The organism is Actinoplanes sp. NPDC049681, assembly GCF_044465265.1.
Taxonomy (GTDB): Bacteria; Actinomycetota; Actinomycetes; order Mycobacteriales; family Micromonosporaceae; genus Actinoplanes.
In genome coordinates this window covers 234,472-291,242 of record NZ_JBITLP010000008.1, presented here as the reverse complement: position 1 = coordinate 291,242, position 56,771 = coordinate 234,472, and the positions used below count along the sequence as shown (strand labels likewise).

Genomic DNA, 56,771 nt, shown 5'->3' with positions numbered 1-56,771 from the left:
CGACGCGCTGGGCCTCGGCCCGAAGGTCGCCGCCGCGGTGCAGGAGGCGTTCAAGCAGGCCGGCGTGACCGTGACCCTGAACGCCATCGACAGCGCCACCTACCGCGACGTCACCGGCAAGCCGGCCACCCAGCCGGCGCTGTCGCTGCAGAGCTGGGGCGCCGACTGGCCCTCCGGCGGCCCGTTCCTCATCCCGATCTTCGACGGCCGCCAGATCGTCACCGCCGGCGGCAACTTCAACCTCGCCCAGTACGACGACCCGGGCGTCAACGCCGAGATCGATGCCATCAACGCCCTGACCGATCCGGCCGCGGCCGCGCGGCGCTGGGGCGCCCTGGACGCCCGGCTCGGCAAGCTCGCCCTCGTCATCCCGCTCACCCACGAGAAGGACGTCTACCTCTACGGCAAGAACGTGAAGAACGCCGTGCCGGACGGCTGGCGGGGGACCTACGACCTGGCCCGGGTCTCGGTCAAGTGACCGTCGCGCGCCGCCTGCTCGACGACCGCGCCTTCCTCACCGGCGCGGTCGTCGCCGCGGTCATGGTGCTGGTCGCCCTCGCCGCGCCGCTGCTTGCCGCCCTGGCCGGGCAGGACCCGACGACGTTCCACAACGACCTGCTCGACTCGGCCCGCGGCGGCGTGCCGACCGGCCGGTTCGGCGGGATGAGCGGCGAGCACTGGCTCGGCGTCGAACCCGGCACGGGCCGCGACCTGTTCGCCCGCGTCGTGTACGGCGCCCGCGTCTCCCTCGGTGTCGCCGGCTCCGCCCTGCTCCTGCAGCTGCTCCTCGGCGTCGGCGTGGGCGTGGCCGCCGGCCTGGGTGGCCGGTGGGCGGACGCCGCCCTGAGCCGCCTCGCCGACCTGGTCCTCGCCTTCCCGAGCCTGGTCCTCGCCATCGCGCTGCTGGCCGTCGTGCCGCAGACCTGGCCCCGGCCGGCGCTGCTGGCCGTCGTGATCGCCGTGCTCGGCTGGGGCGGGACCTCCCGCATCACCCGTGGCGAGACGCTGTCGCTCAAGACCCGTGACTACGTGGCCGCCGCGCGGGTCTCGGGGGCGGGCCCACTGCGGGTCGCGCGCCGGGAGATCCTGCCGGGGCTGGCCGCGCCCGTGCTCACGTACGCCGCCCTGGTGCTGCCGGCGAACATGATCACCGAGGCCGGCCTGTCGTTCCTCGGCGTCGGCGTACGCCCGCCCACCCCGTCCTGGGGCCAGATGCTGTCCGGCGCCACGACCTGGTTCCGCGCCGACCCGGCGTACGTGATGATCCCGGGTGGTCTGCTCTTCCTCACCCTGCTGGCCTTCGTCCTGGTGGCCAACGGCGTGCGTCGCGTGCTCGACCCGCGGCAGAGCGAGGTGCTCCGATGATCGGCTACCTGCTGCGCCGGGCCGGCGGCGCGATCCTCGTCCTGCTCGGACTGTCGATCATCGTGTACGGGCTCTTCTACCTCGCCCCGCAGGATCCGGCCGTGCTCACCTGCGGCAAGGGCTGCACGCCGGAACGCCTCGCGCAGGTGCGCGCTGCGATGGGCCTCGACCACTCGGTCGCCACCCAGTACCGCGAGTTCCTCCAGGGCATCTTCCTGGGACGGGACTATCCCGCCGGGCCGGACGTGCGGCACTGCCCGGCACCCTGCCTCGGCTATTCCTTCGAGACCGATCAGCCCGTCACCGCGCTGCTCGCCGACCGGCTGCCGGTCTCCGCGTCGCTCGCGCTCGGCGCCGAGGTGCTCTCCCTGACCGTCGGCATCGGCGCCGGTCTGCTCTCCGGGCTGCGCCGCTACCGCGTTCTCGACCGCCTGGTCAACGGCCTGGTGCTGACCGGGTACGCCGTTCCGGTGTTCCTCGTCGGCCTCTTCCTGCTCATGCTCTTCTGCGTCCAGCTGCAGTGGCTGCCGTTCCCGGCGTACGTGCCGTTCACCACCGACCCGCTCGCGTGGGCGCAGAACCTGCTGCTGCCGTGGATCGCCCTCGCGGTGATCCAGTCCGCCGCGTACGCCCGCCTCACCCGCGCCGGCGTGCAGGAGACCCTCGCGGAGGACCACGTCCGCACGGCACGGGCGTACGGCTTCAGCGAACGGCGCATCGTCCTCCGGCGGGCGCTGCGCGGCGCCCTCGTCCCGCTCGTGACCATCACGGCCATCGACCTGGCCGCCATCATGGCCAGCGCTGTGCTCACCGAGACCATGTTCGGCCTGCCCGGCGTCGGCCAGTTGCTCGTCGGGGCGGTCAACCAGATCGACCTGCCGGTCGTCGTCGGGGTCACCCTGCTGACCGGCTTCCTCGTCGTCGTGGCCAACGCCGTCGCCGACCTCCTGTACGCCGCCGTCGACCCGAGGGTGCAGCTGCGATGACCCTGCTGTCGGTGCGCGACCTGCGCATCAGCTTCGGCGAGACCCGCGCGGTCGACGGGCTCTCCTTCGACCTCGCCGCGGGCGGCGCGCTGGGCATCGTCGGCGAGTCCGGGTCGGGCAAGAGCGCCACCGCCCTGGCCCTGCTCGGCCTGCACCACCGCGCCCGGATCGAGGGCCGGATCACCTTCGGGGACACCGAGCTCACCACCGCCGGCGAGGAGCGGTTGCGGGCGGTCCGGGGCGCCGGGATCGCGATGGTGTTCCAGGAGCCGCTCACCGCGCTCAGCCCGTTCCACACGGTCGGGGACCAGATCGCCGAGGTGTACCGGCTGCACACCGGCGCCACCCGGCGGGCCGCGCGGGAACGGGCCGTCGAGGTGCTCGGTCAGGTGCACATCCCGGACCCGGCGCGGCGGGCGCGGGCGTACCCGCATCAGTTCTCCGGCGGCATGCGTCAGCGCGCCCTGATCGCGATGGCCATCGCCTGCCGTCCCCGGCTGATCGTCGCGGACGAGCCCACCACCGCCCTCGACGTGACGGTCCAGGCGCAGATCCTCGACCTGCTCGACGAGGTACGCACCACCACCGGCGCGGCACTGCTGCTGATCAGCCACGACCTCGGCGTGGTGGCGGGCGCCACGGATGAGGTCGTCGTCATGCGCAACGGCGTCGCGGTGGAGGAGGGGCCGACCGCCACGGTGCTGACGGCGCCGCGGGCCGCGTACACGAAGGCCCTGCTGGCGGCCGTCCCCCGGCCGGCGCCGGCCCGCACGATCGACGGCGCGCCCCTGCTACGGCTCACCGGGGTCCGCAAGCACTTCCCGCAGCCGCGCCGGCGATCCCTGCGGCGGTCCGACCCGCTCAGGGCGGTCGACGACGTCACCCTCGACGTGCGCGAGGGCGAGACGCTGGGCATCGTCGGCGAGAGCGGCACCGGCAAGACCACCCTGGCCCGGATGATGGTGGGACTGATCCGCCCGAGCGCCGGCCGCATCACCTTCGACGGCGTGGACGTCGCGCGCCGCCGGGGCCGCTCGGTGCAGATGGTCTTCCAGGACCCGATGTCGTCGCTCAACCCGCGCCGGACGGTGGGGGAGAGCATCGCCGACCCGCTGCGGCTGCAGGGCGAGGCGGTGCCCCGCCCGCGGGTCGAGGACCTGCTGGTCCGGGTCGGCCTCACCGCCGGCGCGTACGACCGTTACCCGCACGAGCTCTCCGGCGGCATGCGTCAGCGCGTCGGCATCGCCCGGGCCCTGGCGCCGCGTCCACGGCTCATCGTCTGCGACGAGCCGGTGTCCTCGCTCGACGTGACCACCCAGGCGCAGGTGCTCGCCCTGCTGGAGGACGTACGGCGTGAGTACGGGCTCACCCTGGTCTTCGTGTCGCACGACCTGGCCGTGCTGCGCCAGGTCGCGGACCGGGTGGCGGTGCTGCACGCCGGGACGATCGTCGAGCTCGGCGACGTGGCCGAGGTGTACGAGCGCCCGCAACACCCGTACACGAAGGAGCTGCTCGCCGCGGTGCCCGTCACCGACCCGGAGGAAGCGCGCCGCCGCCGGGCCCAGCGGCGTGCGCTCGCCGGCGCCTAGACTTCACGGCATGGCGAGCTGGTACGAGTCGCACATCGACCGCAAGATCCGCGAGGCCCAGGAGCAGGGGCAGTTCGACGATCTGCCGGGCGCGGGCAAGCCCTTGAGCGACCACGGCCGCGAGTACGACGAGGACTGGTGGGTCAAGGACTGGTTGCGCCGCGAGGGTGCGACCGGCGGGGCCCTGCCGCCGACGCTGGCGCTGCGCCGCGAGGCGGAGGACCTCCGGGAGACCGTCGACCGGCGCACCACGGAGCAGGAGGTACGCGCCTACGTCGCGGCCCTGAACGAGCAGCTGCGCAAGGCACGCGCGGGGCTGCTCGACGGGCCGCCCGTCCTGCTGCCGCCGCTGGATCCGGACGAGGTGGTCCGGGGCTGGCGGCAGCGCCGGGCCTAGCTCTTCTCGGTCAGCTTCAGCGGGTCGGCCGTCAGGGTGTCGCAGCGCACGAACGCCAGCTGGATCTTCACGTCGGTGAACCACAGCACCGGCAGGGTGAGCGGCGGCGGCTGCTCGGGGGTGAAGGTGACCGGGATGAGGCCGAAGAGTTTGCCCTGGAACTTCGGGGTGTAGAACTTGACGTTGCCCTCGGTCGTCAGCTCGTTGCTGTCGATGACCGTTGCCTGGCCGTCGGCCTTCTCCGGCACGGTCAGCCGGAAGGGCTTGGTCACCGACTTGGTCATGCTGAACTTCAGCGCCTTGAGGGTGCCCTGGGCGGTGTCCAGGTCGACCACGCCGTCGTAGGTCGAGTTGTACATCGTCAGCGACTTGCTCTCGAGGACGCCGCCGTTGACGGAGACCGTCGGCACGTCGTCCGGCCCGGCCACCTTGAAGACGCGGGGGCCCAGGCAGGGGATGTCCGACGGGCTCGGCGCCGGGGACGGCGACGCCGAGCCCGCCGGAGCGCCGGTGGAGGCGCTGCCGTCCGGGGTGGGCTTCCCGCCGGGGGTCGTGGCGGGCCCGGTCGGCTCGGAGGTGGCCGGCGCGGGGGAGCTGGGCGTGGTCTCCTCCGGGGCGGAGGTGCCGGTCGACGGGCTCGCCGACGGGCTCGCGGTCTCGTCGCCCGCGGCTGCGGACTCGTCGCTCGCGGACTCGTCGTCGCCGATGCCGAGCAGGTCACCGACGCCGTCGACCAGGCTGTTCCAGCCGTCGACGATGGGGTTGCCGGTTTTCCCGTCACCCTCCTCGGCCTCGTCCGCCTTCGCCGGCGAGCTCTTGCCCGGCGTCGAGGCAGAGGCACTTCTGCGGGCGGCGGGGGCCGACGTGGTGGTCTTGGCCTTCGTCTTGGCCTTGGTCTCGGTCTTCGTCTTCGCCTTGGCCGACACGGAGGCGGAGGACTGCCGCGCGGCCTCCTTCTTCGCGGCGGCAGCCGGGCGGGAGGGCAGCCCGTCCGGGCACTCGTCGTCGGCGCGGGCCGGTGTCCGGCTCCCCGCCACCACGGCGGCGGAGAACACCAGCGGCACGAGGGCGATCACGAAAGCTTTGCGGTGCACGCCTCCGGAGGGCGGCCGGGGTGCCTCCGGGTCGTCGCCGTGCGAGGCGGCCTCGGCCCCGGTGAAGCCGGGGACGATCCCGGACTGGCTCGACGGGCGCAGCACGGCGGTGTCGTCGGCGGACGGTGCCGGGCCGTAGGGCGCAGCGGCCTCGAGAGGCGCGGTGGCCTCGGGGGGCGCGCCGTACGGCAGCTCGGCGGCGGGCTCGGCCGGGTCGTGCGGCTCGGCCACGTCGTCCGGGATCGCGACGGGAGGTTGCGGCTTGCGCGGGGACCAGGAGAGCACCAGGGCGCCGCCGAGAATGCCGAGGAACATGCCGAGGAGGAAGCCACCGAAGTTCAGCCCGATCAGCGAGTAGACCGCCGTGAGCAGGCCGAGGATGCCGTAGAAGATGCGCTGGCCCGGCGTGAGCCAGGTCAGGATGCCGCAGAGCAGGAGCAGCAGGGGCAGCAGGTAGGAGAGGAAGCCCTCCGGCCCGAAGTGAACCTCCATGTCACCCAGCGTCAGGTTGGCGCTGAGGAACAGCTCCAGCCCCGAGAGCAGGAGCAGCAGCCCGCCCCAGAACGGCCGGGTGCGCCGCCAGTGGCGGAAGCCGCCGCCGGCCGACGTGTTCGGTGTTACCACGTACTCCTCCAGTCAGGTGGTGCTGTGCCGCTCCCGGCATGGGTGAGGCCCGCGGACGGTGCATTCCGCGGGCCTCGGGTCCTACGTCAGAAACACTCCACCGGCTTGCCGTCGGCACCCGGCAGGTTGACCTTCATGCCGAGCCCGGTCAGCTTGAAGGTGCCGGCCGAGGTGGAGACCGCGGTCTGCCGCAGTCCCGTGATGGTGACGTGCTTGGCCTCCTGGCCGAACATGCCCGCATCCGGGTAGTGCGCGTCCTTGCCGCCGAGACCCAGCGTGGAGGCGTCCTGACCGATGTTGATGTCGGTGAACTCCGCGTCGCCGCTGAGCTCGCTGACACCGATCAACAGGTTGGTCGCCGCCGCCGGCTTTTCCTCGTCCCGGCCCGCCCGGATGGTGAGCGTGATGGGCAGGCCCGGAGTCTTCACCGACTGGCACAGGTTGTAAAGCTTCGCCGAGGAGATGCCGGAGATGGCGACCGGGATGGGCGTGCCGTCGACCTTCTTGACGGAGTCGCCGTACTGCGCAAAGCCGGTGCCGTCGAGCTTGTCGGCGGAGATTTTGAACGATTGACCGGAGACGGCGAACGAAGCGGCGAACGCCCCGTTGGCCATTCCGAAGACCAAGGCACCGGCTGCCACGGCAGGCACGGCCGCCGCTACGGCGAAACGGCGCCAATTCGTGCGACCGTACGCCGGAGCGCCTTGCGCATCCTTCACGGATCCTCCTCGTACATAACTGGGGAACGGCTCGGCCGCACCGCCATGCGGCTCGCATCGCGGTCGACTCCAGGTCGGGTCCGGAACTGAGACACATCGATGCGGCCGTCTTAACGTGCGGGAAGTGTTGCGTCTACCCGGTGGCCGGGACAAGGGGGTCGGCTACCCGTCGGTAACGTTCCCGAAACGAGATCGATCACTGTGAGTGACCATGGACGGGGTCCGGGTCCGTAAGATGCATCACAATTGGACACTTCGGTCGTCAAACTCACATGTGACCGTCACCACAAGTATCCAGAAGTTGATGATTACGGATCGGTAACAACTTTCAGGAAGCTCTCAGGTCTGTGCACGGAGCATGCGGAGATCGGCCATTCAGATCGGGGCGATCCGTGCCGAATTACCTCAGGTCGGGACCATGCGAGAAAAGGGCAGCGGCCGGTGAGCGGAGACGAGCGGGAGCGCCTTGCGGCCCTGCACGAGTACCGCCTGCTCGACGCGCCCGCCGACGACGAGCTCGAGGCCGTCGTCCGGGTGGCGGCCATGGTCGCCGGCGTGCCGACGGCGACGCTGAACCTCATCGACGAGAACCGGCAGTGCCAGCTGACCACCACCGGGTTCGAAGGGGGCGACTCGCCTCGCGCCGACTCCATGTGCGCGATCCGCTTCGAGACGGGCGAGTTCACCTACGTGCGGGACGCGAGCCTGGACCCCGTGTACGCGGCCAACCCCTGGGTCACCGGCCTCCTCGCCGACGTGCGTTTCTACGCCTCCGCGCCGCTGGTGACGCCGCAGGGCCACGCGCTGGGCACCCTGTGCGTGTTCGATTCGCAGCCCCGGGAGCTCGACGCGGAGCAGATCGCCCGGCTCAAGGACCTGGCGCAGGTGATCCTGGCGCTGTTCGAGCGCCGCCGCCAGGCCCGGGTGAACGCCGGGCTGCTGGCCGAGGCGGAGGCGCGCCAGGAGTTCACCGACGCGGTGCTGGAGACGATCGACGTGGCGGTCGTGGCCGCCGACCCCTCCGGGCACCTGAGCATGTTCAACCGGGCCGGCCGCGCCTGGCACGGGCTCGACGCGGACGCCTCGCTCGAGCCGGAGGAGCTGCCGGAGCGCTACCAGCTGTTCCGTGCCGACGGGGTCACCCCGCTGCCCGCGGACGAGATCCCGCTGCTGTGCGCGCTGCGGGACGGGTCCGTGCACGGTGCCGAAATGATCATCCGGCCGAGCGGCATCCCGCCGCGGCACGTCGTCGCGAGCGGCCGGGCGATGACCTCGCCGGGCGGTACGCCGCTGGGTGCCGTCGTCGCCATGACGGACGTCACCGCCGACCGCGCCCAGCGCCGCGCCCTGGAGCAGGCGCACACCGACCTCGCCGCCACCATCGCGGAGCTCCAGCGCTCCAACCTCGAGCTCGAGCAGTTCGCCGGGGTGGTCAGCCACGACCTGGCGGCGCCGCTCGCGGTCGTCAACGGTTACCTCGAGCTGCTCTCCGACGAGTACGGCGACCGCCTGGATCCGCAGGCGCAGAAGTGGATGGGCTCGGCGACCCGGGCGATCGCCCGGATGCAGGGGCTCATCAGCGCGCTGCTGACCTATGCCCGCGCGGGCAGCGAGCCGTGCCGCCGGGAGAAGACGGATCTCGGGGAGATCGCCGGGCAGGCGCTGAGCGACCTGCGGGACAGCGTGGCCGATGTCGGCGCGGAGGTGACGGTGGCCGCCGACCTCCCGCGCCTGGACGTCGATCCGACGCTGATGCGCCAGCTGCTGCAGAACCTCGTCGCCAACGCCGTGAAGTACCGCCATCCCGACCGGCCGGCCCGGATCGAGGTGGCCGCCGTACCCCGCGGCGACGACTGGCTGGTGACCGTCACGGACAACGGGATCGGCATCGCCGAGTCGCAACGGCGCCGGGTGTTCGAGATGTTCGCCCAGGTGGAGCCGGGCGCCCGCGCGGGCTACGGGGTCGGCCTGTCCACCTGCCAGCGCATCGTCGAGCGCCACGGCGGCCGGATCTGGGCCGACGCGACGCCCGGCGGCGGCACCACCATCGCCTTCACCCTGCCGGGCGCCTGACGTGGTCAGCATGCGGCGCCGCGCCAATGCCGCCTTCGTCGTCCTCGTGACGCTCTTCGTGGCCGTCGTGGTCCTCCAGATCGTGGTCGGGGACCGGCTCCGCGCCGAGCATGCCGAGCGCACCGCCCGGCTGGAGCGGGCCCGCGACGCCAACACCGCCGTGCTGCAGCACCTGACGGACGCGGAGACGGGCGTACGCGGTTTCCAGCTCACCGGCGTGCAGGCCTTCCTCGAGCCGTACCAGCACGGCCGGGTGGGCGCCTTCACGTCGTTCGACCGGGCGGAGGCCGCGACCACCGACGCCCGGGTGCGCCGGCTGCTCACCGACGAGCGGGCGGCGGCGGCCCAGTGGCTGTACGCGTACGCCACGCCGATCGTCATCGCCGGGGTGGCCGATCCGGACTATTCGCAGACCGAGCGCGGCAAGGCGCTGTTCGACCGGGTGCGTACCGCGAACGCCGCGGTCGACGCCGCGCTCCAGGACCAGCAGCGGGCGTACGCCGCCACCGCCCGCCGCCAGTCGGGCCTGGCCCAGCTGCTGTTCGCCGGGCTCGGCGCCGCCCTGCTCGCCGTGGCGGTGGGGCTGGGCCTGTGGGGACGCCGCTCGCTGCTGGCGCCGCTCGAGCACATGCGGACGGTCCTGGACCGGCTCGCCCGCGGAGAGCTGTCCGCCCGGGCCGTCCCGTCGGGGCCGGGGGAGATGCGGGCCGTCATCGGCACGCTCAACCGCCTGGCCTCGGAGACCCAGCGCCTGCACGCCGCGGACCAGGCGCGGCTCGTGCGGACGGAGCTGCGCCAGGCCGTCGCTGTGGCGCTGCGCGACGAGAGCGACGCCGCCGTCGGCGCCCGCCGGGCGGCACGGCTGATCGGCGAGGCGCTCGGCGCGGACGCCGTCCACGGGCGGATCTGCATCAGGTCCGCGGTTGCCGTCGACGTGTGCTGGCCCGATGCCGCGCCGGCGCCGGAGCCGGAGGCGGTGGAGGGCGTGCTCGCCGGGGAGCCGGGCGCCGTCGTGACCGTGCCCGGCCTGGAGGGGGCACTGGCCGTACCGCTGGGCGGCGATGCGGAGCACCCGCCCGGCCTGCTCCTGCTGCAGCGCCGGGACCGCCCGGAGTGGACCGAGGACGACCGGCGCCTGCTGGCCGCCGTGGCCCGCGAGATCGACCACGCGGCGCGCCAGCACCGCCTGAACTACCGCCAGGAGCGGCTGATCCGCGAGATGCGGGTGCTCGACGAGCGCAAGGACGCCTTCGTCGCCACCGTCACCCACGAGCTGCGGACGCCGCTGACCAGCATTCTGGGCTACGCGGAGATGCTCACCGAGGGCGACGCCGGAGATCTGCCCCCGGTGCAGCAGCGCGGCCTGTCGGCGATCCTGCGCAACGCCCACCGGCTTCACGAGACGGTGTCGGACCTGCTGCTGCTCGACCGGGCCAACCACGCGATGGGCGACGGCGCCGTGCCGGTGGACCTGGCCGCCGTGGCGACGACCGTGCAGAAGGAGTTCGCGCCGGTCGCGGCGGCCCGCGGGATCGGCCTGACCGCTGAGACCGACGCCGTGACGGTCGACGGCGACCCCCGCCAGCTCGAACGCGTTCTGCGCAACCTGCTCGACAACGCGCTCAAGTTCACGGGTACGGGCGGCCACGTCAGCTGCCGCGTCCACACCGACCAGGACGCGGCCGTCCTGGCGGTGACCGACACCGGCATCGGCATCCCGGATGCGGACGTGCCCGGGCTGTTCACGCCCTTCCACCGTGCCGCCAACGCCATGGACCGGGCGGTGCAGGGCTCCGGGCTGGGGCTGGCGATCGTCCGTACCATCGTCACGGAGCACGGCGGCACGGTCACGGTGGACTCGAAGCTGGACCAGGGCAGCACCTTCACCGTACGGCTGCCGTTGCGCGCGGCCGGCTGACGCGCAACCGAGCCGCTCCGGAACCCGCAACCGGTTTGCAACCCGGCACCCGGAATCTGGAACTCCCCCGATCCGAGGAGTTCCTTCCCATGCGTATGCGCCGCGCCGCCACCGCCGCTCTGCTGACCGCCGGCATCCTGGTCCCCGCCGTCTCGACCGCCGCCGTCGCCTTCGCGAGCCCCTCGAAGCACACGTCGAGCGCCGCCAAGTCCACCCACAAGCCCGAGGCGACCCCGAAGCCCAAGGCCACCCCGAAGCCGACCAAGACGCCGAAGGCCCAGAAGCCCGTGCGCTTCACCGCGTCCGGCACCGTCACGGCCGTCGACGCCGAGGCCGGCACCGTCACCCTGGTCGTCAAGGGCGGCACCAAGGACGTGCGCAAGAGCACGCTCACGGTGACCGTGCCCGCCAAGGCGTCGGTCCGCGTCAACAGCAAGAAGGCCACCGTCGCGGCCCTGGCCGCCGGCTTCCGGATCGAGGTGACCGGCCGCCGTGCCGGCGCCGTCTACACCGTCGACGTGCTCCGCGCGACCGGCAAGAAGGCCAAGCCGGCCCCGAGCGTCACGCCGAGCCCGACGACCGAGCCGACGGACGAGCCGACCACCGAGCCGACCACCGAGCCGACGGACGAGCCGACCACCGAGCCGACCGACGAGCCGAGCACCGAGCCGACCGTGGCCCCGTCCGCGGACCCGGCGGTCTGAACGACCGATCTCCCGTACGGAAAGAGGACGCCGCTCCCCGGCGTCCTCTTTCCGTGTTGATCGAGGTTTCATCGGCAACTGGCGCCGCGGGGTGGCGCAGTTGCCGATACTCGAAGGGTCCGGTGTTTCCGCGGGGGAGAGGCTCAATCCGTGACCCACGTCAGCCCTGTCTGTGCCACGCCCACGGAGATCGAGTTCGAGCTCGTCGGCAACCTGGCCCGGTCGCGGGGCACGACGGTCGAGTCGGCCAGCCCGGAGGACCTCTACCAGGCGCTCGCCCTGACCGTCCGGGACCACCTCGTGGACCGGTACATCCGGACCACTCAGGCGCACTACGAGACAAATCCCCGCTTCGTGTACTACTTCTCCGCCGAGTACATGCTGGGACGCCAGCTCGGGCAGAACCTGCTCTACACCGGCACCGCCGACGTCGCCCGTTCCGCGCTGGAGGCGCTCGGGGTCGATCCGGCCGACGTGGCGGCGCTGGACGTGGAGCCGGGGCTCGGCAACGGCGGCCTCGGCCGGCTCGCCGCGTGCCTGCTGGACGCCCTCGCCACCCTGGACATTCCGGCGGTCGGCTACGGCATCCGCTACGACTTCGGCATCTTCAAGCAGGAGTTCCGGGAAGAGGCGCAGGTCGAACGCCCCGACGACTGGACGTACTACGGCAACCCGTGGGAATTCCCCGCGCCGGACGACCAGCAGCGCGTCGGCTTCTACGGCACCACCGAGCCGGGCGAGGGCGGGCGGGGCACCTGGACGCCCGGCGAGGTCGTGCGTGGCGAGCCGAGCCACATGCTGGTTCCCGGGTACGGCACCGGCACCGTGAACATCGTCCGGTTGTGGCGCGCCCGTGCCGCCCGCGAATCCTTCGACCTGTCACGCTTCGGCGCGGGCCGGTACGGCGAGGCCGTCGAGGCGATCGTGCGGTCGGAGACCATCAGCAAGGTCCTGTACCCGGACGACAGCACCGAGCTGGGCCGCGAGCTGCGGCTCAAGCAGCAGTACTTCCTGGTCGCCTGCTCACTGCGGGACATCATCCGCCGCTACCGGCTGCGCAACGACGGCTGGGACGCCTTCCCCGACAAGGTGGTGATCCAGCTCAACGACACCCACCCGGTCATCGCGATCCCCGAGCTGATGCGGATCCTCGTGGACGAGGAGGGGCTGGAGTGGGAGCGCGCGTGGTCGATCACCCAGCGCGTCTTCGCGTACACGTGCCACACGCTGTTGCCGGAAGCCCTGGAGACCTGGCCGGTGTGGCTGCTGCGCCGGCTTCTGCCCCGGCACATGGAGATCATCTTCCTGATCAACCACCGGTTCCTGCAGCAGGTCGAGCGCCTGCACCCGGGCGAGCCGGAGCGCCTGCGGCTGCTCTCCATCATCGAGGAGGGCGGTGAGCAGCGGGTACGGATGGCCCACCTGGCCGTCGTCGGCAGCTTCGCCGTCAACGGGGTGGCCGCCCTGCACTCGCGGCTGCTCACCGAGACGACCCTGCGGGCGTTCGCCGACGTGCTGCCGCACCACTTCCACAACGTCACCAACGGCATCTCGCCGCGGCGTTTCCTGCTCGTCGCCAACCCCGGCCTGACCCGGCTGATCAGCGCGCGCCTGGGTGGCTCCGAGTGGCTGCGCGACCTCGACCGGCTCGCCGAGCTGGAGTCGGCGGCCGGCGATCCGGAGTTCCGGGCCCGGTGGCAGGCGGTGAAGCGGCGCAACCGGCAGGAGCTGGCCCACTACGCCCAGACGACGACCGGGGTGACCCTGGATCCCGACGCCCTCTGCGACGTCATGATCAAGCGTTTCCACGAGTACAAGCGGCAGGTGCTGCGGGTGCTGCACGTGATCGTGCTGTACCAGCGGATCAAGCGTGGCGACCTGGCCGGTGTCGTGCCGCGCTCGATCGTCTTCGGCGGCAAGGCGGCGCCCGGCTATCACGCGGCCAAGCGGGTCATGCGGCTCGCCAATGTCGTCGCCCGGGTGGTGAACGCCGATCCGGAGGTCGCGCCGTACCTGAAGGTGGCCTTCCTGCCGGACTACAACGTGACCCGGGCGGAGCTGATCATCCCGGCGGCCGACCTGTCCGAGCAGATCTCCATGGCGGGCAAGGAGGCCTCGGGCACGAGCAACATGAAGCTGGCCCTGAACGGCGCGCTGACGATCGGCACCCTGGACGGCGCGAACGTCGAGATCCGCGAGCGGGTCGGCGCCGAGAACTTCTTCCTCTTCGGCATGGACGCCGCCGAGGCGGCCGCCCTGCGTGCCGGGCCCTACCAGCCGCGGTCCTACTACGAGCAGGACTTCGAGCTGCGGGCCGCGATCGACGCCATCACCGGCGGGCCCTTCGCCTTCGACGGCGGCGACATCCTGGTGGGCGATCTGCTAGGCCACGACGAGTACCTGACGATGGCGGACTTCCGCGCCTACACCGACTGCCAGGACGAGGTGGCCCGGGTGTGGCGGGACCAGGACGAATGGACGCGCCGCGCGATCCGCAACGTCGCGCGCAGCGGGTTCTTCTCCTCCGACCGTACGATCCGCGATTACTGCCGCGACATCTGGCGCGCGGTGCCGGTGCCGCCCAAGCCGGAGTGACCACCGTCCGCGGCCGCCCGGGTGGGCCGGGCGGCCGGGACCGGCGTCAGCCCTTGACGCTGCCCGCGAGCAGGCCGCGGACGAAGTAGCGCTGGAGCAGCAGGAAGATCGTGACCGGCACGATGATCGACACGAAGGCGCCCGCGGAGAGCAGGTGCCACGCCGTGCCCCGGGTGCCGCTCAGGTTCGCGAGCTGCACGGTGATCGGGGCGACGGCCTCGCCGCCGCCGGCGAAGGTGAGGGCGACCAGCAGGTCGTTCCACACCCAGAGGAACTGGAAGATGCCGAACGCGGCGAGTGCCGGGCGCAGCAGCGGCAGCAGCACCTTGAAGAAGATCGACACGTGGCCGGCGCCGTCCACCCGGGCCGCCTCCAGCAGCGTCGACGGCACCTCCCGCATGAAGTTGTGCAGCAGGTAGATGGCCAGCGGCAGGCCGAAGATCGAGTGCGACAGCCAGATCGTCCAGAAGGTGTTCGCCAGGCCCGCGTCCACATAGAGGGTGAGCAGCGGGATCAGCGTGACCTGCAGCGGCACGATCTGCAGGGCGAAGATCACCAGGAACAGGATGTTGCGCCCGGGGAACTTGATCCAGGCGAACGCGTACGCCGCGATGGTCGCCAGCGTCAGCGGGATGATCACCGAGGGGATCGTGATCACCAGCGAGTTGACGAAGTACGCCCCCAGCCCCGCGCCGCTCTCCGAGTCGAGCACGGCCCGGTAGTTGTCCAGGGTCAGCGTCGGGTTGGAGAAGAACGTCCACCAGCCGGTGGTCTTGATCGCCCGCTCCGGCCGGAACGAGGAGACGAGCAGGCCGAAGGTCGGCACCGTCCACAGCACCGCGATGACGATCGCCGCGAGCGAGGCCCAGGGCGAGCTGAGCTTGCGCTTGGCGACGGCGGCGGCGGAGAGGTTCTTCGCGTCGACCGGCACTGCCGTCGCCGGCGGGGTGGTGGTGGTCATAGCGCCTCCGATCGGCGGATCTGCCGGATGTTGTAGACGACGATCGGGATCACCAGCAGGAACAGCAGGACGGCGAGCGCCGCACCGAGCCCCTGGTTGTCGCTGCGGAAGCTCTGGCTGTAGAACTCGTTGGCGATGACGCTGGTGTTGAACTGGCCGCCGGTCATCGTGCGCACGATGTCGAAGACCTTGAGCGTGCCGATGCCGATGGTGGTCAGCACCACCACGACGGCCGGGCGGATCGCCGGCAGGGTGACGAAGCGGAACATGCCCCAGGCCGTCACGCCGTCGAGCCGGGCGGCCTCGACGATGTCGTCGGGGATCGCCTTGATGGCCGCGGACAGCACGGTCATCGCGAAGCCGGCCTGGATCCAGATCATGACCACGATCAGCAGGAACGTGTTCAGCGGGGAGTCCACCAGCCACTGCTGCGGCTTGCCGCCGACCCACACCAGCAGCTGGTTGAGCAGGCCGATCTGCTTCACCCGGCCCTGGTCCGGCCGGTACTCGTAGATGAACTTCCAGATGATCGAGGCGCCCACGAACGAGATGGACATGGGCAGGAAGATCAGTGCCTTGGCGGCGGACTCGAACCTCGACTTGTCGACCAGGATGGCGTAGAGCAGGCCCACCCCGGTGGCCACGAACGGCGTGACCACGACCCAGAACACCGTGTTGCGCAGCACCGTCAGCTGGTCCGCGTCGGTGAAGATCGTCTTGTAGTTGTCCAGGCCGATGAACGCGCTGCCGGCGGCGTCGAAGAACGACTCGTAGATCGTGCGCACACCCGGGTAGACCAGGCCGACCAGCAGCATGAGCAGCGTGGGGGCGAGGTAGGCGTACGCGGTCCAGCGGTCGGCGCGGCGGCCGCGGAACAGCGTGGCGAGGAAGAGGATGATGCCCACGACCGCGGCGAAGAGCAGGATCGCGGCGAGCATCAGCCCGATCTTCGCGGTGTTGGTCTCGGCGGTTAACACGCGACCCGTACCTCCTTGTAGGTGCAAGGGGGCCGGTCACCTCTCGGCGACCGGCCCCGGGGTGGTTCTACCTCACTTGGGCCACGCGTTCTCGATGTTGTCGACGGTGGTCTTGGTGTCCTGTCCGGTCACCCAGCTCGTCGCCTGCTTCCAGAACGCGTTCGAGCCGATGGCGGCCGGCATCTGGTCCGAGCCGTCGAACCGGAAGACCGTGTTCGGGTCTTTCAGGATCGTCGCGGCCAGCTTGTCGATCGGGTTGCTCAGGTTGTTCGGGTCGATGCCCTTGTTGGCGCTGACCCAGCCCTGCGAGACCTTGGCCTTGTTGTTGGCCCAGGTGTCGGTGGACAGGTACGTCTGGAACGCCTTGACCTCGGGCCGGTCGGAGAACGCGAGGTTGAACTCGCCGCCGCCGAGCACCGGCTTGCTGCTGGCGTCCTTGCCGGGCAGGTAGAACGCGAACACGTCGCCGTCCTCGGCCACCTTGACGTCCTTGGGGAAGTTCGCCGCGTAGAAGCTCGCCTGGCGGTGCAACGAGCAGGTGCCCTCGTTGACGATCGGCAGGCCCGCGTCCTGGAACGTGGTGGTGGCGATGCTCTTGACGTCGCCGAGGCCGCCGTTGACGTACTTGTCGTTCTTCAGGTACGCGCCGACCGCGTCCAGGGCCGCCGTGGACTCGGGGCCGTTGAACGGGATCTCGTGGTTGACCCACTTGTCGTAGGTCTCCGGCCCGTACAGCCGGAGCATGAAGTCCTCCATCCAGTCGGTGATCGGCCAGCCCGTGGCCTCACCGCTGGAGATGCCGGCGCACCACGGCTTCTTGCCGTCCGCGGCGATCTTGTCGGAGAGCTGCTTGAGCTCGTCCAGCGTGGTCGGGATCTGGTAGCCCTTCTCCTTGAACTCGCTGGGCGAGTACCAGACCAGGGACTTCACGCTGGCACCGGACGGCGCGGCGTAGAACTTGCCGTTGACCGTCGCGTAGCCCTTCCAGTCCTTGCCCCAGAACTTGTCGACGTTGGCGGCGACCTCGGCCGGCGCCTCGACCGCCTTGCCGGTGGCGACGAGCTGCTTGAGCAGGCCCGGCTGCGGCACGATGGCGAGGTCCGGCGGGTTGCCGGCCTTGGCGCGGACCAGGATCTGGGTCTCGAAGGCCTTGTCGCCCTCGTACTTGATGGTCACACCGGTGCAGTCTTCGAAAGGCTTGTACGAGTCCTTGTACGCCTTGTCCTCCGGCGTGACGATGCCGGTGTAGACCGAGACCGTCTTGCCCTTCAGGTTGCCGTACGAGCTGAACTGCGAGCAGTCGACGGACTGCTTGGCCGTGGAATCGTCGTTCGAGTCGTCACTGCCGCCACAGGCGGCCAGACCGAACACCAGGCCCACGCCGAGCGAGCCGGCGAGGGCGCCGCGCAGGCGCGGACTCCTGGAATGACCGAACATACCTCTCCCTATGTCACATCACGCCGGGGCGTGACAGCACCGTCACCGTTTCCGGTTCCCCCGGCTGTCAGTCAAGAACGGGCAGCCCTCTTTCGCAATGTTTCCGGTTGATCAACCGAGTAACGATTCGGCACCGGAGCAGCGGTGTTCTTAAACGTTTAAGAAAGCTAAAAGTGCTCTTGCGCTGACGGAGAGGTGATATTCAGCGATAGGGATCGATGCGCGCGGTTTCCACGCCCGCAAGATTTTTCAGTGCCCGGTCACGGCAGGGCGGCGCGGAGGGCATATCCGAAGCCACGGTGGGTCACGATCAGCGGCGGTCCTAGCTCCTCGAGCCGGCGCCGCAGCGAGCCGACGTACGCGTCGACGGCGTCCGCGCCGGCGCCGCCGTGCCCGGTGACCGCCTCCAGGAGCTCGACCCGGGGCAGGACCCGGCGCGGGTTGAGCAGGAAGTGGCGCAACAGCTCGGCCTCGGCGGTGCTGAGCTCCACCGGCTCGCCGGCGCGGCGCACCTCCAGGGTCTCCTGATCGAGCTCGACGTCCGCGTGGCGCAGGACCCGGGTGGTCCGGTGGTGCAGGAGGGCCCGGACCCGGGGCAGCAGGACCCCGAGGTCGATCGGCTTGGTGATCCACTCGTCGCCGCCGTACGCCAGCCCCGCCACCAGGTCGGCCCGGGCGTCGCGCGCGGTCAGGAACACCACGCCGGCACCGGAGCCGCCGGCCCGCAGCCGCCGGCACACGTCCATGCCGTCGCCGTCGGGCAGCATGACGTCCATGAGCAGCAGGTCGGGCCGGTGCTCGGTGGCCTTCTCGACGGCCTGGGCGGCGGTTCCCGCGGTGTCCACCGCGAAGCCGTGGAAGGTCAGAACCGTGGACAGCATGTCGACGACGGCCGGCTGGTCGTCGACGACGAGGATGCGAGGACTGGTCATTCGGGCCATGAGACCAGAGCAGGATGAGAATCGCATGAACGTTGTGACCAGCCATCGACAGATGGTGATATGGGGGAACCTGCGCAAAGACGGCGAAGGGAATCCCCGGCATGCGCGCTCACCGCCTCCTCGCCCTGGTCCCGCTCGTCGCTGTCGCCGTTCTCGTCCCCGGCGCGCCCGCATCCGCCGGTGCCGCGGGCGACTACCCCGAGTTCCCGTACGCCCCGACGGCCTACACCGAGCCGTACCGCGGGCAGGTGCACTTCAGCCCGGCCGCGGGCTGGATGAACGACGTCAACGCGCCCCTGTACGCCGACCGCGTGTACCACCTGTTCTTCCAGCACAATCCGCACGGCCTGCAGTGGGACACCATGCACTGGGGGCATGCCGTGAGCCCGGACCTCGTGCACTGGACGCAGCGGCCGATCGCCCTCGAGCCCGGCGTGCACCCCGGCAACCTCTTCTCGGGTGGCGGCGTGGTCGACACCGCGAACACGTCCGGGCTGCGCACCGGCGACCGCGCACCGATCGTGGTCTTCACCGGCACCGACGGCGTGAGCGTCGCGTACAGCAACGACGGCGGGGAGACCTTCCAGGCGTACGACCACGGCCGCAAGGTCATCACCATGCCGGCGGAGAGCCGCGATCCGAAGGTTTTCTGGTACGCGCCGGACCGCCGCTGGGTGATGGTCGTCTGGTCCGGCGCCGGGGGCAACGCCGCACACTTCTACACCTCGCCCGACCTGCTCACGTGGACCTTCGCGAGCCGGTACGCGGCCGGCTGGCTCTTCGAGTGCCCCGACATGTTCCCGCTGCCCGTCGACGGCACCGGCGCCGTCCGGTGGGTGCTCAACGACGCGAGCGGCGAGTACGTCCTCGGCTCCTTCGACGGCACCACGTTCACCGCCGACGCCCCCGAGCCGAAGCGGATGGACGAGGGCGACAACCGCTTCGACGGCAGCATCTACGCCGGGCTGACCTTCAGCAACCTGCCCGGCGGCCGGATCGTGCAGATGGCGTGGATGCCCGGCAACCACGGCAACGTGTGGACCGGCAGCGCCACCTTCCCGGTCGAGCTGGGGCTGCGCAGCTATCCCGACGGCCTGCGCGTGACCCGCACGCCGGTCGCCGAGATCGACTCGCTGCGCGGCGCCGCCATCTCGTGGTCGGACCGGACGGTGTCCGGGGACGGCTCGGGCGACCCGCTGCGCGGCGCGTCGGCCGACGCGTACGAGCTGACGGCCGAGTTCGACACCGCCACCGCGACGGCCTCCCGCTTCGGGTTCCGGCTCGGCGTCCGGCCCGACGGTACGGCCACCCGCGACGTCGCGTACGACCGTGCGGCCGGGACGCTGGACGGCGCCCCGCTCGCCACGGTCGCCGGCCGGATCCGGGTCCGCATGATCGTGGACCGCGGCCAGCTCGAGATCTTCGGCAACGACGGGCGGCTGTCGATCACCCGTACGGTCGCCTTCGACCCGGGCGCGTACGGCCTGAGCGCCTACGCCGAGGGCGGCAGCGTGCACCTCGTGTCGCTGCGGCTGACCCCGCTGCGGCCGGCGTGGGGGAGCGGGGAACCGACCCTGCGCGGCGACGTCGCCGGGCCCTGGCACGCCGCCGGCGGCACCTGGACCGACACCGCCGACGGCAAGCGCGGCGAGGCGTCCGGGGACGGGTTCTACCTCGGCGCGAGCAGCGGCAGCGACTTCACGTACGAGGGCGACGTGCGGCTGGACACCGCCGTCGCGGCGGGGCTGACCTTCCGTGGCCATTACACGCTCACTGTGGACGCCGTGGCCGGTGTCGTGAAGCTCTGGCGTCCCGGGCGCGACATCGCACAGGCCCCGGCGCCGGTGGCCCGTGGCAGGTTCCACCATCTGCGCGTCGTGGCCGAGGGTTCCCGCCTGCGGGGTTACCTCGACCACGCCGCCACGCCGTTGATCGACGCCACCGACGACGCGTACGCCGCGGGCCCGTTCGGCCTCAACGTCTTCCAGGGCAGCGCGGTGCTGCAGAATCCCAGCGCCGCCGCCGCGGGCTGGCAGCAGAACCTGGGCGGCTCCTGGGCCCCGGCGGACGGTGCCTGGACCGCGCCCGGCGACGGCGTGGCGGGCCGCCGTACCGGTGACGGGTTCTACCTGTCGGCGCGCAGCGGCGCCGACTTCACCTACGAGGGCGACCTGCGGGTGGTCTCCGGGCGGGCCGCGGGCCTGACCTTCCGGGCGGCGCCGGGCGCGACCGGCCACTACACCGCCAACGTCGACACCGACGGTTACGTCAAGCTGTGGCGCCCCGGCCGGGACATCGCCACCTTTGCGACCGATGTCGTCCCGGGCCGCACCTACCACCTGCGGGTGGTCGCGAACGGCGACCGGTTCGAGGTCTTCCTGGACGGGCGGGCGGCGCCGGTCATCAGCGCCACGGACGACGCCTACGCCGCCGGTCTGTTCGGGGTCAACGTGTTCGACGGCAGCTGCCTGATCCAGGGCGTGACGCTGCACTGACCGGCCCGCCGGTCAGACGTATCGGCCCGACACATTGATGGTGATGGAACTCGTCCCGGACCTTACCGCCTCGCCGGCTCCGGTGCTGAATCGAGTTGTCCCACGAGACGGAGGAGGGTACGCATGTTCACCGATCATCGGCCCCGGCGCCGGGTACGCCCCGCCCTGGCCGCCGTCGTCCTCGTCGCCGCGCTCGGCCTGCTCGGGGTTCCCGCGTCCGCGGGTCCCCAGGCGGCGCCCGGCGCCGCCCGGTTCAGCCCCCAGGGCACCTACACCGCGGTCTGGAGCCGCGCCGACGCGCTCAAGGTCCGCCCCGACGCCACCAACACCAGCCCGCTGATCCCCGCCACCTTCCCGGTCATGACCGACCAGGTCTGGATCTGGGACACCTGGCCGCTGACCGACCTGACCACCGACGTGGTGACGTACCGGGGCTGGCACGTCATCTTCTCGCTGACCGCGCCCCGGAACATCTTCTTCGGCGACCGGCACTGGCAGGCCCGGATCGGCTACTTCTACTCGCGTGACGCCCGGACGTGGACCTACGGCGGACCGCTGTTCCCGGCCGGTTCGTCCCTCGGTTCGCGCGAGTGGGCCGGCTCGACGGTCCTCGAGGGACGCGACGAGGTCCAGACCTTCTACACCGCGTCCGGCCACGACAACGGCGGCATCGACCCGAACGACCCGCTGCAGCGCCTGGCGACCGCGAGCGGGCGCATCCACGCGAACGCGAGCCGCGTGTGGTTCACCGGCTTCACCAACCACAAGATCATCGCGGAGCCCGACGGGCGGATGTACCAGACGCTGCAGCAGTCGCAGGCCGGCCCGATCATTTACGCCTTCCGCGACCCGTTCGCCTTCCGCAACCCCGCCGACGGCCGTGTCTACGTGCTCTTCGAGGGCAACACCGGCGGCGTGGCCGGCGACTACCGCTGCACCGCACGCGACCTCGGGCCGTTGCCGCCGGGGCACACCGTGCCGGCCGACTCGCGGTTCTACACCGGCAACATCGGCCTGGCCGAGGCCACCAGCCCGGATCTGCGGACCTTCCGGCTGCTGCCGCCCGTGCTCTCCGCCAACTGCGTCAACCAGCAGACCGAGCGGCCGCACCTGGTCTTCCACCGCGGGCAGGTGTACCTGTTCACCATCAGCCACACCTTCACGTACGCGCCCGGGCTGACCGGACCCGACGGCGTCTACGGCTTCGTGTCGCGGACGGTACGCGGCGACTACCGGCCGCTCAACGGCAGCGCCCTGGTGCTCGGCAACCCGGCGAGCCAGCGCCTGCAGCAGTACTCGCACTACGTGATGCCGGACCTGCTCGTGGAGAGCTTCATCGACACGATCTTCACGCAGCCGGGGGAGCAGGCACCCGTCTACGGCGGCACCCTCGCGCCGACGCTGCGCCTGGAGTTCCGCGACGCGAACACGTACATGGTGCAGCAGCTGGGATACGGCTACATTCCCGCGACCCGTACCCCTCCCCGTCCCTAACCCTGCGGCCGCCGGTCGCGGGAGCTCCGTGACCGGCGGCCCGCCAGCCACACCAGCGCACCCACGGCGAACACGGCCAGGCCGGCCAGCACCGAGACGCGCGGCAGGGTGACCGCCAGCAGCAGGCAGCCCGCCAGGCCCACCATGGGCACCGGCCGGCGCGGTGCACCCTCGTCGCGCCGCAGGGTCAGGGCGCAGGCGTTCGCGACCGCGTAGTAGACCAGCACGCCGAACGACGAGAAGCCGATCGCCCCGCGCAGGTCCACCAGCACGACGAGGGCCGCCACCGCCAGGCCGACCGCCACCTCCGCCCGGTGCGGCACCCCGTGCCGGGCGCTGACCGCATCCAGCGCGCCGGGCAGGTGCCGCTCGCGCGCCATGGCGAAGGTCGTCCGGGACACGCCCAGGATGAGGGCCAGCAGGGCACCCAGGGCGGCGAGCGCGGCGCCCACCCGGACCACGCCGGTCAGCCACGAGGCGCCGGCCGCGATCACCGTGTCCGCCAGCGGTGCCGCCGACACGGCCAGCCGCGCCGGGCCCAGGACGGCGAGAACGGCGGCGGCGACGAGGGCGTACAGGACGAGCGTGACGCCCAGGGCGAGCGGCACCGCGCGGGGGATCGTGCGCTGCGGGTCGCGTACCTCCTCGCCCAGGGTGGCGATGCGGGCGTACCCGGCGAAGGCGAAGAACAGCAGCCCGGCGCCCCGCAGCACACCCCATGCGTCGGCGGGGACCGTGCCGCCCCCGGAGGTCGCCCCGGCGGTCAGCCCGGCAGCCACGACGGCGAGCAGCACGGCGATCACGACCGCGACGATGACCCGGGCGGCGCTCATGGACTTCTGCACCCCGGCGAGATTGAGACCGGTCAGCGCGGCGACGGCCGCCACCGCGAACACCTTCTCGTGGCCCGGTGCCACGTACGCGCCGAAGGTCAGCGCCATCGCCGCGCAGGAGGCGGTCTTGCCGACCACGAACCCCCAGCCCGCGAGGAAGCCCCAGAGGTCGCCCAGGCGCTTGCGGCCGTACACATAGGTGCCGCCGGACGACGGATAGATCGCGGCGAGCCGCGCCGAGGAGATCGCATTGCAGTACGCGACCACGCCGGCGATCGCCAGCGCGAGCGGCAGCCACGAACCCGCGGCGGCCGCGGCCGGGGCGAACGCGGCGAACACCCCGGCGCCGATCATCGCGCCGAGTCCCACCACGACCGCGTCCGTCGTGCCCAGCCGCCGCGTCAGTCCGGATGTCACCCCGGGAAATCTACTGGCGGCGGTGCGGTCCGCGTCGTACGGTCGCCCGGACGACGACCTCGGACCCGGGAGACGACATGCGAGAGCTCGGCACGCTCCGGCTGACCCGTCCGCTCCCGTCCTCCGAGGATCTCCTTGTCCTTCCGTACGCTCAATCTCGGCGTCCTGGCACACGTCGACGCCGGTAAGACCAGCCTCACCGAACGCCTGCTGTTCGCGCACGGGGCCATAGCCACGCTCGGCAGCGTCGACGCGGGCACCGCCCGCACCGACAGCGGCGAGCTCGAACGCGAGCGCGGCATCACCATCCGCGCCGCGGTCGCCTCCTTCCGGCTCGGCGCGCTGCGCGTCAATCTCATCGACACCCCGGGGCATCCGGACTTCATCGCCGAGGTGGAGCGGGCGCTCGCGGTGCTCGACGCGGCCGTGCTCGTGGTCTCGGCGGTCGAGGGCGTCCAGGCGCAGACGCGGGTGCTGCTGCGCAGCCTGCGCCGGGCCGGGCTGCCCACGCTGCTGTTCGCCAACAAGATCGACCGGCCGGGCGCGCGGACCGGCGGCCTCGTCGCCGACATCCGGGCGAAGCTGGGCGTGGACGTCGTCGCGATGAACACCGTCCGGGCGGCCGGCACCCCGGCGGCGGCGACCGCGCCGGAGATGTCCCTGGAGGAGCTGCGCCCGCACATCGCGGAGGAGACCTCCGCCGGCCGGCTGCATCCGCTCTTCTTCGGCTCCGCGCTGACCGGGGAGGGCGCCGGCGAGCTGGCCGAGGGCCTCGCCACGCTGCTCCGGCCGCCGCCCCCGGCGGGCGGTGGGCCGCGCGGCGTCGTCTTCGCGGTCGAACGGTCGCCGGACGGCGAGCGCGCCGCGTGGCTGCGGCTCTTCGCCGGGGAGGTGCACGCGCGCCGGCGGCTGCGGCTCACCCGGCCCGGCGGCGTGGTCACCGGCCGGGTCACCGCGCTGACCGTGGCCGGTGGTGGCGACGTCCTGCGGGCCGGCGACATCGGCAAGGTGCGCGGCCTCGGCGGTGTCCGCGTCGGTGACCGGCTCGGCGACGCCGGCCCGGTCGCCGCGGCACACTTCTCGCCGCCCGGTCTCGAGGCCGTGGTCCGGCCGGTGCATCCCGGGCAGGAGGCACGCCTGCACGCCGCGCTGACGGCCCTCGCCGACGAGGATCCGCTGATCCGTGTCCGGCCGGCCGGCGACGGGCTGACCTCCGTCCTGCTGTACGGCGCGGTACAGCGCGAGGTCCTCGCCGAGCGGCTCGCCCGGGAGTTCGGCCTCGAGGCGGTCTTCGGCGACGTCCGGCCGGTGTTCGTCGAACGGCTGTGCGGCACGGGCCACGCGGAGGCGGCGTTCGACAAGCACGGGGCCAGCGAGTTCTGGGCCACGGTCGGCCTGCGGGTCGAGCCGGGGCCGCCCGGATCGGGTCTGCGGTACGCCCGCGAGGTCGAATGGGGCGCGCTGCCACGGGCGTTCCACACGGCCACCGAGGAGGCCGTCCGCGCGGCCCTGGAGCACGGCCCGCACGGCTGGGAGGTGCTCGACTGCGCCGTGACGGTGACGCGTGCGGGGTGGAAATCGCCGCTCTCGACCGCCGCCGACTTCCGCGGGCTGACGCCGATCGTGCTGATGCAGGCGCTGCGGGACGCCGGCACCCGGGTGCACGAGCCCTGCCAGGCGTTCGAGGCGGAGGTGCCGGGCGACACGCTCGGTGCGGTGCTCGGCCGGTTGACCGGCCTCGGCGCGGAGATCTCCGGTTCCGGGCAGCGCGGCCCGTCCTGGATCGTCGAGGGTCAGGTGCCGGCGCGGTCGGCGCAGGCGGTCACCCGGTCGCTGCCCGGTCTGACCCGCGGTGAGGGCGCCTGGTGGACGCGGCCGGGCCGGGACCGCCCGGTCCGCGGGCCGGCGCCGGTCCGCCGGGACCGCTCACCGGTGCGATGAGCGGTCCCGGTACGTCCACGTCGCGCCGCCCAGCGCCGACCCGCGCTGCTGCGGGATCGGCCCGGTGCCGTGCTGCGGCGGTGCCGCGGGTTCACCGTGCTCCAGCCGCGCGGCCAGGTACGCCGCCGCGGCCCGGTCCTCGTCGGTCGGTGCGGCCATGAGCGCGTACATCAGGCCGAGGACGCCGAAGAGCACCGCCACCCCGATGGGGACGAGCATCGCCGTTGCCGAGGCGCCCGACGGGACGGCGTCTCCGGGATGCGGGCGTACGGAGATCGCGGACATGCCGGTGAAGTGCATGCCGTTGACCGCGATGCCCATGATCAGGGCGGCGCCGAAGATCACCGCGGGCTTCCGTACGGTCACGGTCAGCCAGAGCGCGATCGTGGCCGCCACGACGGCGATCACCACCGAGGCGATCACCCTCGTCCGGTCGTACCCGATCTCGCCGTGCAGGTGCATGGCGCGCATGCCCATGTAGTGCATCGCGGCCACGCCGAGCCCGGCCAGCAGGCCGCCGGCGACGATACGCAGCGGACGCGCCCGTTCGCCGCCGAAGACGACCATCATCCCGGCGCCGACCGCCGCGATCGCCAGCAGCGAGCTGGCGGCGGTCAGCGCCGCGTCGTAGCGGATCGGGGTGCCGACGACGCTGAAGCCGAGCATCGCCACGAAGTGCATGGTCCAGATGCCGGTGCCGCCGATGGCGACCGCCGAGAGCGTCAGCCACCAGGCCCGGCCGCCGCCGGTCCGGGCGGCGCGCAGCCGGGTCGCGCAGATCAGCCCCAGCAGCGAACCGAGCACCGACAGCGCGTAGCTGACGGCCGGTGTGACCCATCCGTGCTCGAAGTGATGGATCTCCATGTCCGTGTCCCCCCAAGATCGACGTACCGCTGCATCCTCCCCGCTGAGCTGGGACTTCGCAGAGCGGGAACGGGGGTGGACGGCAGATCGGGCCGTTAGGAGGAGGCGCCGCGGTCCGGAGGACCCAGCCTCCGAGTGGCCAGCCAGGCACCGATTGCGTCGTTCACCTCGGCCGGGCGTTCCAGCATGACCTCGTGGCCCGCCTCGATCGTGACCTCGGTCAGATCGGCGCAGGCGGCACGCATCGGCTCGGCCAGGCGGCTGTGCCGGGTCTCACAGATCGTGTCCCACGCCGCGTGCACGAACAGCACCGGCATGCGCAGCTCCGCAGCGGCGCGGGCGGCGTACGCCGCGTTGGCCTCGTCGTTGAGATACCAGGAGCAGGGCCCGCGGAACCCGTGCGCGGCGAGGCCGGCCACGATCTCGGCGTGGTCGGCGTCGCTGAGCATCGCCCGGTCGCGCGGCAGGGCCGGGGCGCGGTGGGCGTCGCCGAACCAGCCGCCGTTGGCGCGCACCGCGGCGCTGCGGGCCGGCTGCCCCACCACCTCGGGGCGGCTGCGGCGGTACAGCAGCGAGACCGTCGCCGGGACGTCGGCCTCGAAGTCGGCGACCGCCTGGTCGAAGTGCTCGGCGTAGAAGCGGTAGTAGTCCCACTGGCCGTACGGGAACCGGTCCTCGGGGTAGAGCTCCCGGTCCACCAGCGGCACCAGGTTCGCCAGCGTGAACCCCTCCGGCAGGTACGGCACGCACAGGCTCACGACCGCCCGGCAGCGCTCGGGGTGATGGGCGGCGAGCGACCAGGCGACCGGGCTGCCCCAGTCGTGCCCCACCCACACCGCGGGGCGGCCGCCGAGCGAGTCGTGCAGGCGCAGCAGGTCCTCGACGACGTGCTCGACCGCGTACGCCCCGGGGTCGTGCGGCACCTCGGCATCGCCGTATCCCCTCAGGTCGGGGGCCACGCACTCGAAGCCGGCGGCGGTGAAGTGCTCGACCTGCGCGCGCCACACCAGGCCGCGTTCGGGCCAGCCGTGCAGGAAGACCATGAGCGGGCGTTCGTCAGCCATGCCCGGCACGGTATCACCCATGGACATGGTTGACACTGAGTGCCACAAGCGACGTACAGTGAAGCCATGACTCCCGTGGACTACCGCCGCCAGACCACCCTGATCACCGGTGCGAGCTCCGGCATCGGCGCCGAGTTCGCGCGCCGCCTCGCCGCCCGCGGCTCCGGGCTCGTGCTCGTCGCCCGCCGCGCCGCGCGCCTCGAGGCCCTGGCCGCCGAGCTCACCGCCGCGCACGGTGTGCCGGTCGCCGTCGTACCCATGGACCTGAGCCTGCCCGGCGCCGGGCAGAAGCTCGCCGCGGCCGTGGCGGAGCGCGGCCTCACCGTCACCAGCGTGATCAACAACGCCGGGTTCGGCACCTTCGGGCCGTTCCACGGCGAGGACCCGCAGCGCCTCGCGGAGGAGATCGCCGTCGACGTGGCGGCCCTGGTGGACATCAGCCGCGCGTTCATCGAACCGCTGCGGGCGGCCGGCTCCGGGGTGCTCGTCAACGTCGCCAGCGTCGCCGGTTACCAGCCCAGCCCCTCCATGGCCGTGTACGCGGCCACCAAGGCCTTCGTCCTCAGCTTCACCGAGGCGCTCTGGCAGGAGTCGCGCGGCACCGGCCTGCGCGTCCTGGCCCTGTCGCCGGGCGCGACCAGCACCGAGTTCTTCGAGGTCGTGGGAACCGACGCGGCGGACGGTGGCACCCCGCGCCAGACGGTCGCCGAGGTCGTCGACGTCGCGCTGCGGACCCTCGACCGGCGCGACCCGCCACCGAGCGTCATCTCCGGCCGCCGCAACCGCGTGCTGGTGAGCCTCAGCCGCCTGCTGAGCCGCCGCCGCAAGGTCATGGTGATGGGTGCCCTCTTCGCCCGCAACGCCTGAGCCGCAGGCCACCGGCGGGTGCCGTCCAACTGTCGGGACGGCACCCGCCGGTACGGTCGATACGACCGTCTTCCGGTAGTCTTGTGCGCCAGGCCGAGGGGCGCTGCGACGGGGAAGACCCGCCACGCTCGGACTGGAACCACACCGACCAAGGGCGCCTCCGAGATTCCGCGGAGGTGGTCACTGTGTCTGCTACAACCCAGTCTGCAACCGAGTCACTCACATCGCTCATGGCCGAGCGTGTCCTGGTGCTCGACGGCGCGTGGGGCACGATGCTGCAGGGCGCGAAGCTCACCCCCGCCGACTACCGCGGCGACCTCATCGCCGGGGACCACCCGAAGGACGTCACCGGCGACCCCGACCTGCTCAACCTGACCCGGCCGGACGTCATCCTCGACGTCCACCGGCAGTACCTGGCCGCGGGTGCGGACATCACCACGACCAACACCTTCACCGCGACGAGCATCGCGCAGGCCGACTACGGGCTCGAGGGCCTGGTGCGCGAGATGAACGTGCGCGGGGCCCAGCTCGCCCGGCAGGCCGCCGACGAGGCCGGCGGCAAGTTCGTCGCCGGGTCCGTCGGCCCGCTCAACGTGACCCTGTCGCTGTCCCCGCGGGTCGAGGACCCGGCCTACCGTACGACCACCTTCGACAAGGTCAAGGCGGCGTACGCGGAGCAGATCTCGGCGCTCGCCGAGGGCGGTGTCGACCTCCTGCTGGTCGAGACGATCTTCGACACGCTCAACGCCAAGGCCGCCATCGCCGCCGCTCGCGAGGTGGCGCCGCAGCTGCCGCTGTGGATCTCGGTGACCATCGTGGACCTGTCCGGGCGGACCCTGTCCGGGCAGACCGTGGAGGCGTTCTGGCGCTCGATCGAGCGTGCCGAGCCGCTGGTCGTCGGCGTGAACTGCTCGCTGGGCGCGGCCGAGATGCGCCCGCACGTGGTCGAGCTCGCCCGGCTGGCGGGCACGTACGTCGCCTGTCACCCGAACGCCGGACTGCCCAACGCGTTCGGCGGCTACGACCAGACCCCGGCCGAGACCGCGGCACTGATCAGCGAGTTCGCCGGCGAGGGCCTGGTCAACATCGTCGGCGGCTGCTGCGGCACCTCCCCGGCGCACATCGCGGAGATCGCCCGCGTGGTGCGGGGCAGCACCCCGCGTACGGTCGCCGAGCCCGCGCGCACCACCCGGTTCAGCGGCCTCGAGCCGTTCGCGATCGGCCCGGACACCGGCTTCGTCATGATCGGCGAGCGCACCAACGTCACCGGCTCGGCCAAGTTCCGCCGCCTCATCGAGGCCGACGACTACCAGGCCGCCGTGGACGTCGCCCTCGAGCAGGTGCGCGGCGGCGCCAACCTCCTCGACGTCAATATGGACGCCGACCTGCTCGACAGTGAGCGGGCGATGACCACGTTCCTCAACCTCATCGCGACCGAGCCCGAGGTGGCCCGGATCCCGGTGATGATCGACAGTTCGAAGTGGAGCGTGCTCGAGGCCGGCCTCAAGTGCGTGCAGGGCAAGGGCGTGGTCAACTCGATCAGCCTCAAGGAGGGCGAGGAGCCCTTCCTGGCCCAGGCGCGCAAGGTCCGCGACTACGGGGCCGGCGTGGTCGTCATGGCCTTCGACGAGCAGGGCCAGGCGGACACCACCGCCCGCAAGGTCGAGATCTGCGGCCGGGCGTACGACCTGCTCGTGCAGCAGGCGGGGTTCGCGCCCGAGGACATCATCTTCGACCCCAACGTGCTCGCGGTGGCGACCGGCATCGCGGAGCACAACGGCTACGCGAAGGCTTTCATCGACGCGCTTCCGCTGATCAAGGAGCGCTGCCCCGGAGCCCGCACCAGCGGCGGCATCTCCAACTTGTCCTTCGCGTTCCGCGGCAACGACGTGGTCCGCGAGGCCATGCACTCGGCGTTCCTGTTCCACGCCGTCCGCGCCGGGCTCGACATGGGCATCGTCAACGCCGGTCAGCTCGCCGTCTACCAGGACATCCCAGCCGACCTCCTGGAGCTGGTCGAGGACGTTATCTTCGACCGCCGGGAGGACGCCACCGACCGGCTCGTCACCTTCGCCTCGACGGTCACCGGCTCCGGCACCAAGCGGACCGTCGACCTGTCCTGGCGGGAGGCGCCGGTCTCCGAGCGCCTGCAGTACGCCCTGATCCACGGCATCGTCGACTTCGTCGAGCAGGACACCGAGGAGGCCCGGCAGCTGCTCGACCGTCCCCTCGACGTCATCGAAGGCCCGCTGATGGACGGCATGAAGGTGGTCGGCGACCTCTTCGGCTCCGGCAAGATGTTCCTGCCGCAGGTGGTCAAGAGCGCCCGCGTCATGAAGCGCTCGGTGGCCTACCTCGAGCCGTTCATGGAGAAGGAGAAGGCCTCCGGGCGCGGCCAGGGCAAGGTCGTGCTCGCCACCGTCAAGGGCGACGTGCACGACATCGGCAAGAACATCGTCGGCGTGGTCCTGGGCTGCAACAACTACGAGGTCATCGACCTGGGCGTGATGGTGCCGGCCGCGAAGATCCTCGACACCGCGGTCGCCGAGGGCGCGGACGCGGTCGGCCTCTCCGGCCTGATCACCCCGTCGCTGGACGAGATGGTCGCCGTCGGCGCCGAGATGCAGCGCCGCGGGCTCACCCTGCCGCTGCTCATCGGCGGCGCGACCACGTCACGGCAGCACACGGCGGTGCGGATCGCCCCGGCGTACGAGGGCCCCACCGTGCACGTCCTGGACGCCTCGCGGGTGGTCGGCGTGGTCTCCGACCTGCTCGACCCGGGCCGCGCCAAGACGCTCGACGAGGCCAACCGCGCCGAGCAGGAGCGGCTGCGCGTGCAGCACGCGAGCCGGCACAGCCAGCCCCTGCTGACCGTGGAGCAGGCCCGCGCCAACCGCGAGGTCGTCGACTTCGCCGATCTGCCGACGCCGTCCTTCACCGGCGTGCGCACGGTCGAGCCGGCGATCGCGGAGCTCCGCGAGATGATCGACTGGCAGTTCCTCTTCCTCGCCTGGGAGCTCAAGGGCAAGTTCCCGGCGATCCTCGAGCAGCCGGTCGCCCGCGAGCTCTACGACGACGCCAACGCCATGCTCGACAAGATCATCGCTGACGGCTCGTTCCGGGCGCGCGGGGCGTACGCGTTCTGGCCGGCCCACGCCGAGGGTGACGACATCGTGCTGGAGCACGGCGTCCGCTTCCCGATGCTGCGCCAGCAGACGGAGAAGCCCGAGGGCCGCGCCAACCGCTGCCTCGCCGACTACATCGCGCCGGAGGGCGACCACCTCGGTGGCTTCGTCGTCGCGATCCACGGTGCCGAGGAGCTCGCCGCCCGCTACGAGGCCGAGCACGACGACTACCGGGCGATCATGGTCAAGGCGCTGGCCGACCGCCTCGCCGAGGCCTTCGCGGAGCACCTGCACCTGCAGGCGCGCCGGGAGTGGTTCGAGCCGGACGCCGATCCCCAGCTCGAGGACCTGCACGCCGAGCGCTTCCGCGGCATCCGCCCGGCGCTGGGCTACCCGGCCAGCCCCGACCACAGCGAGAAGAAGGACCTCTTCGAGCTGCTCGGCGCCCAGGAGCTCGGCATCGGCCTGACGGAGTCGTACGCGATGACCCCGGCGGCGGCGGTCAGCGGCCTGATCTTCGCCCACCCGCGGTCCCGCTATTTCACGGTGGGCCGGCTCGGCAAGGACCAGATCGCGGACTACGCCGCCCGGCGGGGTCTCGCGGTCGAGGAGGTCGAGCGCTGGCTGCGCCCGAACCTCGCGTACGAGATCGGCTGACGCCGGTTCAGCCGCGGCGGCGCCGTGCCAGGAAGACGGTGCCGCCGGCCACGACGAGCGCGGCGATCAGGACCCAGATCCACCAGGTGCTGGAGCCGCCGGAGTCCTCGGACGTGAGCTGGTTCTGCACGACGGGAGCCGGGCTGTCGGTGGCCGCGCTGGCCGGGGCGCTGGCGGGTGCGCTCGCCGCGGCCGACGTCGTCGCCGACGGCTTCGGGCCCGGCTGGAGCGTGATGAGGGGGGCCGGGTTCTCCGGCTCCTCCTCGCCCTCCTCCTGGATCTCGATCCAGCGCGAGATCTTCCCGTCGCCGTACGTCTCCAGCGTCTTGAAGGACAGCCGCGTCTCGCCGTCGGGCAGCTTGGCGACCTTCACCTTCCACTCCGCGTCGGTGCCTACCTTGAGTGCCTTGCCGCCCACGGTGAAACCGTCGTCCGTACGCGTGAACGTCCATCCGGCCGGGGCCTTGACCAGCGTGACGGCCTCGGGGGCGATGCCCTCGGGCAGCACCACGCGCTCGCTCTTGATGCCGGCCGTGGTGCTCTCCGCCTCGCCGGCGAAGGTGAGCGTCACGTCGCTCGCCCCGGCCTGCTTCTTGTCGGCACTGACCTCGACGTGCGCGGCTGCCGTGCCGGCCAGGGCGAGCACCCCCATTCCCGCGAGGACACTGACCGTCGCCAACCGGAACCCGTTACGCACGCCGAACCACCTTCGTCGAGTAGGACTGCCGGGCCTACAGTCGCACGCCGGCGCCGGAAAGTTCCCGGGAACCCACTAGGGTTTCGCCATGCGACCTCTGCTGGCCGTCGACGCACCGAGCCTGTACTTCCGCGCGTTCCACGGCATCCCCGAGTCCGCCGCCCGGACGGACGCGGGCGAGCCGGTGAACGCGGTCCGTGGCTTCATGGACATGCTGTCCCAGCTGATCCGCACCCGCCGCCCGGGACGCCTGGTGTGCGCCCTGGACGCCGATTGGCGGCCTGCGTGGCGGGTCGCGCTCGTGCCGTCGTACAAGAAGCACCGGGTGGCGCACGGCGATGTCGAGGAGGTTCCCGCGGCGCTGGAGAAGCAGATTCCGGTGCTGCTGCAGGTGCTCGAGGCCGTCGGCATCCCGGCGTTCGGCGTCGGGGGCTACGAGGCCGACGACGTGCTGGGCACGCTGGCGGCGACCCAGCCGGCCCCGGTCGAGGTGGTCTCCGGCGACCGGGACCTGTTCCAGCTCGTCGACGACGTCCGCGGCACCCGCCTGCTCTACTGCGGTCGCGGCGTGGCGAAGCTGGAGGACAGCGACGAGGCGGTGGTCCAGGTCAAGTACGGCGTCCCGGCCCGGTGGTACGCGGACTTCGCGGCGATGCGCGGTGACCCGAGCGACGGCCTGCCGGGCGTGCCCGGCGTGGGGGAGAAGACGGCGGCCCGCCTGATCGCCCGCTACGGGGGCGTCGAGCAGATCGTCGCGGCCCTCGACGACCCGGCCTCGGGCTTCGCGCCGGGCGTGCGCACCAAGCTCGCCGCGGCCAAGGAATACCTGGCTGCGGCGCTGCCGGTGTGCCGGGTGGCGCTGGACGTACCGCTGCCGGAGTTCGATCCGGAGCTGCCCCGGGCGCCGAAGGACGCCGACGCGCTGCTGGCCCTCGCCGAGCGGTGGAACCTCGCGGGATCGGCGCGCCGCCTGGTCGACGCCCTGGCATCTTTTTCCTGACAGGGGCTCGTCGGCGAGGCGAAGATGACGCCAGAACCTAACGGCCGTTAAGCTCGGGGCGTGACGGTCGAACGGATCCTTCCCACCGAAGAGGCGTACGAGTTGCTCGGGCTCACCCGGGAGATCGCGGAGGGCGAGCTCGCCCCCCAGGTCACCCGCCATGAGCAGCAGGGCGAGTTCCCCCGGGAGGTGCTCCGGACCATCGGGCGCGCCGGCCTGCTCGGCCTGCCGTACCCGGAGGCGGACGGCGGGAGCGGGCAGCCGTACGAGGTCTACCTGCAGGTGCTCGAGATCCTCGCGTCGTCCTGGCTGGCCATCGGCGAGGCGGTCAGCGTGCACACCCTGGCGTGCTTCCCGGTGGCGGCGTACGGCACCGAGCGCCAGCGCAAGAGCCTGCCCGACATGCTCGGCGGCGACCTGCTCGGCGCGTACTGCCTGTCCGAGCCCCAGGGTGGCAGCGACGCGGCGGCACTGACCACCCGCGCCGTGCGCGACGCCGACGACTATGTGGTCACCGGCACCAAGGCATGGATCACGCACGCGGGGCACGCCGACTTCTACAACGTCTTCTGCCGCACCGGCGGTCCCGGCCCGGCCGGCATCTCGTGCCTGCTCGCCGACGCCGACACCCCGGGCCTGCTGCCTCAGACCCCGGAGCGCACGATGGGCCTGCGCTCGTCGGCGCCGGCGCAGATCGTCCTCGAGGAGGCGCGGGTCCCGGCGGACCGGCTGGTGGGCGAGGAGGGGATCGGCTTCCGGATCGCGATGCAGGCCCTGGACGCGGGCCGCCTCGGCATCGCGGCGTGCGCGGTCGGTCTGGCCCAGGCGGCCCTGGACTACGCCTGCGCGTACGCGAAGGAACGCACGCAGTTCGGCAAGCCCATCTCGGCCTTCCAGGGGCTGGGGTTCATGCTGGCCGACATGGCGACCCAGATCTCGGCGGCGCGGGCGCTGATGCTGTCGGCGGCGCGGCTCAAGGACGCGGGCCGGCCGTACTCGACGGAGGCCGCCAAGGCCAAGCTGTTCGCCACCGACGTCGCGATGAAGGTGACGACGGACGCGGTGCAGGTGCTGGGCGGGGCCGGGTACGTCAGCGACCACCCGGTGGAGCGCTGGTTCCGGGAGGCGAAGGTGCTGCAGATCGTCGAGGGCACCAATCAGATCCAGCGGCTCGTCATCTCGCGTGCCCTGACCCGCGACTGAGTCCGCCGCCGGCATGACGTTTCCGGCACCAGGGTGGAAACGGGTTCGTTACGGCCCCGGCGCGACCGGTATCTTGACGCGGTGGAAGAGATCGATCGGGCGATCGTGGGCGCCCTGACCGCGGATGGCCGGCTGTCCTACACGGACCTCGCCGAGCGCGTGGGCCTCAGCGTGTCCGCCGTGCACCAGCGTGTCCGCCGCCTCGAGCAGCGTGGCGTGATCAACGGCTATACGGCCAAGGTCTCCTACGAGGCCCTCCAGCTGCCGCTGACCGCCTTCGTGGCGATCCGCCCGTTCGACCCGTCGCAGCCCGACGACGCGCCGGACCGGCTGGCCCACCTGTCCGAGATCGACTCCTGCTACTCGGTGGCGGGGGAGGACTTCTACATGCTTCTGGTACGGGTGGCCAGCCCGGCGGACCTCGAACGGCTCCTGCAGGAGATCCGTACGGCGGCCAACGTCACCACCCGCACGACGGTAGTGCTGAGCACGCCGTACGAGAACCGCCCGCCCCGCATCGCCTCCACCGACTGAACTAGCCTCCTAGGACGCCGAAGAGGGTGTCAGCCCCCGGGCACCTCGTCGTCTCCGGAGCGCGCCGAGGGGATTCGCCCGGCGGCGGAGAGCCGGCGGTGCACCTCGCGCTCGACCAGGACCGGCAGGAAGTCGCGTACGGCCGCGTCCTCGAACGCCGAGAAGGCCTCCGCGACATGGTGGGAGATGACCGCGGCGGGCAGGTCGGGCCACCGCAGGCGCAACGCCTCGGTGACCCGGCCGCGGGCGTCGGGATCCGATGTGGCCTCCGCATCCATGCGTCCACGTAACCGGACGCGGAGAACCCCGGTCAATCACACGGTAGGGGCCCGTCACCGGAACGTGCGACCACGGACGTGGCCGGGCGGCGCCCGTCGCGGTGCCGGAGCCGGGACGGGCGCCCGCGGCCGGCCCGCTGCTCCTCGGGCCGCCCGTCCCGTACGGCTCCGAGCCGACCGGCGCCCCGCTGCTCCGTGGCCGGACCGTCCTGGATCACCCCGCGGCGGGCGATGTCCGGCTGCTTCTTGGCCGGGCCGTCCGGGACCAACCCTCGGCAGGCGATGTCCGGCTGCTCTTTGGCCGGGCCGTCCAGGACGAGCTCGAGCCGTCCGGCGCACCGCCGTGCGGCCTCCGCGGCCTCCGCGGCGATCTGCCGCCGCTGGCCGAGCCCGGTCGGCCGCGCCGCGGCGAGCTCCCGCCGGATTGCCTGCAGTTCGGCCAGGTGGGTGTCCAGGATGGAAAGGACCTCGCCGTGCATGTCTGCCACCTCGACCCGTACGCGCTGTGTTGGACCGGTTGCACATCGTCAGAATGCGGGCAGCGTATGCGGCAATTGAGACGTAACTATTGCGGCGGCATTACCGGGGTGCCGTCTGCCAGGGACGAGACGCCGGTCGGACACTCTTCATCCTAGGATGCCCGAGAGGGTGTGCGGCAGGTCTAGCCTGAGCGCCATGGAGAAGGACGAGGCGGCGGAGAAGACCCGTGACGACTACCGGCGGCTGCCGCCGCGGATCACCCCGGAGGAGATGACCCCGCTGCAGCCGGTGCAGCATGCGGTGGACGATCCGACGAACGGCGACGACGACCAGTGGCACGTCCGCCGCGGCTGGACGGCCTGAGTCAGCCCGGCAGGAACGCCCGGGCGCACTCGGTGACGTACGGAAGCTCGAAGACGTCCCGGCCGGCCAGGTCGGGATGGGCCTCGGTGAGGTCGCGTACCCGGTCGAGCAGCGCCTGACGTTCGCCGGCGGGCAGCAGGATCACGTAACTGCGGGAGGCCACGAGGTCGAGCAGCTGGTCGGGGCCGAGCCGGTGGGTCCAGCGGAAGAGGCGGTGCTCGACCGGCCCGAACGGCGGCCCCACGTCGATGTTCCGGTGCTCCTCGGGGGAGTGCATGAGCTCGCCGAGGCACCGGACCCAGTCGCTGGTCTCGTCGCGCAGGTTCCAGATGAGGCCGATGCGGCCGCCGGGGGAGAGGACCCGGGCCGCTTCGGGTACGGCACGGGCGACGTCGACCCAGTGCCACGCCTGGGCGCAGACGACGGCGTCGGCGCTGCGGTCGGGCAGCGGCAGGGCCTCGGCGGTGCCCACGTGTGCCGGTACGTCCGGGAGGGCCCGCCGGAGCTCGGTGAGCATGCCCTCGGAGGGGTCGACGGCGGTGACGGGCAGTCCGCGGGCGGCGATCTGCCGGGTGAGCTTGCCCGTGCCGGCGCCGAGGTCGACCACCCGGGGTTCGCCTGGTGGCAGGAGCCAGTCGAGCGCCTCGGCCGGATATCCGGGCCGGCCGCGTTCGTAGGTGGCGGCGGCGGATCCGAAGGAGCCGGCTTGCGCGGCACGGTCGATCATGCGTCCATCCTGTCACCGGATATATCTCAGGATCCTAGGATGCTCTACGCGGTGTGCGCCCGGGCACCGGGCGCACGGTTTCAATGAGGAGCCCTTCGGGCACTGCATTCACCGACAAGAACAAAAAGGGTTCGAGTCGATGAGAGGTTGATGATGAGCTTCACGGACAAGGCCAAGAACAAGGCCGAAGAGCTGGCCGGCAAGGCGAAGCAGGGCATCGGCGACGCCACGGACAACGAGCGGCTCATCGCGGAGGGCCAGGCGCAGGAGACTTCCGCGCACGCGAAGCAGGCGGGCGAGCACGTCAAGGACGCCGGCCGCGACGTGCGCGACGCGTTCAGCTGAGCCGTACAACGAAAAGGGCCCCGGGATCTCGCCCGGGGCCCTTTCTCGTTACTCGGCGATCTGCTTGCGCCACCAGTCCTGGCCGGACTCGGGCAGCGTGTCGATCGGGTCGTAGTACGCGTACAGCTTGTTGAGCGCCTCGGGGTCCTCGGCCTCGATGGAGGTGCGGTAGTTCTTGGTCCAGTACGAGATGCCGTGCTCGCGGTCGTACTCGTTGACCATGTGCACCCAGCGCTTGCCGACGAAGGGGACGTCGCAGACGATGCGCGGGGTGGCGTAGCCGGGCAGGTAGCCCATGATGTCGTGCTGCAGCTGCTGGGCGTACCAGACGGGGACGCGCCAGTGCTCGGCGTTGGGGATCATGTCGCACATGTAGAAGTAGTACGGCAGGATGCCGGCCTCGCCCTGCAGCCCGAAGCAGAGGTCGAGCAGGTCGGTGCTGGTGGCGTTGACGCCGCGCATGAGCACGCCCTGGTTGCGGACGTCGCGGACGCCGACCTCGATGAGGGTGCGGGCGGCGCGGGCGACGATCGGCGTCAGCGAGTTGACGTGGTTGACGTGGGTGTGGACCGCGAGGTTGACGCCGCGGCGTTCGGCGGTGATGGCGACGCGGTGCAGGCCCTCGACGACGTCGGGCTGCAGCCAGTGCTGGGGCAGGCCCATGAGGGCCTTGGTGGCGAGGCGGATGTCGCGCACGGTGGGCACGGACAGCAGGCCCATCAGGTACGTCTCGAGCTGCTTCCAGGGCACGTTGGCGACGTCGCCGCCGGAGACGACCACGTCGCGGACGCCGGGGTGGGCCTTGAGGTAGGCCAGGTGGGCGTCGTAGCGGTCGACGGGCTTGAGGGTGAGCTTGAGCTTGTCGACGGCGGGGGTGCTGTTGCCGACGAGGTCCATGCGGGTGCAGTGGCCGCAGTACTGCGGGCAGGTGCTGAGCAGCTCGGCGAGGACCTTGGTGGGGTAGCGGTGGGTGAGGCCTTCGGCGACCCACATGTCGTGCTCGTGGAGGCTGTCGCGGGTGGCGTGCGGGTGCGACGGCCAGTCGAGGTGGCGGTCGCTCGCGACCGGGAGCATGTAGCGCCGGATCGGGTCTGCGTAGAACGACTCCGTGTCCGGGGTGCGGTCCGGCACCATGGTGTTGAGCATCTGCGGCGGGATGAGCATCGACATGGTGGCGAGGCGCTGCATGTCGGTTTCGAGGTCGGCGTAGAACGCCTCGTCGAGCAGGTCGCCCATGACGGCGCGCAGTTGCTTGATGTTCTTGACGCAGTTGACGCGCTGCCACTGGGCGGATTCCCACTGGGCGGTGGTGATGTCGCGCCAGCCGGGGAAGCGGGTCCAGTCGGGCTCGACGAGGGGGCGACGCCGGTATTCGTACGGCTGGCCGGCAGTGGTGTCCGGGGTCGCATCCAGCTGCGGCAACGGTGCCTCCTGGGGTCGGGGTGTGATCAGAGTCGACGATACTGGAGAATCTCCGGTCTAGAAACCGTCGGCCCGGAGGATTTACGGTGTACCGGCGATCTGGCAGCTTGTTTCTCGTGAGGATGGTGGGTATGGCGTTCGCGGTGGGGCTGTCTCGGGTCGTGGAGCCGGCAGGTGTGCTGCCGCAGGCGGCGTGGAAGCTGGACGCGCGTCCGGAGATCGGGCCGGACGAGGTGCGCATCCGGGTGGAGCGGTTGAACCTGGACGCAGCCAGTTATCGGCAGCTGGCCGGCAAACATGACGGTGACGGCGCTGCGGTGCGGGCCGAGGTGCTGGAGATCGTGCGGACGCGCGGCAAGATGCACAACCCGGTCACCGGGTCGGGCGGGATGCTGATCGGCGTCGTGGACGAGGTGGGCCCGGAGTCGCCGTTGCCGCTCAAGGCCGGTGACCGGGTCGCGACGCTGGTGTCGCTGACGCTGACGCCGCTGGTGATCGACGACGGTCTGGAGCGCTGGGACGGTCTCGGCGAGCAGGTGCCGGCGTCCGGGCATGCGATTCTGTTCGGCCGGTCGGTGGTGGCGGTGCTGCCGGACGATCTGGCGCCGGAGCTGGCGCTGGCCGTGTTCGACGTGTGCGGGGCGCCGGCGTTGACGGACCGGGTGGTGCGGGGTTACGCGGATTCGGGCGTACCGGTGTCGGTGGCGGTGCTGGGTGGTGCCGGTAAGAGCGGGTCGCTGGCGTTGACGGCGGCGCGGCTGGCGGGTGCCCGTACCGTCGGTGTGGTGGTGTCGGACGCCGAGCGGGAGTCCCTGACGGCGGCGGGCCTGGCCGACCACGTCGCGGTGGCCGACGCGCGGGATCCGGTGGCGGTGTCGTCGGCGGTGGTGGAGGCGCTGGGTGTGCCGGCGACGGTGACGGTGGTGTGCGTGGACGTGCCGGGCTGTGAGCACGGGGCGATCCTGTCGACGGCCGACGGCGGCACGGTGATCTTCTTCTCGATGGCGACGAGTTTCTCGGCGGCCGCGCTGGGCGCCGAAGGCCTGGCGGCGGACGTGACGATGCTGGTGGGCAACGGGTACGTGCCGGGCCACGCGGAGTTCGCGCTCGATGTGGTGCGGCGCACTCCTGCGGTGCGGGCGTTGTTCGAGGCGCGGGTTTCGGCACACTGACGGTCATGACTTCCCCAACGGTGCTCTACACCCAGGGCCGGTTCTATTCGGCGGCGGATCCGAGGGCCACGGCGATGCTGGTGCGTGACGGCCGGATCGCGTGGCTCGGTGCGGCGGCGGATGCGCCGGCGGCCGATGCCGTGGTGGACCTGGGCGGCGGCCTGGTGACGCCGGCGTTCGTGGACGCGCACCTGCATGCCACCGACACGGGGCTGGCCGCGGACGGGCTGGACCTGTCGGGTGTGCGCTCGGCGCCGGAGCTGCTGGCGGCGGTGGCGGCGTTCGCCGGTGGGCGCGCGCCGGACGCGGTGGTGCACGGGCACGGGTGGGACGAGTCGACGTGGGTGGAGCAGACCCCGCCGGACGCCGATGAGCTGGAGCGGGTGGCCGGCGGCCGGCGGGTGTACCTGTCGCAGGCGTCGGTGCATTCGGCGCTGGCGTCGCGGTCGTTGCTGGCGGCGTGTCCCGGCATCGAGGGGGTGTCGGGCTTCGCGGCGTCGGGCTGGGTGCGCGAGCAGGCCCATCATGCGGTGCGGGCGGTGGCGCTGGGCTCGTTGACGGCGGCGCAGCGGGAGGCCGCGCAGCGCTCGGCGTTGCGGCTGGCGGCGTCGCGCGGGGTGGCGGCGGTGCACGAGTGCGCCGGTCCGGGCACGTCGAGCGAGCAGGATTTCGCGTCGGTGCTGGCGTTGTCGGGCCGGGGCCTGCCGCGGGTGTTCGGCTACTGGGGTGAGCTGGGCGGCGCGCAGCGGGCGAAGGATCTGGGCGCGGTGGGTGCGGCCGGTGACCTGTACGCGGACGGGGCGCTGGGTTCGCGGACGGCGTCGGTGCGCAGCCCGTACGCGGACGGTGCGGGGTGCGGTGAGGCGTTCGTGTCGGCGGAGCAGGCCGGGGCGCATCTGCTGGAGTGCATCGAGCTGGGTGTGCAGGGTGGGTTCCACGCGATCGGGGACGCGGCGATCGAGAGCGTGCTGGAGGGCTTCGCGATCGCGGCGAAGGAGGTCGGCGTGGACCGGGTGCGCGAGGGCCGGCACCGCATCGAGCACGTGGAGCTGGCGGACAAGCCGATGATCGCCCGGATGGTCGAGTTCGGCGTGGTCGCCAGCGTGCAGCCGGTGTTCGACGCACTCTGGGGTGGCACCGACCGGATGTACGCGCAGCGGCTGGGTGTGGAACGGGCCTTGGCGTCGAACCCGATCGGGGCGATGTACGCGACGGGGGTGACGCTGGCGTTCGGATCGGATTCGCCGGTGACGCCGCTGGATCCGTGGGCGGCGGTGGTCGCGGCGGCGGCGCCGCGCAATCCGGTGTACCGGATGAGTGTGCGGGCGGCGTTCGGTGCGTCGACCCGCGGTGGCTGGCGGGCCGCGGGCGTGGACGACGCGGGGGTGCTGGCGCCGGGGGCGCAGGCGACGTTCGCGGTGTGGGACACGCCGGCGGGTCTGGACGGGGGGCTGCCGGCGTTGCTGCCGGGGGTCGAGGGAGAGGTGCCGGCGCGGCCGGTGTGCCGCCGGACGGTGTTGTCCGGCGAGACCATCTACGAGGAGTGACAGTGCGGAAGCTGGGTCTGGACCCGGAGGTCGTGCGGCGGGCGAGGGAGCTCGCCGCACGGGCGGGGCAGCCGGTCGTCGACCTGGCGCGGTCGCACACGACCGTGTCGGTGGAGCGGGCGGTGCTGCGCCTGGCAGGGGTGCGTGGTGCGGACTCCGACGGGATCCCGTGGGTGAACCGGCTGGTGGACGCGGTGCGCGCGGACGTCGGGCTGGGTCACGGGGTGGCGGTGCCGGTGTTCCACGCCCTCGCGGCCGAGGGTCTGGACGATGTGACGGTGCTGGCGCAGAAGGCGGCGGCGGGTGCCGTGCGGTTCGCCGTACCGGAGAAGAAGGCCGAGGTGACGGCGGCCCGGCGGGCGGCGCGGCGGGCGACCAACGCGGGCCTGAAGGTGGTGGACAAGCGCCGGGCCGAGCGGGAGCGGCTGATCAAGCGGTGGGGTGACGCGCCGCGGCGGCCGTGGATCTATCTGATCGTGGCGACCGGTGACATCTACGAGGACATCCCGCAGGCGCAGGCGGCGGCGCGAGCCGGCGCGGACGTGATCGCGGTGATCCGCTCGACCGGGCAGTCGCTGCTGGACTACGTGCCGGAGGGTGCGACCCGGGAGGGTTTCGCCGGTACGTACGCGACGCAGGAGAACTTCCGGCTGATGCGGGCGGCGCTGGACGAGACGTCGAAGGAGCTGGGCCGCTACGTGCGGCTGACGAACTACGCCTCGGGTCTGTGCATGCCGGAGATCGCGGCGCTGGCGGGCCTGGAGCGGCTCGACATGATGCTCAACGACTCGATGTACGGGATCCTGTTCCGCGACATCAACCCGATCCGCACGTTCGTGGATCAGCGGTTCTCGCGGCAGGTGCACGCGCGGGCCGGGATCATCATCAACACCGGTGAGGACAACTACCTGACGACGGCGGATGCGGTCGAGGCGGCGCACACGGTGACGGTGTCGCAGCTGCTGAACGAGTTCTTCGCGCACGAGGCGGGGCTGGCGGACTGGCAGCTGGGCCTCGGGCACGCGTTCGAGATCAATCCGGAGCTGCCGGAGTCGTTCCGCTTGGAGCTGGCGCACGCGCTGCTGGCGCGGGAGCTGTTCCCTGACGCCCCGCTGAAGTGGATGCCGCCGACCAAGCACATGACCGGTGACGTGTTCCGCGGCAACCTGCTGGACGGCTTCTTCAACCTGGTGGGTGCGCTGACCGGGCAGGGGATCCTGCTGGTGGGGATGATGACCGAGGCGGTGGTGACGCCGTGGCTGTCCGACCGTGACATCGCCCTGCAGAACGTGCGGTACGTGCTCAACGGCGCCGGGAACCTGCACGAGGACTTCGTGCCGGCGCCGGGCGGGTTCATCCAGCAGCGGGCGCACGCGGTGCTCGGTGAGGCGGTGGAGCTGCTGGAGCGGGTCGTCGACGACGGGATGCTCAACGCGATCGCCGACGGCACGTTCGGGATCATGAAGCGGCCCGCGGACCGGGGCAAGGGCCTCGACGGCGTCGCGAAGCACGAGCCCGGCTACTACAACCCGGTGACGGAGGCCCTGGAGTCATGAGCATCGTCCGGCCCTACGGGGACACCACGGGTGACGGCATGGTGCAGGTGTCGTTCACGCTGCCGCTGGTGCACGACAAGCGCGCCGAGGGCGCCGCGATCCAGCTGGCGAACAAGATGGGCATGGACCCGGCGATGCTGGTGCACGCCAAGCCGATGGGCGAGGGGTTCACGTTCTTCGTCGTCTACGGCAAGGTCAACCACCTGGTCGACACCGACAAGGTGCAGATCGTCGAGCGGGACTTCCCGCTGCTGGGTGCCAAGGAGATCAACGCGGTCATCAAGCGCAAGCTGCGGCGGCGGCTCAACGTCGTCGGGGCGTGCATCGGTACGGACGCGCACACGGTCGGCATCGACGCGATCCTGAACCTCAAGGGCATCGCGGGGGAGAAGGGCCTGGAGTCGTACCGGGAGCTGTCCGTGACGAACATGGGCGCGCAGGTGTCGGTGCCGGATCTGGTGGAGACGGCGAAGGCGCAGAAGGCCGACGCGGTGCTGGTGTCTCAGGTGGTGACCCAGCGCGACGCGCATCTGCTGAACACGCGGGCGATGTCGGCGGCGTTCCGGGAGGCGTTGCCGGAGGGCAAGCGGCCGCTGCTGATCGTGGGCGGGCCGCGCTTCGACGAGTTGATGGCCGGGGAGCTCGGCGTCGACCGGATCTTCTCCCGGGGTACGACGCCCCGGGAGGTCGCCTCGTACCTCGTCCACGCGCTTGTCGCCCGTCCAACCCCCCCGCCACCACCCAAAAACGGACTGAAGGCCATCTCATGATCACTGTGAAGCATCGCCGTTACGTGCCGTACGCGCACGCGCACTACGCGGGGAACCTGGTCGACGGGGCGTACTCGCTGGGCCTGTTCGGGGACGTGGCGACCGAGGTGTGCATCCAGCTGGACGGTGACGAGGGGTTGTTCGCCTCGTACGACGACGTGCAGTTCAAGGCGCCGGTGCAGGCCGGTGACGTGCTCGAGGTGACCGCGACGGTGGTCAAGATGGGCACCCGGTCGCGGAAGATCGAGTTCACGTCGACGGTGGTGTGCCGCGGCACGGGCGGTTCGGCGGCTTCCGTTCTGGACGAACCCATCGTGGCGGTGACCGCTACGGGCACGGTGGTCGTGCCGCCGAAGTCTTGAGCACGGCCGTCTGCGTCGACGTCGGATCCACGTACACCAAGGCGCTGCGGGTCGATCTGGGCACCGGCCGGGTGCTGGGGCGCGCGGAGGTGCCGACGACGTCGGGCACGGACGTGCTGACCGGTCTCGACGAGGCGGTCGAGGTGGCCGGGGGCGGCGATGAGCTGTACGTGTGCTCGTCGGCCGGCGGCGGGCTGCGCCTGGCGGTCGTCGGCTACGAGTCGCTGGTCACGGCCGAGGCCGGGCACCGGGTGGGCCTGTCGGCGGGGGCGCAGGTGGTGCACGTGGCGTCGGGCCTGCTGGACGGGCGGGCGGTGGCGGCGCTGCGGGCGGCGCGTCCGGATGTGATCCTGCTCGTCGGCGGCACCGACGGCGGTGACGAGGCGACGCTGCGGCACAACGCGGGCCGGCTGGCGACGTCGCGGATGCGGGTGCCGGTGGTGGTGGCGGGCAACGCGGACGCCCGGCCGGACGCGGCGCGGGTGCTGACCGACCGGGGCGTGCAAGTGACCGTGACCGGTAACGTGCTGCCGCGCATCGGGGTGCTGGATCCGGGCCCGGCGCGCTCGGCGATCCGGGAGATGTTCCTGCGGCACGTCATCGGCGGCAAGAAGCTGTCGAAGGGCCGGCGGTTCGCGTCGCTGGTGCGGTGCGCGACCCCGGACGCGGTGCTGGCCGGGGTGTCGCTGCTGGCCGACGAGACCGCCGCCGGGGTGCTGGTCGTCGACGTGGGCGGCGCGACGACGGACGTGTACTCGGCGTTGCTGCCCGACGGGGAGATGGAACACGGCCCGCAGCGCGACGTGGCCGGGACGCTGTGGCGCTCGCGCACCGTCGAGGGTGACCTGGGGGTCGGGGTGGGCTCCGCGGGTGTGGTCGCCGCCGCGGCGACGGAGAAACTCCCCGAGCCGGACATCTCGGGCGGCCGGCCGTACGACGTGGTGACGGACCGGGCGCTCGCCTCGACGGCGGCGATGATCGCGCTGCGCCGGCACGCGCGCGGCCACTCGCCGGGGCCCGGACTGCCCCGCACCGGCGGCCGTGACCTGCGCGACGTGCGGCTGGTGGTCGGCTCCGGCGGGGTGCTGCGCCACGGCGGCGGCGCGGAGGTCCTCGACGCGGTTCTGAGTGACACGGCCGGTGGCTGGGCGGCGCCGCGGCAGGTGCGCCGGGCCGTCGACACCGAGTACGTGCTGGCCGCCGCGGGACTGCTCGCCGATGATCACCCGGCGGCCGCCGCGGCTCTGGTCAACAGTCTGTGACGGGCGTCCGCCGGGTGGGGGACACGCCGAGGAATGCGACACGCCCACGTGTGCGGGACGCGGTTGACAAGGCGCCGGGGGTGCGACGTACCGTCGACGGGTCCTTTTCCGGGAAGCGGCTGTTGTTCGCTTCGTTCCTTCGCTCACTGGCCACGCGCCGAGACCCGAACGTCGCGCGTACGCCAGGTCCAGGGGGTGGGGGTCGGCGGGGCGGCGCGGACCTGTCGCGCCCTTCCGGTGCGGGTCGGGGATGGAGCACGGCCAGTAGACAACGGCACGACGCGGGCAGCCAGCCTGCGGCGGGTCGGTCCGAAGGTCGCGCGACATCGTTCGGCGTACCGGCCCGGGAACGGATCTCTGGGAGCAATCGGAGCGTGGTCTGCGGGCCACGCTCCGATTTCCCTGCTGCACGTCCTGACCCGCCCTTCCCGGCGCGATAGTTTCGTGATCCCTGCCAGGTAGCCTTCCGCGGGTGAATTTGTTGACGCTTCAGCCGACACCGGCCCCGACGGCCGCCGACGCGGCCCTGCCGCGCGGGCCCCGGCCGCTGCCGCTGTGGGTGTCGGTCGTGCTGGCGTTCGCCGCCGGCGCCGGGCTGCTGGTGTCCTTCCCGCCCTACGGTCTGTGGTGGCTGGCCCCCGTGTCGGTGGCATTGCTGACCGCGGCCGCGCACCGGCGGCGGCTGCGCGCCGGCCTCGGCGTCGGCATGATCGCCGGGCTGGTGCTGTTCGTGCCGCTGCTGGACTGGACCCGCATCGCCGCCGGCTGGCTGCCCTGGATGCTGCTGTCGTCCGCCCAGGCCGGCTACCTGGCGCTGCTGGGAATGGCGACGGCGTGGCTGTCGCCGCTGGCCGACCGGGTACGCGCGGCGTGGCCGCTGCTGATCGGGCTGCTGTGGGTCGGCCAGGAGGCGCTGCGCGACCGGGCGCCGTTCGGGGGATTCCCGTGGGGCAGGCTGGCGTTCGCTCAGGACGACGCGCCGGCGCTGCGGCTGGCGGTGCTCGGCGGCGCCCCGCTGGTGACGTTCGCCGTCGCGGCGGCCGGTGGGGCCCTGGCAGCGCTGGCGTGGCGCAGCTGGCGGCCGCGCACGTGGCCGCCGGCGGCCGGGTTCGCGGTGGTGCTGGCGGCGCTGGTGGCCGGTCCGGCGTTCGTGCCGACGGCCGCGCCGGCCGGGCAGATCCGTACGGTCGCGGTGGTGCAGGGCAACGTGCCCCGCCTCGGGCTGGACTTCAACGCCCAGCGCGCGGCGGTGCTGCTCAACCACGTGCACGCCACGCAGCGGCTGGCCGAGGAGGTGCGCCTGGGCCGCAAGCCGCGCCCGGAGCTGGTGATCTGGCCGGAGAATTCCAGCGACATCGATCCGCTGCGCAACCAGGACGCGGCGCAGCAGATCGCCGCCGCGGCCGATGCCATCGGCGTGCCGATCCTGGTCGGCGCGGTGCTGCGCGGCGACGTGCCGGGGGAGATCCGCAACGCCGGGATCCTGTGGATGCCGGTCACCGGCCCCGACGTGGACCAGGCGTACGTGAAACGGCATCCCGTCCCGTTCGCCGAGTACATGCCGCTGCGCCCGATCGCGCGCGTGGTGTCCGACAAGGTGGACCTGGTGCAGAACATGGTCGCCGGCACCACCCCCGGCGTGGTGCGCACCCCGGCCACGACCGTCGGCGACGTCATCTGCTTCGAGGTCGCGTACGACGGCATCGTGCGCGACACTGTGACCGGCGGAGCGCAGATCCTGGCCGTGCAGACGAACAACGCGACCTTCAACGAGGCCGAGGCGCGCCAGCAGCTGGCGATGGTGCGGCTGCGTGCCGTCGAGCACGGACGCGAGGCGCTGATGGCATCGACGGTGGGGGTGTCCGCGTTCGTCGGCACCGACGGCCGGGTGTATTCCGCCACCGGCTTCAATGTGGACGCCGTGATCCTGCATGACATGCACGTCGGTGGACCGCGTACGCTGGCCACTCGTTTGGGACAGTGGCCGGAGCTCGCGGCGGTCGCCCTGGTCCTGCTGGCCCTGGCCGGCGCGGCACCGCTGCGGCGGCGCCGCAGGACCGGCGGCGACACCGTGGCAGAGGGAAAGACGGAGGTACGGTGAGCGACACGAACCCGACGGCAGCGGGCTCGGAGGGATATCCGGGCATCGGCCGTGTGCTCGTGGTCATCCCGACCTACAACGAGGCGGACAACGTCCGGCTGATCACCGACCGGGTACGCCGCGCCGTGCCGGCGGTGGACATCCTCGTGGCCGACGACAACTCCCCGGACGGCACCGGCGCCATCGCCGACGAGATCTCCGCCGCCGACGACCACGTGTTCGTGCTGCACCGGGCCGGCAAGGAAGGCCTCGGGGCGGCGTACGTCGCCGGGTTCGCGTGGGCCAAGGACAAGGGCTACGACGCGGTCGTGGAGATGGACGCGGACGGTTCGCACGCCCCCGAGGAACTGCCGAAGCTGCTCGACGCGCTGCGCGAGGCCGACGCCGTGCTGGGCACCCGCTACATCCCCGGCGGCAGCGTGCACAACTGGCCGCTGCACCGGCTGCTGCTCAGCCGCGGCGGCAACATCTACATCCGCATGGCGCTGGGCATGCCGTTCAAGGACGCGACCGGCGGCTACCGGGCGTACAGGATGCCGGTCCTCGACGCGATCGACGTGTCGACGGTGGCGTCGCAGGGCTACTCGTTCCAGGTCGAGCTGGCCTGGCGCACGTACCGGCACGGTTTCCGGATGGTCGAGGTGCCGATCACGTTCACCGAGCGCGAACACGGCGTCAGCAAGATGAGCGGCAACATCTTCAAGGAACAGCTGCTCAGGGTCACCGTGTGGGGCGCCTCCGCCCGCAAGGACGCCCTGCTGAACAAGCTCGGCCGCAAGCCGCGGCAGCCGTCGACCTGGCCGTGATCGCGTAGCCGCGTCATGCTGGACGGGCCGGTACACGCGGAAGGGTGACAAACATGCGTCGAAGCCTGGCTCTGCTTCCGCTGGGACTGCTGCTGCTCGCCGTCGCCGAGATCGCGGTGTTCGCCGCGGTCGCGCACGCGCTGGGCGCGCTCTGGGCGGTGCTGCTCGTCGGCCTGTCCAGCATCGCCGGGCTGGCGCTGCTGCGCCGTGAGGGCATCCGCGGCTGGCGCTCGTTCCGTTCCGCCGCCGAGGCCGGGCGCCCGCCCGGCCACCAGGTCAGCAACTCGCTCGTCGGCCTGCTCGGCGCGCTGCTGCTCGCCCTGCCCGGTTTCGTCTCCGGCGTCGCCGGGCTGCTGCTGATCGTGCCGCCGGTCCGCCCGCTGGCCCGGCGCGCGGTGGAACGCTTCGCCGAGCGCCGGCTGTCCGCGGCGGTCGCCGGTGACCTGTTCGGCCCGCGGCGCGTACGGGTGCGCATGTCCGACCCGGTCGGCGAGCCCGCCCCGGCGCCGGCCGCGCCGGTCGCCGAGGTCACCCCGGGGCCGGTCGTCTCCGGCGAGGTCGTCGAGGGTGAGATCGTCCGCTGAGCGCAGCAAATCGCCGTCCCGCCCTGACGGGCGGAACGGCGATCGGGTTGCTGCGGGTCAGCGGCCGCGGCGGGTGCGAACCTCCTGGAGCCGTTCGTTGAGGATGTCCTCCAGCTCCGAGATCGACCGCCGCTCGAGCAGCATGTCCCAGTGGGTACGCGGCGGCTTCGCCTTCTTCTGCTCCGGCTCGTTGCCGTCGACCAGTCGCGCGACGCTGCCGTCGAACTTGCATTCCCAGGTGATCGGCACCTCGGCGTCGACGGCGAACGGCACCTCGAACTGGTGACCCTTCACGCACAGGTACTCGCGGGTCTGCCGGGGCGCCAGCTCCGTGTTGCGGTCGGACTCGTAGCTGACTGCGCCAAGTCGGCTGCCGCGCAGCATGCGTTCGCCCATGATCGGCTTTCCCCTCGCTCGTGGTGCTACTTGCCGTTGGTGTAACGAAACGGACGGTCGCGCGATTCCTCGGCGACGGCCGTATGTCGACGGTGTTAACGCTCCGAGCGTAACCGGCAGGGTCCCCTATCGGCCGACTCAGCCCCGTCCTGAAGTGGACCTTGGTCCACTTTACGGGATATTGCGTGATCTACGGATAGTGCGATGTCGGTCACTCGGGCGGATAGTCCCGGGCTGTCAATCCACGGGCTGGTCATCCACAGACTGGTCATCCACAGACTGGTCATCCACGGGCTGGGTGTCGGCCACCGGCCCCCTCAGAATACCGCCCAAGGCCCGAGGGCGCCCGTTTCGCCGTCCTCACCGGCCGGCGCCCAGGGCGGCCAGCGCCGACGCCAGATCGCTGACCTGAGCCGAGAGCTGCGCCACCCGGTCGTGCGCGGCGTCCGCGTCCGAGCGGGCGGCCTGCAGCCGGGTGCGCGCCTCGCCCGCGTCGCGCTCGGCGGCCTCCCGCACGGCCGCGAGTTCGCCGGTCACCCGGGCCAGCGCCGCGCGGTCGCGCTCGGCGTCCGTCCGGACCTGAGCCACGGTACGCCGCAACGACTCCGTCTCCTCGGCCGCCTGGGCCGCCTCAGCCCGCGCCTGGGCGGCCTGCTCGGCGTCGCGCTGCGCCTGCCCGCGCGCGGTTTCGGCAGCCGCCGTGGCGGTGTCGCGCTCGGCGCGGGCCTCGTCGCGCTCGCGTTGCGCCGTGTCGCGGTCGGCACGCGCGGCCGCCAGCTCCGCCAGGGCCTGGTCGAGGTCACGGGCGCGGGTGGCGGCCTCGTGGCGGGCGTCGGCGAGCTCCCGGCGTACCATATCGGTCTCCCGGACGGCCTCGTCACGCTCGCGCCGCGCCGCGTCGGTCTCCCGCCGGGCAGCGTCGCGGTCCGCCTCCGCCTGCATCTGCAGGGCGGCCGCCGCACTGGCCGCCGCCTGCGCCTGGTCGCGGGCGGCCACGGCCTGGCGTGACTCGGCCGCCGCCGACTCCGCCAGCTGGTGCGCCCGCTGCGCCGCCTGCAGGGCGTCGTCACGCTCGGCGCGGGCGACGACGGCCTCCTGCACCGCGCTCGCGGCCGCGTCGGCGGCCCGGTCGGCGTCGCGGCGTGCATCGTCGCGTTCGGTGTGCGCGGCGGCGATCTGGCGGGAGGTCTCGGCGCGGACCTCGGCGACCTGACGCTCGACCCCGGCCGGCGACATCTCGGCGTGCAGCGCCTCGCTCAGCGTGCCCACCAGCTGGTCGAGCCGGTCCACGACCTCCCAGGTGCGGGCCACCTGCCCGGCCAGGCCGGGCGACGAGCGGTGCCGCATCCGCACGTTGCGCGAGGCCCGCTGGCACTCGCCGTCGTTGTCCCGGCAGTACCGGAACGGGCGGCCCGCCGACGAGCGCTGCGGCACCGGGCGGCCGCAGTGCGCGCACGGGCGCGTCTCGGACACCGGCTCGCCGGCGTCGACCGTCTGCCGCGGTACGGGGGAAACGTCGTGTTCTGCCATCGCGGTCAGACCTTAACGCCGGCGCGGGCCGGCACCGGGTAACCGCGCCGCGGTACGGTGCTCAGTCGTGCCTGAGGAGTTGCTGCACAACACCGTCAACGGAGTCACCGGCGGTATCTGGCGGGTGCACCGCAACGACGGCAGCGCGGTGCTGAAGGTCCTGACGCCGGGGCGTGCCGGGGCGGCGGCACACTTCCAGGCCTCGCACGACCCCGGCCACTGGAACTATTGGCGGCGGGAGCTTCTCGCGTACCGCAGCGGGCTGGCCGGCACCGCGTTCGCCGACGCCGGCCTGTCCGCGCCGCAGCTGCTCGCCACGGAGGAACGCCCCGACGGTTCCGTGGGGCTGTGGCTGCAGGACGTCGCGGGAACGCCCGGCACCGCGTGCGGCAGTGCGGACCTGGGCGACGTCGCGTACCGGATGGGGGTGGGCCAGGCCCGCTGGCTGGGGCGGCCACCGGCCGAACCGTGGCTGGCCCGCGACTGGCTGCGCGATTACACCGGCGCCCAGCCGGTGGGCGACGACCTCGACTGGGACCATCCGACCGTCGCGCGGGCGTGGTCCCCGCGGCTGCGCGAGGACCTGCAAACCCTGTGGGAACGGCGGGCGCAGCTGCTGGCCGAGGCCGACCGGCTGCCGCGCACGCTGTGCCACCACGACCTCTGGCCGATGAACCTGATCCTCGGCGCGTCCGGGCCGGTGCTGCTCGACTGGGCGTTCACCGGACCCGGCGCCATCGGGGAGGACGTGGCGAACCTGGCGCTGGACAGTTTCTTCGACGGGCTCATCGACATCTCGCTGCTCGACGAGGTGCTGGCGGCGATCGGCGACGGCTACCGGCGCGGGCTCGGCGGGGCGGTGGACGCGGCGACGATCACGCGGGCCGTCAAGGTGACCGGGGCGGCGAAGTACTCCTGGCTGGCGCCGCGGATGGTGATGACGGCGGCGCAGACCCCGCGCAAGGGTGCGTACGACACGCGCGACGCCGCTGCGGTGTTCGCCGGGCGGGCGCCCGTGCTGGAGGTGGTGACCCGGTGGGCGCGGGAGGTGTTCGGTTAGGTGCTTCTCAGGGTGCGGCCGGGAAATGCAGGCGCCACTGGCCGGACCGGTAGGTGAGCCGGGTCAGCGACAGCGGCGCCACGTCCAGGTTCCACACCGCCTCGTCCGGCAGTCCGAGGGCGTGCACCAGCGCCGCCCGTACGACGATCGGGTGGGCGACCACCACGACCCGCTGGCGGGCCATCGCGTCCAGCCAGGAGCCGGTCCGCTGCCGGACCCGGGCGAGCGACTCGCCGCCGTGCGGCGCGGACTGCGGGTCGGTGAGCCACTGCTCGAGCCCCTTGCCGTCGGCGGCGGCGACCTCGTCCAGGCTCATCCCGTCCCAGCGGCCGAAGTCCGGATCGCCCAGCTGCGGCTCCGCGATCGCCGAGTGACCCAGCGCCTGCGCGGTCTCGCGGGCGGCGCGCGACGGCGCGCACACCCACAGGTCGCCGCGGCCGGGCGGGGACATGGCGAGGGCGGCTCGCCGGCCACCCTCGTCGATGTCGTCGTCGCCACCGAAGCGTCCGCCCCGCAGGGCTGCCGTCGGCGCGCAGGCGAGCAGCCGCAGGCCACTCACACCGGCACGGCCTCCGACTGCTCCTGCGGCGCGGCCGCGCCGCGGGTGAGCCGGGACAGCAGCGCCGTGAACGCCAGGCCGAGCGCCGTCCACAACGTCACCTGAGTGCCCAGCGAGCTGATCCGGAAGTTCCAGAGCAGGCTCGGCGGGAACGTCGCCGGCACCTCGTCCACGGTGGGCAGCAGCACGTATCCGACGACCACGACCACCAGGAAGCCCGCGAGGCCGGCGGCCGCGCGCACCCACTCCGGGGCACCCGCGCGAACCGACCGGAAGGCGAGCACGCCGGCCCAGACCGCCACCAGTCCGATCACGACGATCGACACATAGCTGATCGTGCGCTGATTGATCGTGGACGGATCCCCGACCGCCGGCGGGTTGGGCGGATACTTCACGAACGGCACGAGCACCAGCCCCAGCAACGCCGCCGCGGCCAGCCCGAGCGCGGCCCGGGAGTCGTGCGCGGTGCGCAGCCGGCGACGCAGCAACGTGTACGCGGTGGCGAGCAGGCCGCCCATCGCGACGCCGTACAGGGCCGTGGCCAGGAACAGGCCGCCCTTCTGGCCGGTGCGGGACACCAGTTCCTCGTCGTCGTGATGGTCGCCGGCCGCTTCGCCGGGATGGTCGTGCGCGGCGGCGGCCTCCTCGATGGCGATCGCGGCATCGACCTTCGGCTCGCCGACCGTGTAGGCGAACACGCCGGCGAGCAGTCCGGCGATGAGACCGGCGAGCAGGCCGCGCAGCAGCAGCGCCCCGTAGGTGGGGGTGGAGTGCGCCGGCGTCAGTGGCACGGGACGCCCAGCAGGTGCCGGCCGTCGTGCATGAGTTCGTGCAGGAACATGCCGCTCTGCGAGACCGCGCCCTGGTCGAAGGCCACCAGGTAGGCGAGCATGAGCAGGGCCGCCACGACACCGGCCGACGCCCACAGCACGCGGGGGGAGACGGTGGTCGGGCTGAGCGGCTGGGCCGTCTGGACCTTGGACATAACGGATCAGACCTCCTTGCGGGATGACGCGTCCCGGATCGACAGGCCTGCGACGCGTGAGCGTCCTGACTCACGAACCCGGGACGGATCCGTTCACAGTGGCGCGACCGCACCGGAATTCCACCGGTTTCCCTCACGACGCCGCAGATGGTCCCCACAACCTAGCGGCGCGCCGGTGAGCCGGTCAATCGCGCCCCCGCCCGGACCGAATCATGACGATCTGCTCACCGTCCGGCCGCGGGTCTCCGTCCGGCCCGCCAGCTGGGTAGCATCCAGTCCGATCGGGGGTGAGCATGCACATCGGGACACGGGCCGGGCGGGCGGCGCTCGCCGTCGCTGCGCTGACCGTCACACTGCTGCCTGCCGCACCGGCACAGGCGAAGGTCCACCAGTGCCGGCCCCCGGGCGTGGCCACGGTCAGCAAGGCCACGCCGTACGAGACGCAGATGTTCGACCCGGAGCGGCTCCGCCCGTTCGCGAGCGGCAAGGGCGTGCGCGTCGCCGTCATCGACTCCGGCGTCGATGCCTCCCATCCGCAGCTGAGCGGGCAGGTCGACGCCGGCCGTGACTTCCTGCACGGCAACCCCGACGGGCGCCAGGACTGCGTGGGCCACGGCACCGCGGTGGCCAGCATCATCGCGGCCTCCCCGAGCCGGAAGGCCGGCATGCGCGGCCTCGCCCCACGCGCGACGATCGTGCCGGTGCGCGTCAGCGAGCAGACCGACACCCCCGGCGGCCAGTCCGAGCAGAGCGAGCCGACCAGCCCCGCGACGTTCGCCAAGGCCATCGACTGGGCGTCCAGCCCGAGCGGCGGCAACGCCGACGTCATCAACATGTCGCTGGTCATGACGGACGACAGCGAGCTGGTCCGCGCCGCCGTCGCCCGCGCGATCGACCGCGGCGTGGTGATCGTGGCCGCGGTCGGCAACCACGGCAGCGCCACCGACAAGAACCCCACGCCGTACCCGGCCGACTACCCCGGCGTGATCGGCGTGGGCGCCATCGACGTCAACGGCGTCCGCGGCACCTTCTCCCAGCACGGCCGGTACGTGGACGTGGTGGCCCCGGGCGTCGGCGTGACCTTCGCCGCGCGCCACTCCGGCCACACCTCCGGCGACGGCACCAGCTACGCGACCCCGTTCGTGTCGGCGACGGCCGCGCTCATCAGACAACGTTTCCCGTCCCTGACCCCGGCCCAGGTCGCCCGGCGCCTGCTCGCCACCGCCGACCCGGCCCCCGGCGGCGCCAACAGCGACGAGTACGGCTACGGGGTGGTCAACCCGTACCGGGCGCTGACCGAAACGCTCGGGCCCGAGACGCCTCCGTCCCCGGCGCCGGCGGTGCTGCACACCGAGGACCCGGCGGCGGCAGCACTGGCCGCCCGGCGGGCGCAGGCCCAGGACAGGTCGCTGCTCGTGGCGGGGGTGGGCGCCGGCATCGTCATGCTGGTCGCGGTGCTGGCGGGAGCGGTCCGCCGCGGCCGCCGCCGGGGCTGGCAGCCCGCCGGCCCGGCCGACACCGTGGACGCCTGAGGCACTGCACCCCCGGGCCTGTCAAGGGGTGCTGCGGCTTCGTTGCGGCGGGCGCCTAGGGTCCCGGGCATGGCCTTCGAACGGGGACGGACGGTGCTGCACCGCAGCTGGCGCGGTGGGCGGATCACCTTCCTGCAGGTGACGACGGCGGTCACGGACGACGAGCACGGCACCTTCCTGTGGCTGCCGATCGGCGCCCCGTTCTACCGCGTCGTCGCGGCGGACGGACGAACTCACCATGACGCCCCGATCGACGAGCTGGGCCCGGACGCATACCTGGAGCCGCGTACCTGGAACGGGTCGCACGTGCTGATCTGGAAATCGCGTGGCGACGCCGTCTCCGTGTGGTGGTTCTTCTCGCCGGACATGCGGTTCCGCGAGTGGTACGTGAACCTGGAGGATCCGCCGGGCCGCTGGGACGACGGGGTGGCCGCCGGGGTGGACTACGCCGACCACGCCCTGGACATCCGCGTCGCTGCGGACGGCACGTGGGCCTGGAAGGACGTCGACGAGTTCGGCGCGCGCACCGGGCACCCGCTCTACTGGGATGCGGCGCAGGCCGGGCAGATCCGTACGGAGGCCGGCCGCGTGATCAAGCTCGTGGAGGCGCGGGCGTTCCCCTTCGACGGGTCGTGGTGCGATTTCCGCCCCGACCCGGCCTGGGCCGCCCCGGTCCGCCCCGACGGGTGGGACCGGCCCCGCGTGTACGGCTCAGGCCACGGCTTCGCGTAGCCTCCGGTAGCCCTCGTCCGTGCCGATGGCCGGCTGCTGCTCGGGGTTGGTGGCGTAGAAGCGGATGGCCGCCGCGAGGAATCGCATGTCGACCTGCGCGGTCCGGATCCGCCTGGTGTGCCAGACGAGGCCGCGGCGGCGGACGAGCTCGGGTCGCCCGTAGCCCAGCCGGATCTGGTCCGGAGACCCGGCCGGGTCGTCGTCGTGCGCCGCGAACGCGCCCGGCGGGAAGACCGAGGTCGCCGGGCTGCGCCGGAGGCGGGTCCGCACCGCCGGCAGGGCCGCCCACGGCACGAACACCGTTCCCAGGGCGCGCCGGTCGTACAGCCCGTCGGGGCGCAGGGCGATGTCGAAGCCCCGCCACGCGCGTGCGACGACGATCACCGCCACCGTGACGTACACCACCGCCACGCATACGTCGACCGGGAACAGGTCATCGGCGCGCAGGTCTCGTACGGCGGTGCCGACGCGATCACCGGTCAGGGCCAGCACGGGCAGGGCGTAGAACACGGGCCACGCGCGGACCGGCGCGGTGAACGAGGCGGACCCGGCCCGGACGACCAGTGCGGCGGGCGCCCTCCGGCGCGGTATGCAGGCGTTGACCAGCACGAACAGCGCAGCGAACACCAGG

51 protein-coding genes and 2 riboswitches (2 of these 53 only partly in view) are annotated in these 56,771 nt (G+C 72.3%); of the genes, 31 read left to right on the top strand and 20 right to left on the bottom strand.

Annotated elements, in window-relative coordinates; all coding sequences use genetic code 11:
- The 5 genes in view from ACIBO8_RS28975 to ACIBO8_RS28955 are tightly spaced (at most 10 nt apart) and all read left to right on the top strand, a layout consistent with a single transcriptional unit that may run on beyond the window.
- Nucleotides 1–478, top strand: partial view of an ABC transporter substrate-binding protein gene (locus tag ACIBO8_RS28975; RefSeq protein ID WP_396118502.1) — the 3' end only. Its footprint begins 1,226 nt before the window's first position; only the last 478 of its 1,704 coding nucleotides appear in the window; its start codon lies beyond the left edge, outside the window; its stop codon occupies nt 476–478.
- On the top strand, nt 475–1,365 hold the full coding sequence (locus ACIBO8_RS28970; RefSeq protein ID WP_396118501.1) for an ABC transporter permease: 891 nt from the start codon (nt 475–477) through the stop codon (nt 1,363–1,365). Before ACIBO8_RS28975 ends, ACIBO8_RS28970 begins: the two co-directional genes overlap by 4 nt.
- The gene (locus ACIBO8_RS28965) at nt 1,362–2,351 is read left to right on the top strand and encodes an ABC transporter permease (RefSeq protein WP_396118500.1); all 990 of its coding nucleotides are present in this window, start codon (nt 1,362–1,364) and stop codon (nt 2,349–2,351) included. The genes ACIBO8_RS28970 and ACIBO8_RS28965 overlap by 4 nt, the downstream gene beginning before the upstream one ends.
- A complete protein-coding gene (locus ACIBO8_RS28960; protein WP_396118499.1) occupies nt 2,348–3,940 on the top strand; it encodes a dipeptide ABC transporter ATP-binding protein in 1,593 nt (530 codons plus the stop codon). The genes ACIBO8_RS28965 and ACIBO8_RS28960 overlap by 4 nt, the downstream gene beginning before the upstream one ends.
- A gap of 10 nt (nt 3,941–3,950) precedes the next feature.
- On the top strand, nt 3,951–4,337 hold the full coding sequence (locus tag ACIBO8_RS28955; RefSeq protein WP_396118498.1) for a DUF1992 domain-containing protein: 387 nt from the start codon (nt 3,951–3,953) through the stop codon (nt 4,335–4,337).
- Here ACIBO8_RS28955 and ACIBO8_RS28950 read toward each other — a convergent pair.
- Together ACIBO8_RS28950 and ACIBO8_RS28945 are read right to left on the bottom strand one after the other, a co-directional pair.
- Nucleotides 4,334–6,055, bottom strand: coding sequence for a DUF6114 domain-containing protein (locus tag ACIBO8_RS28950; protein ID WP_396118497.1), 1,722 nt, complete (start codon nt 6,053–6,055; stop codon nt 4,334–4,336). The genes ACIBO8_RS28955 and ACIBO8_RS28950 overlap by 4 nt on opposite strands.
- Nucleotides 6,056–6,141: 86 nt before the next feature.
- Nucleotides 6,142–6,774, bottom strand: coding sequence for a DUF6230 family protein (locus ACIBO8_RS28945; RefSeq protein ID WP_396118496.1), 633 nt, complete (start codon nt 6,772–6,774; stop codon nt 6,142–6,144).
- A 441-nt stretch (nt 6,775–7,215) separates the two neighbouring features.
- Here ACIBO8_RS28945 and ACIBO8_RS28940 point away from each other — a divergent pair, with 441 nt between their 5' ends.
- From ACIBO8_RS28940 to ACIBO8_RS28925, 4 genes are all read left to right on the top strand, one after another.
- Nucleotides 7,216–8,847: an ATP-binding protein gene (locus ACIBO8_RS28940; protein WP_396118495.1), complete on the top strand. Its 1,632-nt coding sequence runs from the start codon at nt 7,216–7,218 to the stop codon at nt 8,845–8,847.
- 10 nt (nt 8,848–8,857) lie between these two features.
- Nucleotides 8,858–10,765: an ATP-binding protein gene (locus ACIBO8_RS28935; protein WP_396118494.1), complete on the top strand. Its 1,908-nt coding sequence runs from the start codon at nt 8,858–8,860 to the stop codon at nt 10,763–10,765.
- Between the two features lie 89 nt (nt 10,766–10,854).
- A complete protein-coding gene (locus ACIBO8_RS28930) occupies nt 10,855–11,469 on the top strand; it encodes a hypothetical protein (RefSeq protein ID WP_396118493.1) in 615 nt (204 codons plus the stop codon).
- Nucleotides 11,470–11,619: 150 nt separating this feature from the next.
- Complete coding sequence (locus tag ACIBO8_RS28925) at nt 11,620–14,064, top strand: glycogen/starch/alpha-glucan phosphorylase (protein WP_396118492.1); 2,445 nt, start codon at nt 11,620–11,622, stop codon at nt 14,062–14,064.
- 46 nt (nt 14,065–14,110) lie between these two features.
- Here ACIBO8_RS28925 and ACIBO8_RS28920 read toward each other — a convergent pair whose 3' ends face one another.
- The 4 genes from ACIBO8_RS28920 to ACIBO8_RS28905 form a co-directional block, all read right to left on the bottom strand.
- Nucleotides 14,111–15,025, bottom strand: coding sequence for a carbohydrate ABC transporter permease (locus ACIBO8_RS28920; protein ID WP_396118491.1), 915 nt, complete (start codon nt 15,023–15,025; stop codon nt 14,111–14,113).
- Complete coding sequence (locus ACIBO8_RS28915; protein ID WP_396118719.1) at nt 15,022–15,963, bottom strand: carbohydrate ABC transporter permease; 942 nt, start codon at nt 15,961–15,963, stop codon at nt 15,022–15,024. The genes ACIBO8_RS28920 and ACIBO8_RS28915 overlap by 4 nt, the downstream gene beginning before the upstream one ends.
- Nucleotides 15,964–16,074: 111 nt before the next feature.
- Entirely contained in the window at nt 16,075–17,439 is a 1,365-nt protein-coding gene (locus ACIBO8_RS28910; protein ID WP_396118490.1) for an ABC transporter substrate-binding protein, read from the bottom strand.
- Between the two features lie 260 nt (nt 17,440–17,699).
- Entirely contained in the window at nt 17,700–18,371 is a 672-nt protein-coding gene (locus ACIBO8_RS28905) for a response regulator transcription factor (protein ID WP_396118489.1), read from the bottom strand.
- 110 nt (nt 18,372–18,481) lie between these two features.
- Between ACIBO8_RS28905 and ACIBO8_RS28900 the strand changes: the two genes are divergently transcribed.
- Together ACIBO8_RS28900 and ACIBO8_RS28895 are read left to right on the top strand one after the other, a co-directional pair.
- Nucleotides 18,482–20,875: a glycoside hydrolase family 32 protein gene (locus ACIBO8_RS28900; protein ID WP_396118488.1), complete on the top strand. Its 2,394-nt coding sequence runs from the start codon at nt 18,482–18,484 to the stop codon at nt 20,873–20,875.
- 123 nt (nt 20,876–20,998) lie between these two features.
- Nucleotides 20,999–22,369: a glycoside hydrolase family 68 protein gene (locus tag ACIBO8_RS28895; protein WP_396118487.1), complete on the top strand. Its 1,371-nt coding sequence runs from the start codon at nt 20,999–21,001 to the stop codon at nt 22,367–22,369.
- Here ACIBO8_RS28895 and ACIBO8_RS28890 read toward each other — a convergent pair.
- A complete protein-coding gene (locus tag ACIBO8_RS28890; protein WP_396118486.1) occupies nt 22,366–23,619 on the bottom strand; it encodes an APC family permease in 1,254 nt (417 codons plus the stop codon). The two genes, ACIBO8_RS28895 and ACIBO8_RS28890, sit on opposite strands and share 4 nt — an antisense overlap.
- Nucleotides 23,620–23,754: 135 nt before the next feature.
- Between ACIBO8_RS28890 and ACIBO8_RS28885 the strand changes: the two genes are divergently transcribed.
- On the top strand, nt 23,755–25,560 hold the full coding sequence (locus ACIBO8_RS28885) for a GTP-binding protein (protein ID WP_396118485.1): 1,806 nt from the start codon (nt 23,755–23,757) through the stop codon (nt 25,558–25,560).
- Here ACIBO8_RS28885 and ACIBO8_RS28880 read toward each other — a convergent pair.
- Complete coding sequence (locus tag ACIBO8_RS28880) at nt 25,546–26,424, bottom strand: MHYT domain-containing protein (RefSeq protein WP_396118484.1); 879 nt, start codon at nt 26,422–26,424, stop codon at nt 25,546–25,548. The two genes, ACIBO8_RS28885 and ACIBO8_RS28880, sit on opposite strands and share 15 nt — an antisense overlap.
- A 95-nt stretch (nt 26,425–26,519) precedes the next feature.
- Nucleotides 26,520–27,488 (bottom strand): alpha/beta hydrolase, encoded by a 969-nt coding sequence (locus ACIBO8_RS28875; RefSeq protein WP_396118483.1) that lies wholly within the window; start codon nt 27,486–27,488, stop codon nt 26,520–26,522.
- A gap of 66 nt (nt 27,489–27,554) precedes the next feature.
- Here ACIBO8_RS28875 and ACIBO8_RS28870 point away from each other — a divergent pair, with 66 nt between their 5' ends.
- Together ACIBO8_RS28870 and metH are read left to right on the top strand one after the other, a co-directional pair.
- Entirely contained in the window at nt 27,555–28,355 is an 801-nt protein-coding gene (locus ACIBO8_RS28870) for an SDR family NAD(P)-dependent oxidoreductase (protein WP_396118482.1), read from the top strand.
- A gap of 89 nt (nt 28,356–28,444) precedes the next feature.
- A riboswitch (S-adenosyl-L-homocysteine riboswitch) is annotated at nt 28,445–28,522 on the top strand.
- 63 nt (nt 28,523–28,585) lie between these two features.
- Nucleotides 28,586–32,137, top strand: a complete 3,552-nt coding sequence (gene metH, locus ACIBO8_RS28865) for a methionine synthase (protein WP_396118481.1) — start codon at nt 28,586–28,588, stop codon at nt 32,135–32,137.
- A 7-nt stretch (nt 32,138–32,144) separates the two neighbouring features.
- Here metH and ACIBO8_RS28860 read toward each other — a convergent pair whose 3' ends face one another.
- Nucleotides 32,145–32,834, bottom strand: a complete 690-nt coding sequence (locus ACIBO8_RS28860) for a DUF1775 domain-containing protein (protein WP_396118480.1) — start codon at nt 32,832–32,834, stop codon at nt 32,145–32,147.
- Between the two features lie 88 nt (nt 32,835–32,922).
- Between ACIBO8_RS28860 and ACIBO8_RS28855 the strand changes: the two genes are divergently transcribed.
- The 3 genes from ACIBO8_RS28855 (at nt 32,923) to ACIBO8_RS28845 (ending at nt 35,571) form a co-directional block, all read left to right on the top strand.
- Nucleotides 32,923–33,834 (top strand): 5'-3' exonuclease H3TH domain-containing protein, encoded by a 912-nt coding sequence (locus ACIBO8_RS28855; protein ID WP_396118479.1) that lies wholly within the window; start codon nt 32,923–32,925, stop codon nt 33,832–33,834.
- Between the two features lie 60 nt (nt 33,835–33,894).
- Entirely contained in the window at nt 33,895–35,037 is a 1,143-nt protein-coding gene (locus ACIBO8_RS28850) for an acyl-CoA dehydrogenase family protein (RefSeq protein WP_396118478.1), read from the top strand.
- An 81-nt stretch (nt 35,038–35,118) separates the two neighbouring features.
- Nucleotides 35,119–35,571 (top strand): Lrp/AsnC family transcriptional regulator, encoded by a 453-nt coding sequence (locus ACIBO8_RS28845; protein WP_396118477.1) that lies wholly within the window; start codon nt 35,119–35,121, stop codon nt 35,569–35,571.
- Between the two features lie 29 nt (nt 35,572–35,600).
- Here the strand turns inward: ACIBO8_RS28845 and ACIBO8_RS28840 are convergent, their stop codons facing one another.
- Nucleotides 35,601–35,849 carry a three-helix bundle dimerization domain-containing protein gene (locus tag ACIBO8_RS28840; RefSeq protein ID WP_396118476.1) on the bottom strand — a complete coding sequence of 83 codons (249 nt, stop codon included), beginning with the start codon at nt 35,847–35,849 and terminating at the stop codon, nt 35,601–35,603.
- A gap of 32 nt (nt 35,850–35,881) precedes the next feature.
- The gene (locus ACIBO8_RS28835; RefSeq protein ID WP_396118475.1) at nt 35,882–36,328 is read right to left on the bottom strand and encodes a hypothetical protein; all 447 of its coding nucleotides are present in this window, start codon (nt 36,326–36,328) and stop codon (nt 35,882–35,884) included.
- 196 nt (nt 36,329–36,524) lie between these two features.
- On the opposite strand from ACIBO8_RS28835, the gene ACIBO8_RS28830 reads away from it, so the two are divergent.
- Nucleotides 36,525–36,692 (top strand): hypothetical protein, encoded by a 168-nt coding sequence (locus ACIBO8_RS28830; RefSeq protein ID WP_396118474.1) that lies wholly within the window; start codon nt 36,525–36,527, stop codon nt 36,690–36,692.
- A gap of 1 nt (nt 36,693) precedes the next feature.
- Here ACIBO8_RS28830 and ACIBO8_RS28825 read toward each other — a convergent pair whose 3' ends face one another.
- On the bottom strand, nt 36,694–37,419 hold the full coding sequence (locus ACIBO8_RS28825) for a class I SAM-dependent methyltransferase (protein WP_396118473.1): 726 nt from the start codon (nt 37,417–37,419) through the stop codon (nt 36,694–36,696).
- Between the two features lie 153 nt (nt 37,420–37,572).
- Here ACIBO8_RS28825 and ACIBO8_RS28820 point away from each other — a divergent pair, with 153 nt between their 5' ends.
- The gene (locus ACIBO8_RS28820; protein ID WP_396118718.1) at nt 37,573–37,764 is read left to right on the top strand and encodes a CsbD family protein; all 192 of its coding nucleotides are present in this window, start codon (nt 37,573–37,575) and stop codon (nt 37,762–37,764) included.
- Between the two features lie 48 nt (nt 37,765–37,812).
- Here ACIBO8_RS28820 and ACIBO8_RS28815 read toward each other — a convergent pair whose 3' ends face one another.
- Complete coding sequence (locus ACIBO8_RS28815; RefSeq protein WP_396118472.1) at nt 37,813–39,186, bottom strand: KamA family radical SAM protein; 1,374 nt, start codon at nt 39,184–39,186, stop codon at nt 37,813–37,815.
- Between the two features lie 131 nt (nt 39,187–39,317).
- Between ACIBO8_RS28815 and ACIBO8_RS28810 the strand changes: the two genes are divergently transcribed.
- The 9 genes from ACIBO8_RS28810 to ACIBO8_RS28770 all read left to right on the top strand — a co-directional run bounded on the left by ACIBO8_RS28810 (nt 39,318) and on the right by ACIBO8_RS28770 (nt 49,346).
- Nucleotides 39,318–40,358 (top strand): L-erythro-3,5-diaminohexanoate dehydrogenase, encoded by a 1,041-nt coding sequence (locus tag ACIBO8_RS28810; protein WP_396118717.1) that lies wholly within the window; start codon nt 39,318–39,320, stop codon nt 40,356–40,358.
- A gap of 5 nt (nt 40,359–40,363) precedes the next feature.
- The gene (locus tag ACIBO8_RS28805) at nt 40,364–41,905 is read left to right on the top strand and encodes an amidohydrolase (RefSeq protein WP_396118471.1); all 1,542 of its coding nucleotides are present in this window, start codon (nt 40,364–40,366) and stop codon (nt 41,903–41,905) included.
- Between the two features lie 2 nt (nt 41,906–41,907).
- Nucleotides 41,908–43,461 carry a lysine 5,6-aminomutase subunit alpha gene (locus tag ACIBO8_RS28800; RefSeq protein WP_396118470.1) on the top strand — a complete coding sequence of 518 codons (1,554 nt, stop codon included), beginning with the start codon at nt 41,908–41,910 and terminating at the stop codon, nt 43,459–43,461.
- Nucleotides 43,458–44,231, top strand: a complete 774-nt coding sequence (locus tag ACIBO8_RS28795) for an OAM dimerization domain-containing protein (RefSeq protein ID WP_396118469.1) — start codon at nt 43,458–43,460, stop codon at nt 44,229–44,231. The genes ACIBO8_RS28800 and ACIBO8_RS28795 overlap by 4 nt, the downstream gene beginning before the upstream one ends.
- Nucleotides 44,228–44,593 (top strand): hotdog domain-containing protein, encoded by a 366-nt coding sequence (locus ACIBO8_RS28790; protein ID WP_366152008.1) that lies wholly within the window; start codon nt 44,228–44,230, stop codon nt 44,591–44,593. The genes ACIBO8_RS28795 and ACIBO8_RS28790 overlap by 4 nt, the downstream gene beginning before the upstream one ends.
- A complete protein-coding gene (locus ACIBO8_RS28785; RefSeq protein ID WP_396118468.1) occupies nt 44,590–45,855 on the top strand; it encodes a glutamate mutase L in 1,266 nt (421 codons plus the stop codon). Before ACIBO8_RS28790 ends, ACIBO8_RS28785 begins: the two co-directional genes overlap by 4 nt.
- Before the next feature lie 481 nt (nt 45,856–46,336).
- A complete protein-coding gene (lnt, locus tag ACIBO8_RS28780) occupies nt 46,337–47,956 on the top strand; it encodes an apolipoprotein N-acyltransferase (protein ID WP_396118716.1) in 1,620 nt (539 codons plus the stop codon).
- The gene (locus tag ACIBO8_RS28775; RefSeq protein WP_396118467.1) at nt 47,953–48,762 is read left to right on the top strand and encodes a polyprenol monophosphomannose synthase; all 810 of its coding nucleotides are present in this window, start codon (nt 47,953–47,955) and stop codon (nt 48,760–48,762) included. The genes lnt and ACIBO8_RS28775 overlap by 4 nt, the downstream gene beginning before the upstream one ends.
- Nucleotides 48,763–48,815: 53 nt before the next feature.
- A complete protein-coding gene (locus ACIBO8_RS28770; protein ID WP_396118466.1) occupies nt 48,816–49,346 on the top strand; it encodes an FxsA family protein in 531 nt (176 codons plus the stop codon).
- A 57-nt stretch (nt 49,347–49,403) separates the two neighbouring features.
- Here the strand turns inward: ACIBO8_RS28770 and ACIBO8_RS28765 are convergent, their stop codons facing one another.
- Both ACIBO8_RS28765 and ACIBO8_RS28760 read right to left on the bottom strand, forming a co-directional pair.
- Nucleotides 49,404–49,742 (bottom strand): RNA polymerase-binding protein RbpA, encoded by a 339-nt coding sequence (locus tag ACIBO8_RS28765; protein ID WP_015622005.1) that lies wholly within the window; start codon nt 49,740–49,742, stop codon nt 49,404–49,406.
- 360 nt (nt 49,743–50,102) lie between these two features.
- Complete coding sequence (locus ACIBO8_RS28760) at nt 50,103–51,272, bottom strand: serine/threonine protein kinase (protein WP_396118465.1); 1,170 nt, start codon at nt 51,270–51,272, stop codon at nt 50,103–50,105.
- Nucleotides 51,273–51,339: 67 nt separating this feature from the next.
- Between ACIBO8_RS28760 and ACIBO8_RS28755 the strand changes: the two genes are divergently transcribed.
- Nucleotides 51,340–52,332, top strand: coding sequence for a phosphotransferase (locus ACIBO8_RS28755; RefSeq protein ID WP_396118464.1), 993 nt, complete (start codon nt 51,340–51,342; stop codon nt 52,330–52,332).
- A gap of 7 nt (nt 52,333–52,339) precedes the next feature.
- On the opposite strand, the gene ACIBO8_RS28750 is transcribed toward ACIBO8_RS28755, so the two are convergent.
- The 3 genes from ACIBO8_RS28750 to ACIBO8_RS28740 are packed head-to-tail and all read right to left on the bottom strand — an operon-like array spanning nt 52,340 to nt 53,876.
- Nucleotides 52,340–52,891, bottom strand: a complete 552-nt coding sequence (locus ACIBO8_RS28750) for a histidine phosphatase family protein (protein WP_396118463.1) — start codon at nt 52,889–52,891, stop codon at nt 52,340–52,342.
- Nucleotides 52,888–53,682: a CbtA family protein gene (locus ACIBO8_RS28745; RefSeq protein WP_396118462.1), complete on the bottom strand. Its 795-nt coding sequence runs from the start codon at nt 53,680–53,682 to the stop codon at nt 52,888–52,890. Before ACIBO8_RS28745 ends, ACIBO8_RS28750 begins: the two co-directional genes overlap by 4 nt.
- The gene (locus ACIBO8_RS28740) at nt 53,673–53,876 is read right to left on the bottom strand and encodes a CbtB domain-containing protein (protein WP_396118461.1); all 204 of its coding nucleotides are present in this window, start codon (nt 53,874–53,876) and stop codon (nt 53,673–53,675) included. Before ACIBO8_RS28740 ends, ACIBO8_RS28745 begins: the two co-directional genes overlap by 10 nt.
- Nucleotides 53,877–53,936: 60 nt before the next feature.
- A riboswitch (cobalamin riboswitch) is annotated at nt 53,937–54,008 on the bottom strand.
- A 161-nt stretch (nt 54,009–54,169) separates the two neighbouring features.
- Here ACIBO8_RS28740 and mycP point away from each other — a divergent pair.
- Together mycP and ACIBO8_RS28730 are read left to right on the top strand one after the other, a co-directional pair.
- The gene (gene mycP, locus ACIBO8_RS28735; protein WP_396118460.1) at nt 54,170–55,408 is read left to right on the top strand and encodes a type VII secretion-associated serine protease mycosin; all 1,239 of its coding nucleotides are present in this window, start codon (nt 54,170–54,172) and stop codon (nt 55,406–55,408) included.
- Between the two features lie 69 nt (nt 55,409–55,477).
- A complete protein-coding gene (locus ACIBO8_RS28730; RefSeq protein ID WP_396118459.1) occupies nt 55,478–56,140 on the top strand; it encodes a DUF402 domain-containing protein in 663 nt (220 codons plus the stop codon).
- Here the strand turns inward: ACIBO8_RS28730 and ACIBO8_RS28725 are convergent.
- Nucleotides 56,120–56,771, bottom strand: the 3' portion of a protein-coding gene (locus ACIBO8_RS28725; RefSeq protein ID WP_396118458.1) for a hypothetical protein. It continues 119 nt past the right edge of the window; only the last 652 of its 771 coding nucleotides appear in the window; its start codon lies off the right edge, out of view — the gene reads right to left on this strand; it ends in the stop codon at nt 56,120–56,122. The two genes, ACIBO8_RS28730 and ACIBO8_RS28725, sit on opposite strands and share 21 nt — an antisense overlap.

Coding starts and splice junctions, on each gene's coding strand:
- ACIBO8_RS28795 (WP_396118469.1), top strand. CDS start 43,458: ATGAGCATCGTCCGGCCCTACGGGGACACCACGGGTGACGGCATGGTG.
- ACIBO8_RS28820 (WP_396118718.1), top strand. CDS start 37,573: ATGAGCTTCACGGACAAGGCCAAGAACAAGGCCGAAGAGCTGGCCGGC.
- ACIBO8_RS28880 (WP_396118484.1), bottom strand. CDS start 26,424: ATGGAGATCCATCACTTCGAGCACGGATGGGTCACACCGGCCGTCAGC.
- ACIBO8_RS28840 (WP_396118476.1), bottom strand. CDS start 35,849: ATGGATGCGGAGGCCACATCGGATCCCGACGCCCGCGGCCGGGTCACC.
- ACIBO8_RS28765 (WP_015622005.1), bottom strand. CDS start 49,742: ATGGGCGAACGCATGCTGCGCGGCAGCCGACTTGGCGCAGTCAGCTAC.
- ACIBO8_RS28935 (WP_396118494.1), top strand. CDS start 8,858: ATGCGGCGCCGCGCCAATGCCGCCTTCGTCGTCCTCGTGACGCTCTTC.
- ACIBO8_RS28870 (WP_396118482.1), top strand. CDS start 27,555: ATGACTCCCGTGGACTACCGCCGCCAGACCACCCTGATCACCGGTGCG.
- ACIBO8_RS28915 (WP_396118719.1), bottom strand. CDS start 15,963: ATGCTCGCCGCGATCCTGCTCTTCGCCGCGGTCGTGGGCATCATCCTC.
- ACIBO8_RS28810 (WP_396118717.1), top strand. CDS start 39,318: ATGGCGTTCGCGGTGGGGCTGTCTCGGGTCGTGGAGCCGGCAGGTGTG.
- ACIBO8_RS28855 (WP_396118479.1), top strand. CDS start 32,923: ATGCGACCTCTGCTGGCCGTCGACGCACCGAGCCTGTACTTCCGCGCG.
- ACIBO8_RS28805 (WP_396118471.1), top strand. CDS start 40,364: ATGACTTCCCCAACGGTGCTCTACACCCAGGGCCGGTTCTATTCGGCG.
- ACIBO8_RS28830 (WP_396118474.1), top strand. CDS start 36,525: ATGGAGAAGGACGAGGCGGCGGAGAAGACCCGTGACGACTACCGGCGG.
- ACIBO8_RS28930 (WP_396118493.1), top strand. CDS start 10,855: ATGCGTATGCGCCGCGCCGCCACCGCCGCTCTGCTGACCGCCGGCATC.
- ACIBO8_RS28835 (WP_396118475.1), bottom strand. CDS start 36,328: ATGCACGGCGAGGTCCTTTCCATCCTGGACACCCACCTGGCCGAACTG.
- ACIBO8_RS28730 (WP_396118459.1), top strand. CDS start 55,478: ATGGCCTTCGAACGGGGACGGACGGTGCTGCACCGCAGCTGGCGCGGT.
- ACIBO8_RS28740 (WP_396118461.1), bottom strand. CDS start 53,876: ATGTCCAAGGTCCAGACGGCCCAGCCGCTCAGCCCGACCACCGTCTCC.
- mycP (WP_396118460.1), top strand. CDS start 54,170: ATGCACATCGGGACACGGGCCGGGCGGGCGGCGCTCGCCGTCGCTGCG.
- ACIBO8_RS28900 (WP_396118488.1), top strand. CDS start 18,482: ATGCGCGCTCACCGCCTCCTCGCCCTGGTCCCGCTCGTCGCTGTCGCC.
- ACIBO8_RS28910 (WP_396118490.1), bottom strand. CDS start 17,439: ATGTTCGGTCATTCCAGGAGTCCGCGCCTGCGCGGCGCCCTCGCCGGC.
- metH (WP_396118481.1), top strand. CDS start 28,586: ATGGCCGAGCGTGTCCTGGTGCTCGACGGCGCGTGGGGCACGATGCTG.
- ACIBO8_RS28790 (WP_366152008.1), top strand. CDS start 44,228: ATGATCACTGTGAAGCATCGCCGTTACGTGCCGTACGCGCACGCGCAC.
- ACIBO8_RS28895 (WP_396118487.1), top strand. CDS start 20,999: ATGTTCACCGATCATCGGCCCCGGCGCCGGGTACGCCCCGCCCTGGCC.
- ACIBO8_RS28905 (WP_396118489.1), bottom strand. CDS start 18,371: ATGACCAGTCCTCGCATCCTCGTCGTCGACGACCAGCCGGCCGTCGTC.
- ACIBO8_RS28875 (WP_396118483.1), bottom strand. CDS start 27,488: ATGGCTGACGAACGCCCGCTCATGGTCTTCCTGCACGGCTGGCCCGAA.
- ACIBO8_RS28920 (WP_396118491.1), bottom strand. CDS start 15,025: ATGACCACCACCACCCCGCCGGCGACGGCAGTGCCGGTCGACGCGAAG.
- ACIBO8_RS28770 (WP_396118466.1), top strand. CDS start 48,816: ATGCGTCGAAGCCTGGCTCTGCTTCCGCTGGGACTGCTGCTGCTCGCC.
- ACIBO8_RS28955 (WP_396118498.1), top strand. CDS start 3,951: ATGGCGAGCTGGTACGAGTCGCACATCGACCGCAAGATCCGCGAGGCC.
- ACIBO8_RS28965 (WP_396118500.1), top strand. CDS start 1,362: ATGATCGGCTACCTGCTGCGCCGGGCCGGCGGCGCGATCCTCGTCCTG.
- ACIBO8_RS28960 (WP_396118499.1), top strand. CDS start 2,348: ATGACCCTGCTGTCGGTGCGCGACCTGCGCATCAGCTTCGGCGAGACC.
- ACIBO8_RS28760 (WP_396118465.1), bottom strand. CDS start 51,272: ATGGCAGAACACGACGTTTCCCCCGTACCGCGGCAGACGGTCGACGCC.
- ACIBO8_RS28825 (WP_396118473.1), bottom strand. CDS start 37,419: ATGATCGACCGTGCCGCGCAAGCCGGCTCCTTCGGATCCGCCGCCGCC.